At 53.8% G+C, this 57671-nt stretch carries 48 protein-coding genes and 1 pseudogene (2 of these 49 cut by a window edge); 22 read left to right on the forward strand and 27 right to left on the reverse strand.

Annotated elements, in window-relative coordinates; all coding sequences use genetic code 11:
• A protein-coding gene (locus KAJ71_RS16515; RefSeq protein ID WP_283106801.1) for a non-ribosomal peptide synthetase crosses the window boundary here: on the forward strand, positions 1 to 7927 show its 3' portion. 3899 nt of this gene lie to the left of the window's left edge; only the last 7927 of its 11826 coding nucleotides appear in the window; its start codon lies off the left edge, out of view; the stop codon is at positions 7925 to 7927.
• 119 nt (positions 7928 to 8046) lie between these two features.
• Here KAJ71_RS16515 and pntB read toward each other — a convergent pair whose 3' ends face one another.
• Together pntB and pntA are read right to left on the reverse strand one after the other, a co-directional pair.
• Positions 8047 to 9438: a Re/Si-specific NAD(P)(+) transhydrogenase subunit beta gene (pntB, locus tag KAJ71_RS16520; protein WP_021177867.1), complete on the reverse strand. Its 1392-nt coding sequence runs from the start codon at positions 9436 to 9438 to the stop codon at positions 8047 to 8049.
• A gap of 12 nt (positions 9439 to 9450) precedes the next feature.
• On the reverse strand, positions 9451 to 10977 hold the full coding sequence (pntA, locus tag KAJ71_RS16525; protein WP_248946734.1) for a Re/Si-specific NAD(P)(+) transhydrogenase subunit alpha: 1527 nt from the start codon (positions 10975 to 10977) through the stop codon (positions 9451 to 9453).
• A gap of 539 nt (positions 10978 to 11516) precedes the next feature.
• Here pntA and ydgH point away from each other — a divergent pair.
• A complete protein-coding gene (ydgH, locus tag KAJ71_RS16530; protein WP_248946735.1) occupies positions 11517 to 12467 on the forward strand; it encodes a DUF1471 family protein YdgH in 951 nt (316 codons plus the stop codon).
• Positions 12468 to 12824: 357 nt separating this feature from the next.
• Positions 12825 to 14216 carry an amino acid permease gene (locus KAJ71_RS16535; protein WP_248946736.1) on the forward strand — a complete coding sequence of 464 codons (1392 nt, stop codon included), beginning with the start codon at positions 12825 to 12827 and terminating at the stop codon, positions 14214 to 14216.
• 31 nt (positions 14217 to 14247) lie between these two features.
• Here KAJ71_RS16535 and KAJ71_RS16540 read toward each other — a convergent pair whose 3' ends face one another.
• Positions 14248 to 14664, reverse strand: coding sequence for a hypothetical protein (locus tag KAJ71_RS16540; RefSeq protein ID WP_248946737.1), 417 nt, complete (start codon positions 14662 to 14664; stop codon positions 14248 to 14250).
• 120 nt (positions 14665 to 14784) lie between these two features.
• Between KAJ71_RS16540 and folM the strand changes: the two genes are divergently transcribed.
• From folM to KAJ71_RS16560, 4 genes are all read left to right on the forward strand, one after another.
• Positions 14785 to 15507, forward strand: a complete 723-nt coding sequence (folM, locus tag KAJ71_RS16545) for a dihydromonapterin reductase (RefSeq protein ID WP_248946738.1) — start codon at positions 14785 to 14787, stop codon at positions 15505 to 15507.
• Positions 15508 to 15578: 71 nt separating this feature from the next.
• The gene (gene rstA, locus KAJ71_RS16550; protein ID WP_248946739.1) at positions 15579 to 16307 is read left to right on the forward strand and encodes a two-component system response regulator RstA; all 729 of its coding nucleotides are present in this window, start codon (positions 15579 to 15581) and stop codon (positions 16305 to 16307) included.
• The gene (gene rstB, locus KAJ71_RS16555) at positions 16304 to 17608 is read left to right on the forward strand and encodes a two-component system sensor histidine kinase RstB (protein WP_248946740.1); all 1305 of its coding nucleotides are present in this window, start codon (positions 16304 to 16306) and stop codon (positions 17606 to 17608) included. Before rstA ends, rstB begins: the two co-directional genes overlap by 4 nt.
• A 46-nt stretch (positions 17609 to 17654) precedes the next feature.
• A complete protein-coding gene (locus KAJ71_RS16560; protein WP_248946741.1) occupies positions 17655 to 19151 on the forward strand; it encodes a carboxypeptidase M32 in 1497 nt (498 codons plus the stop codon).
• A gap of 321 nt (positions 19152 to 19472) precedes the next feature.
• Here KAJ71_RS16560 and KAJ71_RS16565 read toward each other — a convergent pair whose 3' ends face one another.
• Positions 19473 to 20690: an ADP-ribosyltransferase domain-containing protein gene (locus tag KAJ71_RS16565; protein ID WP_248946742.1), complete on the reverse strand. Its 1218-nt coding sequence runs from the start codon at positions 20688 to 20690 to the stop codon at positions 19473 to 19475.
• Positions 20691 to 21290: 600 nt separating this feature from the next.
• Here KAJ71_RS16565 and asr point away from each other — a divergent pair.
• The 3 genes from asr to KAJ71_RS16575 all read left to right on the forward strand — a co-directional run bounded on the left by asr (position 21291) and on the right by KAJ71_RS16575 (position 22619).
• The gene (gene asr, locus KAJ71_RS16570) at positions 21291 to 21500 is read left to right on the forward strand and encodes an acid resistance repetitive basic protein Asr (protein ID WP_248946743.1); all 210 of its coding nucleotides are present in this window, start codon (positions 21291 to 21293) and stop codon (positions 21498 to 21500) included.
• A gap of 91 nt (positions 21501 to 21591) precedes the next feature.
• Positions 21592 to 21672: a small membrane protein YdgU gene (gene ydgU / locus KAJ71_RS23780; RefSeq protein ID WP_455567118.1), complete on the forward strand. Its 81-nt coding sequence runs from the start codon at positions 21592 to 21594 to the stop codon at positions 21670 to 21672.
• Between the two features lie 125 nt (positions 21673 to 21797).
• The gene (locus KAJ71_RS16575; RefSeq protein WP_248946744.1) at positions 21798 to 22619 is read left to right on the forward strand and encodes a trypsin-like serine peptidase; all 822 of its coding nucleotides are present in this window, start codon (positions 21798 to 21800) and stop codon (positions 22617 to 22619) included.
• Here the strand turns inward: KAJ71_RS16575 and KAJ71_RS16580 are convergent.
• Complete coding sequence (locus tag KAJ71_RS16580; RefSeq protein ID WP_248946745.1) at positions 22602 to 23504, reverse strand: AraC family transcriptional regulator; 903 nt, start codon at positions 23502 to 23504, stop codon at positions 22602 to 22604. The two genes, KAJ71_RS16575 and KAJ71_RS16580, sit on opposite strands and share 18 nt — an antisense overlap.
• Before the next feature lie 94 nt (positions 23505 to 23598).
• Here KAJ71_RS16580 and KAJ71_RS16585 point away from each other — a divergent pair, with 94 nt between their 5' ends.
• The gene (locus KAJ71_RS16585) at positions 23599 to 24735 is read left to right on the forward strand and encodes an MFS transporter (RefSeq protein ID WP_248946746.1); all 1137 of its coding nucleotides are present in this window, start codon (positions 23599 to 23601) and stop codon (positions 24733 to 24735) included.
• Here KAJ71_RS16585 and hrpA read toward each other — a convergent pair.
• Complete coding sequence (gene hrpA, locus KAJ71_RS16590) at positions 24720 to 28607, reverse strand: ATP-dependent RNA helicase HrpA (RefSeq protein WP_248946747.1); 3888 nt, start codon at positions 28605 to 28607, stop codon at positions 24720 to 24722. The genes KAJ71_RS16585 and hrpA overlap by 16 nt on opposite strands.
• 485 nt (positions 28608 to 29092) lie before the next feature.
• On the opposite strand from hrpA, the gene KAJ71_RS16595 reads away from it, so the two are divergent.
• Positions 29093 to 29698: an FMN-dependent NADH-azoreductase gene (locus tag KAJ71_RS16595; protein WP_248946748.1), complete on the forward strand. Its 606-nt coding sequence runs from the start codon at positions 29093 to 29095 to the stop codon at positions 29696 to 29698.
• A gap of 120 nt (positions 29699 to 29818) precedes the next feature.
• Here KAJ71_RS16595 and KAJ71_RS16600 read toward each other — a convergent pair whose 3' ends face one another.
• The 3 genes from KAJ71_RS16600 to KAJ71_RS16610 are packed head-to-tail and all read right to left on the reverse strand — an operon-like array spanning position 29819 to position 32957.
• Positions 29819 to 30142: a YdbL family probable chaperone protein gene (locus KAJ71_RS16600; protein ID WP_248946749.1), complete on the reverse strand. Its 324-nt coding sequence runs from the start codon at positions 30140 to 30142 to the stop codon at positions 29819 to 29821.
• Between the two features lie 8 nt (positions 30143 to 30150).
• Complete coding sequence (locus tag KAJ71_RS16605) at positions 30151 to 30333, reverse strand: YnbE family lipoprotein (RefSeq protein ID WP_248946793.1); 183 nt, start codon at positions 30331 to 30333, stop codon at positions 30151 to 30153.
• 11 nt (positions 30334 to 30344) lie between these two features.
• Positions 30345 to 32957 carry a YdbH family protein gene (locus tag KAJ71_RS16610; RefSeq protein WP_248946750.1) on the reverse strand — a complete coding sequence of 871 codons (2613 nt, stop codon included), beginning with the start codon at positions 32955 to 32957 and terminating at the stop codon, positions 30345 to 30347.
• A 267-nt stretch (positions 32958 to 33224) separates the two neighbouring features.
• Between KAJ71_RS16610 and KAJ71_RS16615 the strand changes: the two genes are divergently transcribed.
• Together KAJ71_RS16615 and hslJ are read left to right on the forward strand one after the other, a co-directional pair.
• Positions 33225 to 34217: a 2-hydroxyacid dehydrogenase gene (locus KAJ71_RS16615; RefSeq protein ID WP_024486550.1), complete on the forward strand. Its 993-nt coding sequence runs from the start codon at positions 33225 to 33227 to the stop codon at positions 34215 to 34217.
• Positions 34218 to 34278: 61 nt separating this feature from the next.
• Positions 34279 to 34710 carry a heat shock protein HslJ gene (hslJ, locus tag KAJ71_RS16620; protein ID WP_248946751.1) on the forward strand — a complete coding sequence of 144 codons (432 nt, stop codon included), beginning with the start codon at positions 34279 to 34281 and terminating at the stop codon, positions 34708 to 34710.
• A 40-nt stretch (positions 34711 to 34750) separates the two neighbouring features.
• Here hslJ and KAJ71_RS16625 read toward each other — a convergent pair whose 3' ends face one another.
• Positions 34751 to 35008: a putative hemolysin gene (locus KAJ71_RS16625; protein WP_248946752.1), complete on the reverse strand. Its 258-nt coding sequence runs from the start codon at positions 35006 to 35008 to the stop codon at positions 34751 to 34753.
• A gap of 248 nt (positions 35009 to 35256) precedes the next feature.
• Positions 35257 to 35589 carry an SMR family transporter gene (locus KAJ71_RS16630; protein ID WP_248946753.1) on the reverse strand — a complete coding sequence of 111 codons (333 nt, stop codon included), beginning with the start codon at positions 35587 to 35589 and terminating at the stop codon, positions 35257 to 35259.
• A gap of 251 nt (positions 35590 to 35840) precedes the next feature.
• Between KAJ71_RS16630 and nifJ the strand changes: the two genes are divergently transcribed.
• The gene (nifJ, locus tag KAJ71_RS16635) at positions 35841 to 39374 is read left to right on the forward strand and encodes a pyruvate:ferredoxin (flavodoxin) oxidoreductase (protein WP_248946754.1); all 3534 of its coding nucleotides are present in this window, start codon (positions 35841 to 35843) and stop codon (positions 39372 to 39374) included.
• A gap of 32 nt (positions 39375 to 39406) precedes the next feature.
• Here the strand turns inward: nifJ and KAJ71_RS16640 are convergent, their stop codons facing one another.
• Positions 39407 to 40087, reverse strand: a complete 681-nt coding sequence (locus KAJ71_RS16640) for a hypothetical protein (protein ID WP_248946755.1) — start codon at positions 40085 to 40087, stop codon at positions 39407 to 39409.
• A gap of 344 nt (positions 40088 to 40431) precedes the next feature.
• Here KAJ71_RS16640 and ttcA point away from each other — a divergent pair, with 344 nt between their 5' ends.
• Together ttcA and KAJ71_RS16650 are read left to right on the forward strand one after the other, a co-directional pair.
• Positions 40432 to 41373 carry a tRNA 2-thiocytidine(32) synthetase TtcA gene (ttcA, locus tag KAJ71_RS16645; RefSeq protein ID WP_024486026.1) on the forward strand — a complete coding sequence of 314 codons (942 nt, stop codon included), beginning with the start codon at positions 40432 to 40434 and terminating at the stop codon, positions 41371 to 41373.
• 140 nt (positions 41374 to 41513) lie between these two features.
• On the forward strand, positions 41514 to 41912 hold the full coding sequence (locus KAJ71_RS16650; RefSeq protein ID WP_121606957.1) for a VOC family protein: 399 nt from the start codon (positions 41514 to 41516) through the stop codon (positions 41910 to 41912).
• 299 nt (positions 41913 to 42211) lie between these two features.
• Here the strand turns inward: KAJ71_RS16650 and zntB are convergent, their stop codons facing one another.
• The 3 genes from zntB to KAJ71_RS16665 all read right to left on the reverse strand — a co-directional run bounded on the left by zntB (position 42212) and on the right by KAJ71_RS16665 (position 45482).
• Positions 42212 to 43195, reverse strand: a complete 984-nt coding sequence (gene zntB / locus KAJ71_RS16655) for a zinc transporter ZntB (protein ID WP_248946756.1) — start codon at positions 43193 to 43195, stop codon at positions 42212 to 42214.
• A gap of 140 nt (positions 43196 to 43335) precedes the next feature.
• Positions 43336 to 44970: a peptide ABC transporter substrate-binding protein gene (locus KAJ71_RS16660; RefSeq protein ID WP_248946757.1), complete on the reverse strand. Its 1635-nt coding sequence runs from the start codon at positions 44968 to 44970 to the stop codon at positions 43336 to 43338.
• A gap of 161 nt (positions 44971 to 45131) precedes the next feature.
• Positions 45132 to 45482: a hypothetical protein gene (locus KAJ71_RS16665; RefSeq protein ID WP_024486022.1), complete on the reverse strand. Its 351-nt coding sequence runs from the start codon at positions 45480 to 45482 to the stop codon at positions 45132 to 45134.
• Positions 45483 to 45630: 148 nt separating this feature from the next.
• Between KAJ71_RS16665 and mpaA the strand changes: the two genes are divergently transcribed.
• A complete protein-coding gene (gene mpaA, locus KAJ71_RS16670) occupies positions 45631 to 46338 on the forward strand; it encodes a murein tripeptide amidase MpaA (RefSeq protein ID WP_248946758.1) in 708 nt (235 codons plus the stop codon).
• Here the strand turns inward: mpaA and ycjG are convergent.
• Positions 46335 to 47306 (reverse strand): L-Ala-D/L-Glu epimerase, encoded by a 972-nt coding sequence (gene ycjG / locus KAJ71_RS16675; protein ID WP_248946759.1) that lies wholly within the window; start codon positions 47304 to 47306, stop codon positions 46335 to 46337. The two genes, mpaA and ycjG, sit on opposite strands and share 4 nt — an antisense overlap.
• A 167-nt stretch (positions 47307 to 47473) precedes the next feature.
• Here ycjG and tpx point away from each other — a divergent pair, with 167 nt between their 5' ends.
• A complete protein-coding gene (gene tpx / locus KAJ71_RS16680) occupies positions 47474 to 47977 on the forward strand; it encodes a thiol peroxidase (protein WP_021182242.1) in 504 nt (167 codons plus the stop codon).
• Between the two features lie 64 nt (positions 47978 to 48041).
• Here tpx and tyrR read toward each other — a convergent pair whose 3' ends face one another.
• Positions 48042 to 49613 carry a transcriptional regulator TyrR gene (gene tyrR, locus KAJ71_RS16685; protein ID WP_248946760.1) on the reverse strand — a complete coding sequence of 524 codons (1572 nt, stop codon included), beginning with the start codon at positions 49611 to 49613 and terminating at the stop codon, positions 48042 to 48044.
• 31 nt (positions 49614 to 49644) lie between these two features.
• Here tyrR and KAJ71_RS23475 point away from each other — a divergent pair, with 31 nt between their 5' ends.
• The gene (locus KAJ71_RS23475; RefSeq protein WP_283106803.1) at positions 49645 to 49773 is read left to right on the forward strand and encodes a hypothetical protein; all 129 of its coding nucleotides are present in this window, start codon (positions 49645 to 49647) and stop codon (positions 49771 to 49773) included.
• 52 nt (positions 49774 to 49825) lie between these two features.
• On the opposite strand, the gene KAJ71_RS16690 is transcribed toward KAJ71_RS23475, so the two are convergent.
• From KAJ71_RS16690 to pspA, 9 genes are all read right to left on the reverse strand, one after another.
• Complete coding sequence (locus tag KAJ71_RS16690) at positions 49826 to 50521, reverse strand: MFS transporter (protein WP_248946761.1); 696 nt, start codon at positions 50519 to 50521, stop codon at positions 49826 to 49828.
• A 172-nt stretch (positions 50522 to 50693) separates the two neighbouring features.
• Complete coding sequence (locus KAJ71_RS16695; protein ID WP_311295027.1) at positions 50694 to 51011, reverse strand: M20/M25/M40 family metallo-hydrolase; 318 nt, start codon at positions 51009 to 51011, stop codon at positions 50694 to 50696.
• 21 nt (positions 51012 to 51032) lie between these two features.
• Complete coding sequence (locus KAJ71_RS16700) at positions 51033 to 51242, reverse strand: peptidase dimerization domain-containing protein (protein ID WP_248946763.1); 210 nt, start codon at positions 51240 to 51242, stop codon at positions 51033 to 51035.
• Positions 51243 to 51565: 323 nt separating this feature from the next.
• Positions 51566 to 52624, reverse strand: a complete 1059-nt coding sequence (locus tag KAJ71_RS16705) for a YcjF family protein (protein ID WP_248946764.1) — start codon at positions 52622 to 52624, stop codon at positions 51566 to 51568.
• Complete coding sequence (locus tag KAJ71_RS16710) at positions 52621 to 54018, reverse strand: YcjX family GTP-binding protein (protein WP_248946765.1); 1398 nt, start codon at positions 54016 to 54018, stop codon at positions 52621 to 52623. The genes KAJ71_RS16705 and KAJ71_RS16710 overlap by 4 nt, the downstream gene beginning before the upstream one ends.
• Entirely contained in the window at positions 53999 to 54265 is a 267-nt protein-coding gene (gene pspD / locus KAJ71_RS16715) for a phage shock protein PspD (protein WP_248946766.1), read from the reverse strand. Before pspD ends, KAJ71_RS16710 begins: the two co-directional genes overlap by 20 nt.
• An 88-nt stretch (positions 54266 to 54353) precedes the next feature.
• Complete coding sequence (gene pspC, locus KAJ71_RS16720; RefSeq protein ID WP_283106804.1) at positions 54354 to 54782, reverse strand: envelope stress response membrane protein PspC; 429 nt, start codon at positions 54780 to 54782, stop codon at positions 54354 to 54356.
• Positions 54782 to 55009, reverse strand: coding sequence for an envelope stress response membrane protein PspB (pspB, locus tag KAJ71_RS16725; RefSeq protein ID WP_021182064.1), 228 nt, complete (start codon positions 55007 to 55009; stop codon positions 54782 to 54784). Before pspB ends, pspC begins: the two co-directional genes overlap by 1 nt.
• Positions 55010 to 55066: 57 nt before the next feature.
• Positions 55067 to 55732, reverse strand: a complete 666-nt coding sequence (gene pspA / locus KAJ71_RS16730; protein WP_248946767.1) for a phage shock protein PspA — start codon at positions 55730 to 55732, stop codon at positions 55067 to 55069.
• Between the two features lie 184 nt (positions 55733 to 55916).
• Here pspA and pspF point away from each other — a divergent pair, with 184 nt between their 5' ends.
• Positions 55917 to 56924: a phage shock protein operon transcriptional activator gene (pspF, locus tag KAJ71_RS16735; RefSeq protein ID WP_248946768.1), complete on the forward strand. Its 1008-nt coding sequence runs from the start codon at positions 55917 to 55919 to the stop codon at positions 56922 to 56924.
• Here pspF and KAJ71_RS16740 read toward each other — a convergent pair.
• Positions 56921 to 57133: pseudogene (locus KAJ71_RS16740) on the reverse strand (LysR substrate-binding domain-containing protein); the annotation flags it as partial. The gene pspF and the pseudogene KAJ71_RS16740 overlap by 4 nt on opposite strands.
• A gap of 356 nt (positions 57134 to 57489) precedes the next feature.
• Between KAJ71_RS16740 and sapA the strand changes: the two are divergent.
• Positions 57490 to 57671: the 5' end (the start) of an ABC transporter substrate-binding protein SapA gene (gene sapA, locus KAJ71_RS16745; protein WP_248946769.1), read on the forward strand. It continues 1471 nt past the right edge of the window; only the first 182 of its 1653 coding nucleotides appear in the window; its start codon is at positions 57490 to 57492; its stop codon lies beyond the right edge, outside the window.

The following is a 57671-nucleotide window of genomic DNA, read 5'->3' on the forward strand; positions in this document are numbered from 1 at the left end:
TTATCTGCGTAGCTTACTGCCTGAATTTATGTTGCCTATCGCCTACCAGCCCTTGGCACAATTACCTTTGACACCGAATGGCAAGATTGACCGCAAACGTCTGCCGTCCCCTGGTTTTAGCGCCTATGTACATCAATCCTATCAGGCACCACAGGGAGAAACCGAGCAAGCGCTGTGCGTCATCTGGGCAGAAATACTGTGTGTTGACAAAATAGGCCGCAACGACAGCTTCTTTGACATTGGCGGCGACTCATTGATGGCCATGAAATTACTCAGCAAGGTGCAATCCCGCTGGCACAGCAAAATCGCAATGAGCGCTTTTTTTGCCCAACCAACGTTGGCGCAACTGGCAGAATTGGTTTCACAGTCTGCGCGACAAACCGCTGGCCAGATGACTCCCTTAGCGCCCGATGCACATATTCCACTGTCCTTCGCCCAGAATCGCCTGTGGTTTATTGAGCAACTGGGAAACAGTGATGAAAATTATAACGTTCCGTTATGGTTGAAAATGCGCGGCGCGCTTAATACTGATGTTTTGCAACGCAGCCTTAATCATCTGCTCGATCGTCATGCCTCATTACGTTCGATTTTTCTCGTTCAAAACGGCGTTGGCTATTGCAAACTGCGGCCAACTGGCAGCCAGGTTACGTTGGATGAATACGACTTTTCCGCAGCAACTCACCCCCGCGCCGCCGTTGAACAGCTATATCAGCGTGAAATTGTCCATAAATTTGATATCGCACAGGGCCCGCTGCTGCGCGCTTCGCTGGCAAAAACCGCAGCCGATGAGCACTATTTACTGCTGATTATTCATCACATCGTTACCGATGGCTGGTCGATGGAGATCCTGGCACGTGAACTGGGAATTATCTATAGTGCCTGGATTGAGGATGCGGCCAATCCGCTGCCGGCTTTACCGTTGCAGTACCCCGATTATGCCCAATGGCAGCAGCAGTGGTTGCACAGTAATGAGTGGGAGGCTCATGCTCAGTTCTGGCTTCAGCAGTTGCATAGCGTACCCGAGCGGCTGACCCTGCCGACCGATCATGCAAGACCTGCGCAGCAATCATTTCTGGGGGCTTCGGTTCCCATCGTGCTGGAGCCGCAGTTGGCTGACAACCTGCGCCAACTGAGCCGTAAACATCACACGACGCTGTTTATGACCTTAATGAGCGCATGGTCTATCGTGCTATCGCGCCTTGCCGGGCAGCAAGATCTCACGATCGGTACGCCAGTTGCTAACCGTCAGGTGGCAGAAAGCGAGGATATGGTCGGTTTCTTCGTCAATACTCTGGCAATGCGCATTAATTTATCTGCGGCCCCCACGGTGGCGGAACTGTTGTCACAGGTGCGGGAACTCACACTCAGCGCACAAGAACATCAGGCGCTGCCGTTCGATCAGGTGGTAGAATTAATTCAGCCGCAGCGCAGCATGGATAAAACGCCGCTCTTCCAGGTGATGTTTGCCTGGGAGAATCTCGACGCCGTTGCCCCCACGCTGACCGGGCTGGATGTGAAGTTGAACGATCCTCAAGTCACCCGCGTCAAATTCGATCTGGAACTGAGTCTCGGCCCCCGTGATCGCAGCATCGTTGGCTCGCTGAACTACGCCACTGCGCTGTTTGATACCAGTACCATTGAACGTCACCGCCAGTATCTGATCGCAGTGCTACACGCCATGGTTCGTGACGACCAACAACCGGTTGATCGTATTGGAATGCTCTGCGCACAGGAGCAGCATCGACTGCTCGAACAGTGGAATCAAACCGCGGAACCTTATCCGCAGGATATCTGCACCCATCAGTTGTTCGAGCAACAGGCCCGTCGTCATCCGGATGCCATTGCCCTCACCTATCAGCAGTTCACCCTGAGCTATTCCAATTTGAATAATCAGGCGGATCATCTGGCCGAACGACTAATAGCCCTGGGCGTCAAGGTGGAGGATAAAGTGGCCATTTGCAGCCAGCGATCGCCTGAAATAATCGTGGCCATGCTGGCAACGCTGAAAGCGGGGGCCGCCTATCTCTCCATTCCGCCCGATATTGCTACCGATCGGCTGCGCTTTATGCTGGAAGATGCCAAACCCGCCGTTGTTCTGGCAGCACCCGCTCAGCAGGCTCGTTTCAGTGAGTATGATGTCCCCTTCTGCCCGCTGCCGGACGTTACTCAACGCTATTCTGAGCGCCCTCATCTTTCGGTCGCTGTCGCGCCACATAATTTGGCCTATGTGATCTATACCTCCGGCTCAACGGGTAACCCGAAAGGCGTGATGGTTGAACACCGCAATCTGGTGCAATTAGTCAACCGCTGGTGTGAACGATGGGGCATTGGTTTAGGTGATAATTACCTGCAATTTTGCAATCTGACCTTTGACGTCTCGGTCTGCGAGATCTTCTCCGCCCTCACTTCCGGTGCCAATTTGGTTCTGCGAGATGACCAGTGGCTGACCAGCACAGAACAGTTCTGGCAACGGTGTGAACAACACCGTATCAGCCAAATGATCCTACCTTATCAATTCTGGCGGCGATTATGTGAAGAAAGCACTCGGCCATTGCCTTCATCCCTGAGATCTATCGCCTTTGCTGGCGAGGCGGCCGCGCCGGAAATGCTGCAACGCTGGCTAAGCCACTATCCCGATTCGCCGGTACTTATTAACGGTTATGGCCCAACAGAAGCCACGGTACTAGCGACCGCGTATGTACCGAGCTTAGGCCGTTCTCATATTGATAGTATTGGTTATCCCATTGCCAACTATCGACTCTACCTACTGGATCCCCACGGCACGCCAGTTCCACAGGGCGTGATTGGCGAACTGTATATCGGCGGGCCAGGCGTGGCGCGCGGCTATCTGAATCTGCCAGAGCTCACGGCGGAACGATTCCTGCCGGACCCCTTCAACCCTCAACCGAATGCCCGTATGTATCGCAGCGGCGATCTGGCCAGCTATCTGCCCGATGGACGGGTACAGTTCCACGGACGCAATGACCACCAGGTGAAAATCCGTGGTTTCCGCATTGAGTTAGGGGAAATCGAAACCCAACTCAACGCCCATCCGCAGGTAAAAGAATCGGCACTAGTGGCCCTGGATGATCACAAGGAGGGTAAACGTCTGGTAGCCTATGTGGTCGCTGATTCGACTCAGCCACGGCCCGATATCGTTGAATTACGCAACCACTTGGTCGCTCGATTACCGGAATATATGGTGCCTGCCGCTTACGTACTGCTGGCCGAGATGCCAATTACCGCCAATGGCAAGCTGGATCGTAAAGCGTTGCCTGCACCACAGAACGACGCCTATGTGCATCGCGACTATCAAGCCCCGCTGGCTGGGATCGAAACCACGCTGGCTGAAATTTGGCAAACGGCAATGGGAGTCGAGAAAGTAGGACGACAGGACCATTTCTTCGAACTGGGTGGCCATTCACTATTGGCCGTTCGGGTCATCAGCCAGTTGCAGCAAAAACTCAATATCAACGTGCCGCTGGCGGCGCTGTTTGATTATCCTCTGCTGTGGGAACTGGCACAGGCTATCAGTCATCCGGGCTGCCTATGTGACGCCACCGTTCCCACTGTCATTACGCCTGCGCCACGAAACAAGCCTCTACCGCTGTCCTTCTCTCAACAACGCCTGTGGTTCTTGTCGCAACTCAACGACAACGATTCGAACTACAACGTGCTGATGGCGCTGGCATTAAGTGGCCCCGTGAATGTACCGATATTGCAGCAAAGTCTTAACGCTTTATATGCCCGCCATGAATCATTGAGAAGCAATTTTGTTTCCCATGGCCAGGAGGAACCACAGGTGATCCTGCGGGATGCCCAGCCTGGCATCCCGCTGATTGAATACGATTTACGCGAACGGAAAGACCACGCTGACCCGATGCAGGTCATTTACCAACAGGAAGAACGCTGGGTGTTTGATATTTCCGCCGAACCGCTGGTACGGGCTAGCTGGCTGCGCCTGGGAGATTGCGACAACGTTCTGTTGCTGACGCTACACCATATTATTACCGATGGTTGGTCGATGGAAATCCTGGTGCACGAGTTGGGCTGCCTTTACTCAGCATTACTGCAACAACAGCCCGATCCGTTGCCAGCGTTACCGATCCACTATCCAGACTATGCGGTATGGCAACAGCAGTGGCTTGATAGCCCACTCTGGGAGGCGCAGGGGCAATTCTGGCAACGCCTGTTAGCCGGTGCGCCTGAACGACTGACGCTGCCGACCGATCGACTGCGTCCTGAGCAGCAGTCCTTTATTGGTTCCAGCCTGCCGATAGTGCTGAGTAGCCAGCTTTCCGAACGGTTGCGGCGTCTGAGTGCCAAACAAGGCACTTCGCTGTTTATGACGTTACTGAGCGCCTGGTCTATCGTATTGTCCCGCCTGTCGGGTCAGGATGATGTGGTGATCGGTACGCCGGTCGCCAACCGCAATCAGGCCGAGTGTGATGGAGTTGTCGGTTTCTTTGTGAATACGTTGGCACTGCGGATTAATTTATCCGAGGCACCGACCGTGGCCCAGTTGCTGGCACAGGTACGGAAAACTACCCTTGATGCACAGGAACATCAGGCACTGCCGTTCGAGCAAGTGGTTGAAATAACCCAACCGCCGCGTAGCCTGGACAAGACGCCACTGTTCCAGGTAATGTTTGCACTGGAAAACGTCGATGATATCGCGCCGAAGATGGCCGAATTAAAGGTAAAACTGCTGGAACCGCCGGTCAGCCGCGTTAAGTTTGACCTGGAGTTGAGCCTGGGTGAACGTAATAAAATCATCACCGGCTCGCTGAATTATGCCAGCGCACTGTTTGACCTGGAAACCGTTCAACGTCACCAACAGTATCTGATCGCAGTACTCGAGGCGATGGTGCTCAATGAAGACCAACATATCGGCCAGATTGATTTGATCTGCGAACACGAGCGCCATCTTCTGCTGGAACAATGGAATCAGACCGCCAAACCTTACCCGTCAGAATGCTGTATCCACCAACTGTTTGAGCAACATGCCAAGCATGACCCCGACGCCGTTGCTCTGGTCAATAAAACCTGCGTCATAAGCTATGGGGAACTGAATCTGCGGGCGAATGCTTTAGCCCATCAGTTGATGGAGCAAGGGGTAAAAGCAGAGGATCGCGTGGCTATCTGCGCCGATCGCAGCGCGGAAATGATTGTGGGTATTCTGGCAATACTCAAAGCTGGCTGCGCTTACCTTTCTCTACCACACGATATTGCAGCCGAACGGCTGAAGTTTATGCTGGACGATGCCAAACCGGTGATTATTCTGGCCGAACCGGCAACGCTAGCGCTATTCCAAGACTGCGGTATTACTCATCGCCTGCTCCCAGAGGTTAATTCTGAGGTTATACCTACAATGGCTAATCCACAGCCTCAGCTAGCGCCGCACAATCTGGCCTATGTGATCTACACTTCCGGCTCCACCGGCAACCCGAAAGGGGTATTGGTAGAACACGGCAATTTGGTGCAACAGATGGTGACCTGGTGCCAGCAGTGGAAGTTGGGTAAACAGGACAAAGTGTTGCAGTTCTGTAATACCACCTTTGACGTTTCAGTTTCCGAGATTTTCTCGGCATTGACCTCTGGAGCGACATTGGTGCTGCGCGATGACAGGTGGCTAGCAGGTAGCACTGATTTCTGGCAGCTATGCCAAGAATACGGCATCAGTTATCTGGATATTCCTTACCAGTTTTGGCGCAAACTCTGTGAAGAAAGCCGCGGGCCACTGCCTCCTGCCCTACGTCTGGTCTGTATCAGTGGAGAAGCCGCCGCACCGGAAATGCTCGAGCGCTGGCTGAAACAGTACCCAGACAAGCCTGAGTTGGTTAACTGTTATGGCCCGACGGAAACCACCATTACCGCCACGACCCACTCACCAAAATTGGGGGTCGATCATATTGATGCTATCGGACGCCCGACGGCCAATATTCGCATTTACTTATTGGATAATGAAGGTCATCCGGTACCGCGTGGCGTAATTGGCGAAGTTTATATCGGCGGGCCGGGGGTCGCACGTGGCTACCTGAACCTGCCAGCTATGACCGCCGAACGCTTCCTGCCCGATCCTTTCAGTTCCGTTGTCGGAGCACGTATGTACCGTACCGGCGATCTGGCCAGCTATTTGTCCGATGGACGGCTACAGTTCCACGGACGGAACGATCATCAGGTGAAAATCCGTGGTTTCCGTATCGAATTAGGCGAAATAGAAACGCAGCTCAATAGCCACTCGCAGGTTAAAGAAGCGACAGTGCTGGCACTGGATGACCATAAAGGTAGTAAGCGATTGGTCGCTTATATGGTCGCTACTGCAGATGTATCGGCACCAGAACCAATGGCACTGCGTCAGTATCTGCAAAGCCGCCTTCCTGACTATATGATACCTGCCGCCTATGTATTGATGGAACAGATGCCTATCACGCCAAACGGCAAGCTGGATCGAAAAGCTCTGCCTGCACCGCAGGAAAATGCATTCCTGCATCAGCCCTATGAAATACCGCGACCGGGGCTGGAGAGCACCATTGCCAATATTTGGCAATCCCTGCTCGACGTGGATAAAGTCGGTCGCCATGACCACTTCTTCGAACTGGGTGGACACTCATTACTTGCTGTTAGCGCTGTAAATCTGACGAATCGTACAATCGACGATACGGTTAGCGTTAGCGATGTCTTTATCGCACCGACGGTTAAGCAATTGGCGAATCGGATAAAAACGCGGGTTCGTACCAGTACGGAGATAGATTTACGGCAAAAAGCACAGCTGCCGGAGGATATTCAGCCGTTGCCAAGTGAGCGTAAGCAAAGCGGTGCCATTTTACTTACCGGCGCTACCGGCTTTGTTGGCCGTTTCTTACTGCGAGAATTACTGGATACCACCCAGAGTAAAATCTATTGCCTGGTGCGCGGTCAGGATCAGGCCGACAGCCTGCAACGCCTGAAGAACATTCTGGATAAATGGTCCCTGTGGCGAGAGGGGGATGAACAACGAATCATCGCTGTCAGGGGGAATATCAAAGAGTATCGGCTGGGAATGGATGATCAGGCTTACGCCAAGCTCAGCCAGGACGTTGGCGTGATATTCCATTCAGCCGTCAGCATGAACCACCTTGAATCATTCGATATGGCATATCAGGCAAATATTGCTGGCTTGATTGAACTGTTACGTTTAGCCACTCAGGGAACCAACAAAATTCTGAACTTTGCCTCTACGCTTAGCGTGTTCAGCCCTATTGCTCAGACAGGCCATCGTGTGGTTAACGAGACCTCGTCGATTCAGGATGAACGACACATTGCGGATCAGGGCTATGTGGCCAGTAAATGGGTCGGTGAGGAAATTGTCAATCTGGCCGTTGCCCGGGGTGTGGCTTGTAATATTTTCCGCCTGGGGCTGATTACTGCCGATTCTGAGCTTGCACGTTATGACGAGCTGCAAGCTTTTTATCGGCTGTTTAAGAGCAGTATTCAGATGGGAATGGCGTTTGAAGACGCCTATGGCGATATTCAACTGACACCAGTAGATTACACCACCAAAGCGTTAGCGTATTTGGGCTTGTTACATGATCCTGCGGAAAACATCTTCCATCTTTCCGCCATGGAGGGAATTCCACGACGCGATTTCATTGAACAGTTGAATGCTCATCTGCCGCAACCCATGACGGTGGTTTCACATCGTCAGTGGCTACAAGAGGCTCGTCGCCGCTATCAGCAAGGGGAAATTTTACCGATCACCCCGCTGATCCAGGACATGATGATGTCCAATGATGATGAACTGGATAACCTCTATCAATCTCTGGAGATAGCCACTATCAGTTACGATAGCAATCGAACGCAGGAGCTATTGGTTCAGGCAGAAATTACGCTGCCAGCTACTGGTAGCCACTGGTATCGGTCATTTGTTGATTCACTGGAGAAATAACCAACGGCCAGATAAACGGTAACACCTGCTGCGTTAAACGCGTATTACGGGCAATCAACCGTTAAAAAAATGCCAGTCACCGAGAGGTGACTGGCATTGTGTTTTCTAAATCAGTTTGATTACAGTGCGCGCAGGATCGCTTCCACGCTGGCCTTGGCATCGCCAAACAGCATCTGGGTGTTCTCTTTAAAGAACAGCGGGTTCTGCACCCCGGCATAACCGGTATTCATCGAGCGTTTGAACGCGATAACGTTTTGCGCTTTCCACACTTCCAGCACCGGCATACCGGCGATTGGGCTGCGCGGATCTTCCAACGCCGCCGGGTTTACCGTGTCGTTGGCACCAATGACCAGGACGGTATCGGTGTCCGGGAAGTCATCGTTGATTTCGTCCATTTCCAGCACCACATCGTACGGCACGCGGGCTTCCGCCAGCAGCACGTTCATGTGGCCCGGTAAACGGCCCGCCACCGGGTGAATACCAAAGCGCACCTTGATGCCGCGCGCTCGCAGCTTCTCGGTGATTTCCGCTACCGGATACTGCGCCTGTGCCACTGCCATGCCGTAGCCTGGGGTGATGATCACCGAGGTGGAGTTACGCAGCTGTTCCGCCACTTCTTCCGCCGTGGTTTCGCGGTACTCGCCCATCTCTTCTGCGTCGCCGGTTGAGGAACCATCGGTACCAAAACCACCGGCAATCACGCTGATAAAGGAGCGGTTCATCGCCTTACACATGATGTACGACAGGATCGCACCGGAAGAACCGACCAGCGCACCGGTCACGATCAGCAGGTCGTTGCTCAGCATAAAACCTGCCGCCGCCGCTGCCCAACCGGAGTAGGAGTTCAGCATCGACACCACCACCGGCATGTCTGCACCACCGATTGACGCCACCAGATGCCAGCCGAAGCCCAGGGCAATCACGGTCATGATCAGCAGTGCGAACACTTCCCAACCGACGCTATTGGTACGCACAAACAGCACCATCAGCAGGAAGGAAACCACCAGGGCAGCCAGGTTCAGCTTGTGACGGTTAGGCAACATCAGCGGCTTGGAAGAGATAATGCCGCGCAGTTTGCCAAAAGCCACGATAGAACCGGTAAAGGTCACCGCACCGATGAAGATGCCGAGGAACACTTCGGTGAGATGGATATTTTCCATCACCGGCTCCATGGCGACCGTACCGTGATCCAGGTAGCTGTTGAAGCCCACCAGCACCGCAGCCAGCCCCACGAAGCTGTGCAGCACCGCCACCAGCTCTGGCATTTCGGTCATTTCGACCTTCTTCGCCAGATACACGCCGATGGAACCACCGATGATCATCGCGATAATGATCCAGCCCACGTTACCGGAATCCGGCCCGAGGATGGTGGCGATCAAGGCGATCGCCATCCCAGCCACGCCGAACAGGTTGCCCTGTTTGGACGTTTCATGGCGCGAAAGACCGGCCAGGCTGAAAATAAACAGAATAGCGGCAACAATGTATGCAGCTGTAACTAATCCACCAGACATTTTTGCTACCCCTTAGTTTTTGCGGAACATCTTCAGCATGCGCTGAGTGACGGTGAATCCACCAAAAATGTTGATGCTGGCGATCAGTACCGCGACAAAGGAGAGGAAACTCACCCAGCCACCATGACCAATCTGCAACAACGCACCGACCACGATAATCCCTGAGATCGCGTTAGTGACCGACATCAACGGGGTATGCAATGCATGGCTGACGTTCCAGACCACGTAGTAACCTACCACGCAGGCCAGCGCAAACACGGTAAAGTGAGACAGGAACTCTTTCGGCGCCGAATTGGCAAACCAGCCGAACAGGATGATCGCCAGTGCGATCAGGCCGTATTTCACCATCGGTGAGGTTGGTTTCTTTTCAATCTTCTCGATTGGCGCGGCGGCAGCCTGCTTCGGCTGAGCGGATACCTGGATTGGCGGTGCAGGCCAGGTAACTTCGCCATCGCGAACCACGGTCACGCCGCGGATCACGGTGTCTTCGAAGTCGATATCAATTTCGCCGTTTTTCTCTTTCGACAGCAGTTTCAGCAGGTTCACCAGATTGGTGCCGTAAAGCTGTGAGGACTGCGTCGGCAAGCGGCTTGGCAGATCGGTATAGCCGATAATCTTCACGCCGTTTTCGGTGACGGTCACTTGGTCAGCCACGGTCAGCTCACAGTTACCACCGGTTTGCGCTGCCAGATCGACAATCACGCTGCCCGGCTTCATGGAAGCCACCATCTCTTTGGTGATCAATTTCGGAGCCGGACGGCCAGGGATCAGCGCCGTGGTCACGATAATGTCCACTTCTTCTGCCTGGGCGGCAAACAACGCCATTTCCGCTTTGATAAAGGCTTCAGACATCACTTTGGCATAGCCATCGCCGCTGCCTGCTTCTTCCTCAAAATCCAGCTCGAGGAATTCGGCGCCCATACTCTGCACTTGCTCTTTCACTTCCGGGCGGGTGTCGAAGGCGCGAACGATCGCCCCCAGGCTGCCAGCCGCACCGATAGCGGCCAAGCCAGCAACCCCAGCCCCGATAATCATCACTTTTGCCGGTGGCACTTTACCGGCGGCGGTGATTTGGCCGGTGAAGAAACGCCCAAACTCGTGCGCTGCCTCAACGATAGCGCGATAGCCTGCGATATTGGCCATTGAGCTCAGAGCATCCAGGGACTGCGCCCGCGAAATACGTGGCACGGAATCCATGGCCATAGCGGTCACGTTGCGGGCCGCCAGCTTCGCCATTAATTCCGGATTTTGTGCAGGCCAGATAAAGCTGACTAACGTACTGCCTTCACGCATTAACGCAATTTCTTCCTCTAGCGGCGCGTTAACCTTCAGGATCAGATCCGATTGCCACACATCGGCAGTATCGGTAATTGTTGCCCCTGCGGCTTGATAAGCTGCATCTTCAAAGCTTGCCAGTTTTCCCGCCGCGCTTTCAATCGCGACGGTAAAGCCCAGTTTCAGCAGTTGTTCTACCGTTTTCGGTGTTGCTGCAACTCGGGCTTCATTGGCCAACCGTTCTCTTGGTACACCAATACGCATAATGTTCCCTTCTCACCTGTTCTGATGATGTTTATTATCGTCTTACCCATAGCAATAGCACCGGCTGGCAAGTTTTTTATCAGCCTTGCCTGTCTGCAAATTAAGGTGCCATCTATAACCTACTGAAAATGTGATCGATGATCCATAATTGCTTACGCTTACCCGTCAGTTTTTACATAAAAATGCAGCTAAGGCTATGACAAATCTCAAATCTGGATGGAAAAACGGCCCAGAAGGCCCTTTTCAGCGTACTATTGTGCAGAGCTTACCCCAGGCCATTTCCTGCCAGCCGTAGGCAGTAAGCATAAAAGTTATAAAATTGTGAATAATTAACATTAATGAGATTAAACGCTTTATTATTGAAACTTATGATCTATTGGCCCCTGTGTGACTCACCTGCCGTGGCTCGGCTTTGCCGCATCGCATCACATAAAATGCTGAGACACCCGGCAAGATTACATGTCATAATCTGCGGCTGAATTACACCTAAACTGTTCAGCACGTTATAAACGTTACTGCGCTTGGCGAAAGGATTTTTTATGAAGCTGAAGACCACGATCATCGCATCAGCCTTGTTATCACTTACTGCGCTGTCTGTGCATGCCGCGCAAGAGTTAACTCCTGAGAAAGCAGCGGCCATCAAGCCGTTTGATCGCATCACCATTACCGGCCGTTTTATTGCCATCAACGAAGCTGCCGATGCCGTATCCCGCCGTGCAGATAAAATGGGGGCCGACGCCTTCTATATCCAGGACATCAACAACAGCAACAATGGCGGCAACTGGCGCGTCACCGCAGACGTCTATCATAAAGATGCTCCAGAAGTCAGCAAAGAGACCAAGTACCGCGTGATTAACGGCGTGAAAGAGCTGCCAAAAGACGAAGCCTTCCTGCTTGAGCCTTACGACACCGTCACCGTCAGCGGCTTCTACCGCAGCCAGCCAGACATCAACGACGCCATAACCAAAGCCGCACAGAAGAAAGGCGCTGCCTCGTTCTTTATCGTGCGTCAGGTGGATGCCAACCAGGGCGGCAACCAGTTCATTACCGCTTACATCTATAAAGCCGATGCGCCGAAACGTGTCGTGCAGAGTCCAGATGCCGTGCCTGCCGATTCCGAAGCCGGTAAAGCCATGCTGGCTGCTGGTGGTGCAGAAGCCGCCAAGGTGGAGATCCCAGGCGTCGCCTCTTCTGGCTCACCAACCCGTGACGTTGGCCGCTTCTTCGAAACCCAGTCCTCTACCGGTCAGCGTTACACTGTAACTCTGCCGAACGGGACCAAGATCCAGGAAGTGAATAACGTCACCGCCGCGCAGATGGTGCCGTTTGATTCCGTGACCTTCACCGGCCACTTCAACAGCATGACCGACGTTTCCACCGAAGTGGCGAAACGTGCCGCAGAGAAAGGCGCCAAGTATTACCACGTGACGCGCCAGTGGCAGAACAAGAGCGGCGGCAACCTGACCGTTAGCGCCGACCTGTTCAAATAATCCCTGTTGATACCGATATCTGAGGGCTGCAATTGCGCAGCCCTTTTTTATGTCACTGCTGAATAAGTTTTTACCCATCGCGCATAACCAATCATTGCATCCACAAGCATCTCCCCTTAGAATTTGCGCCAATTTTTAGCTCCATTGCCTGCCCTTGCGGTAAATTGCCATGACGTTATGGCTAGTCTGCACGGCTGATTTTTATCCCCTATGAATTTCAAGTTGCAACTAGGCGACAAGAGCATGAATCCCCAGGAGCTTACTTGAGTAAGTGACTGGGGTTCATGCTCGCAGGTAACAACGCTGCAGCTTGAAAGGCGACGGGGATAGTTGTTTATTCTGTCTCGGGATCCCTCATTGGAAAGAAAACTTGGTCTTACCGCGTTAACCGCCTTGGTACTCAGCTCGATGCTGGGCGCAGGCGTCTTTAGCCTGCCGCAGAATATGGCCGAGGTTGCCAGCCCGGCGGCCTTGCTGATCGGTTGGGCCATCACGGGCGTCGGCATTCTGTTCCTGGCCTTTGCCATGCTGCTGCTGACCCGACTGCGCCCCGATCTGGACGGTGGGATCTTCACCTATGCCAAAGAAGGCTTTGGTGAACTGGTGGGCTTCTGCTCCGCATGGGGTTACTGGTTGTGTGCGGTGATCGCCAACGTCTCTTATCTGGTGATCGTGTTTGCCGCACTAAGCCTGTTTACTGACCGAAGCGGCGCGGTGATCCTGGGCGATGGCAATACCTGGCAGGCGCTGATCGCCGAATCCTTGTTGCTGTGGATCGTCCATGCTTTGGTACTGCGCGGCGTGCAGACAGCGGCCAGCATCAATCTGGTGGCAACCCTCGCCAAATTGCTACCAATCGGCCTGTTTGCCGTACTGGCCGCTATCGCGTTTCATATGGATACCTTCACCCTGGACTTCCACGGCGTTGCCCTTGGTACGCCAGTCTGGCAGCAGGTTAAAGACACCATGCTGATCACCCTATGGGTGTTTATCGGTGTTGAAGGTGCTGTGGTGGTCTCCTCCCGCGCCCGGCAGAAAAAAGACGTTGGCCGCGCCACCATGCTGGCCGTGGTTTCCGCTTTGGCGGTGTATCTGGTGATCACCCTGCTGTCACTCGGCGTGGTACCACGTAGTGAGCTGGCTGAAATGCGTAACCCGTCAATGGCGGTGCTGATGGTAGACCTGATCGGCCCTTGGGGGGATGTAATCATCGCCACTGGCCTGATCGTTTCGGTTTGCGGGGCTTACCTGAGCTGGACCATCATGGCCGCCGAAGTACCTTTGTTGGCGGCTCAACACGGCGCATTCCCTAAAATTTTCCGCAAGCAAAACCAGAACCACGCTCCATCAGCCTCTTTGTGGCTAACCAATGGGGCGGTGCAAATTGCGTTGGTGATTATCTGGCTGACCGGCAGCAACTACAACTCGCTGCTGACCATCGCTTCCGAGATGATCCTGGTGCCGTATTTCCTGGTGGGAGCTTTCCTGTTCAAAGTGGCCCGTCAGCGGCAGGACAAGCGTTTGATTTTCGCCGCCAGCGGTGCCTGCCTGTATGGGCTGTGGCTGCTTTATGCTTCGGGCCTGATGCACTTGTTGATGTCGGTGCTGCTGTATGCGCCTGGCCTGCTGGTGTTTATGTATGCCCGCAGCGGGCATCAGAACGTGAAATTGCTCAACCGGCTAGAGAAAAGCACCGTTATGCTACTGTTGGCCGCAACCATCCCGGCCGGGTGGTTTATGTTGCATTGATCGACCCAATTAACCGGGTGGCCTCACCCGGTTAATTCCCCCCCATCGGTTGGGTGTTAATGGTGATCCGCTCACCGACCTGCGTCACCACCACCGATTCGCCGCACTCTTTCTCAATGCCGGCCAGCTGCTCCGCCACCAGCGGATATGGTAGCTGAATATCAAACACCACCAACTGCTGTTGCCTGGCCAGATCGATCAGGCGAACGATATTGACCTCATCGCTGACCTGCGTCGAAACCACTTGTAACGCCAACTCTTTCAACTGATCCTGGCGCGAACGTGAGCCTGTCACGCGCGATTTAACTACCATGCCAAAGATGGGCATCACGCCATAGATTGCATCAATAAAGCGCCACTGCTTCTTGCAGGAGGCAGATAAAAAATGGGTGTAGTCAAAACAGACTCTCTCACTGCGCGCGACGAATGCAAGATGATGGTTGTTCATCTTCGTTACCCTTCTGGTGGCCAGTGCTGAAATGTCATCGATGGGAAGCGCTATTCGCTTTCTGACGTATAATGGCATAATTCCTTTCATGTTTGCCAGTTTGCTCAGGAGCTTTACTCGATGGTCTCTCACAACTCGGCCCCTGTGCTGATCACCGGCGGTGCCCGCCGAATTGGGCTGGCTCTGGCCAAGTCGTTCTTACAACGGGGCGTTCCGGTCATTATTGCCTATCGCAGTGAATACCCGGCTTTAGCCGAACTCCAAGACCTTGGCGCGATCTGCCTACAGGGCGATTTCTCTGCCCACGAAGGGATCTATCGTTTTGCCGATCAGGTAAAACAGGTTGCCCCAAAGCTGCGTGCCGTGATCCATAACGCCAGCGCCTGGTTGGCAGAGGCGGAGGATACTCCACCGGAGCAGGTGATGGCCTCCATGCTTCAGATCCACGTTTATACCCCCTACCTGTTAAACCAACTGCTGGAATCCTGCCTGCTTGGCCAAGGGCAAGCCGGTGCCGATATCATCCATCTGACAGATTATGTGGTGGAGAAAGGCAGTGACAAGCACATTGCCTATGCCGCCAGCAAGGCCGCGCTGGATAACATGACCCGTTCCTTTGCCCGCAAATTGGCCCCCGACGTCAAAGTGAATGCTATCGCCCCGGCACTGATTATGTTCAACACCTGTGACGATGAAGCCTATCGCCAGCAGGCGCTGACCAAATCCCTGATGCAGATCGCCCCAGGGGAAAGTGAAGTGGTCAATCTGGTGGATTATCTGATGGGCAGCCGCTACGTCACCGGGCGCACCCACGGCGTCGATGGCGGGCGACCGCTGCGCTGAATAATGGGCATGGCGCAACACCGAGCAGCGCGCTATGCTGGATGCCGTTTTTCCTATAAAACCCCCCTATTATGACTAAAATTGTTTTTGTAGAAGACGATCCTGAAGTGGGCAAACTGATTGCCGCCTATCTGGGCAAACATGACATTGACGTCATCATCGAACCGCGTGGCGATACGGCACAGGCCTGCATTGAGCGGGAACAGCCTGACCTGGTGCTGCTGGATATCATGCTGCCCGGCAAGGACGGCATGACGCTGTGCCGCGATCTGCGCCCGGTGTATCCCGGCCCGATCGTATTGCTCACCTCGCTGGACAGCGATATGAATCACATCCTGTCGTTGGAGATGGGTGCGCATGATTACATCCTGAAGACCACGCCACCTGCAGTGCTGCTGGCTCGCCTGCGTTTACACCTGCGCCAACACGGGGGTAACCAGCCAAAAGAAGATCAAACACAGAACATTACCCAACATAATGCCGTGCATTTTGGCTTGCTGTGCATCGATCCGGTCAACCGTCAGGTGACTCTGGGGGAAGAGATCGTCACCCTTTCCACCTCGGATTTCGATCTGCTGTGGGAACTGGCGACCCATGCCGGGCAAATCATGGCCCGTGAAGCATTGCTGCAAAACCTGCGCGGCGTCAGCTACGACGGTATGGACCGCAGTATCGATGTGGCCATCTCACGCCTGCGCCGCAAGCTGTACGACAATGCCCTGGAGCCGTTTCGCATCAAGACCGTACGCAACAAGGGCTATCTGTTTGCCCCCAACGCCTGGGCATCGGTGCAGCAATGAGAAAACTGTTCGTGCAGTTCTTTTTACTGCTGTTCGTCTGCTTTTTGGTGATGGCGATGCTGGTCGGCCTGGTTTACAAAGTTACCGCCGAACGTGCCGGGCGCCAATCGATGGACGACCTGATGAAAAGTTCGCTGTATCTGATGCGCAGCGAGCTGCGGGAGATCCCGCTGAGGGACTGGAATAAAACCATCGCCACCCTGGATTTAAACCTGTCGTTCAAACTGCATATCGAACCGCTCGGTAAGCAAAACCTGAATGAAGACCTCACCAAGCGGCTGCGCTTGGGTGAAATTATCGCACTGGACGACCGCTATACCTTCATGCAGCGTATCCCACGCAGCCATTACGTGCTGGTCGTCGGCCCCATCCCTTATCTATTTTATCTGCACCAGATGCGCATCCTGGATTTGGTGTTGCTGATTTTTATCGGCATGTCGCTGGCCCTGCCGGTATTCCTGTGGATGCGCCCGCACTGGCAAGATTTGCTGAAACTGGAAAATGCCGCCCAACGTTTGGGGGCCGGGCATCTCGATGAACGTACACACTTTGTGCCCACCTCGAGCCTTTACCGGCTTGGCGTTGCCTTTAATCAGATGGCCGATAACGTCAACACGTTGATCGTCAGTAAAAAACAGCTGATTGACGGTATTGCCCATGAGCTGCGGACACCGCTGGTACGCCTGCGTTACCGGTTAGCCATGAGCGATAATCTGACCGACGGCGAACAGCAAGCGTTGAATCGGGATATCGGCCAGCTAGAATCTCTGATCGACGAGCTGTTGACCTATGCGCGTTTGGATCGGCCACAGGTCGCGCTAAATATCGAGCCTATCGATTTGCCCGGCTGGCTACAGGATAAGGTGGCCGATATCAAGTTGATCCACCCAGAGCACGACATTGAACTGAACATCCCGCATGTCGGTGACTTTGGCGGTGTCGATCTGCGGCTGATGGAGCGCGTGTTAGACAACCTGGTCAACAATGGCCTGCGCTATTGCGAACGGCGTTTGCGGGTCGGCCTATGGTTTGACGGTGATGCCGCGTGCCTGCAGGTGGAAGACGATGGCCCAGGCATTCCGCCGGAAGAGCGTGAACGGGTATTCGAACCCTTCGTCCGCCTCGATCCCAGCCGCGATCGCGCTACCGGCGGCTGCGGGCTTGGATTGGCAATCGTGCATTCCATCGCCGTGGCCTATCAAGGCCAGGTCTTTGTGCAGGCCAGCTCTTTGGGCGGCGCCAGTTTCCGCTTCTGCTGGCCGATTAAACCCTTTTTAGATACCAAAACAGAACCGGCATAACGATCCGGCCCCGTTGGCTCAACGGATCCACTATGGAGTTGAACAAATGACATCTGCATCATCCTCTACGGCCTACGGCCAACTTCGCGCCCTATTCACCCGCCTTTCGCGTTTTGACCACCTCTCAGCCATCAGCGGCTGGGATATGCAAACCATGATGCCGCCGGGTGGCAATAAGGCGCGTTCCGAAGCCCTGGCGGAATTGAGCGTATTGAAGCATCAAATCCTGACGGCACAGAAAACGGGTGAACTGCTCGATCACGCGCAGCAGGAAGCACTCGATGAATTTGACCGGGCCAACCTGCTCGAAATGCGCCGCCAGTATGATAATGCCGTGCTGGTACCCGAGGCGCTGGTCGAAGCCAAATCGCTAGCCGGTGCACGCTGCGAACATGCCTGGCGCAGCCAACGCCCGGCCAATGACTGGGAAGGCTTTAACGATAACCTGCGCCAAGTGGTCAAACTGAGCCGTGAAGAAGCGCAGATCCGTGCGCAGGCCGCAGGCGTCAGCCGTTATGATGCGTTGCTCAATCTGTATGAACCCGGCATGCGCAGCAGCGATCTGGACCGTATCTTTGGCGATCTGAAAACCTGGCTGCCCGATTTATTGCAACGGGTGGTCGCCAAACAGCAGCAGGAGCCTTGCCTGATCCCGCAAGGCCCGTTCGATGTCGACACCCAGCGTAAGCTGAGCCTGAGCGTGATGAAGCTGCTCGGCTTTGACTTTGACGGTGGCCGGGTTGACGTCAGCGCTCATCCGTTCTGTGGCGGCGTGCCGGAAGATGTGCGCATCACTACGCGCTATAACGAGAAAGAGTTTCTTACCGCACTGCTTGGCATCGTGCATGAAACCGGCCACGCCCGCTACGAACAGAATCTGCCACGTGAGTGGCTGGGCCAACCTATTGCTCAAGCTCGCTCGACGGCAATCCATGAATCGCAAAGCCTGTTCTTTGAAATGCAGCTGGCCCGGGGTAGCGACTTCCTGAAAGTCCTGCGGCCGCTGATCGTCAATCAGTTTGGTGAACAACCCGCCCTGGAAGAAAACAACTTTATTCGCCTTAATCAGCGGGTGAAGCCTGGCCTGATCCGCGTCGATGCCGACGAGGTCAGCTACCCTGCCCATGTGATATTACGCTATGAGATCGAGCGTGCGTTGATTGAGGGCGAGATCGAAGTAGACGATATTCCGGCGCTGTGGAATGAGAAGATGCACAGCTACCTTGGCCTGGATACCGTTGGGGATTATCGCAACGGCTGTATGCAAGACATTCACTGGACGGATGGCGCCTTTGGTTATTTCCCAACTTACACTTTAGGCGCCATGTACGCGGCACAACTGTTCGACAGTGCCCGCACCGCAATGCCAAAACTGAGCGAAGATATTGCCGCCGGTAATTTGAGCGCGCTATTCCATTGGTTACAGCAAAATATCTGGCGTCATGCCAGCCGTTACTCTACCGATACCTTGATCACCAACGCCACGGGCAAGGCGTTAGACCCAAGCTACTTCCGCCGGCATCTGGAAAGCCGTTACCTGTAATCTCCGAACCCTCCGTACGTTAAGGTGTTGCTGGTATAGCTTAACGTACGGATTTGCAAAACAGAGTCCGCATGACCTTAACCATCAATGTGTTACTTGAAAGCCGGTTGGCTGCCGGGGCGGACGGCTGCCATTGCACTGGCCCTTGAGGGCAGCAGTGCTTCCGCCAGCGCTTGTACCATTTTGGCTGACCGCGCACCAAATCTAGCGGTTAATTCCGTATAGGACCAGCGGGAACATTTGAACAGAAACTTACGGTTTCACTCTTCTTTGTGAACGTAGCGCCCTGTAAGGCCGCTACGTTCACATCTTTTTGTTCAGTTAATAGGGCAGGATCCGCGCCCTGTCAACCTTCGTGACTTCCTCTAACGAGACATTGTAACTATTCGACGCTCCTGCGGATACGGCTGTAACTTTGAAATTCGCCAGCGGGGAATACAGTCTTTCCTTCTCCTTATTCTTAAATGATAGACCACCCGGGATGGATAACCCGTTGCTGCTATTGCCTTTCACCCTGAATATAACTTTTACCTCATCCTGACTGAGGTTGGCAAATTCGTGGGCAACGTCTTCAGATCTGGATGTGGAGAAGAATTGCCCAAGTTTATACACGGTTTCAGTTTTATTAAGTTTATCGGTATTAAATCCTGAGATTAACGCGTTAATCCCGCTCTGTGTCATGCCTTGCCCACGGAAAGTTGTCATATTTTTTGCTGTCGGGGTGTAGCATACTTTAGCGCCCGTTGCCACCACTGCGCTCAGATCGCTACAATTTGCCTTAATAGTCGATTCAAGCGCCTTATTGCCACGGCTAAAAATATCATCACCATGAGCCATGCGGTACTCTTCAACGACTTTACTCCCGCTCACTTTGCCCGCTGAGCGGCCGTTGCCAAACTGATAACGCGCCTGCTCGTTGATCCCTCTGCATCCCTCGTTGCTTTGATAGACCGAGGAAAATTTTTGTCGGTTCTTGAGGTTTTCTTCATCAGCCTTTTTCGCATCGGTTTCAATTTCAACAAGCTTGTCTATTTCTTTCTGTATACTGTATTTTTTCGCCTCGTTCTTATCAATTTTCTCAGCATTCTTGGCGACCTCCGTTTTTAGCCCATTAACCTCCTTTAAGGCACTACCAATTCCTATCTGTAGCGCTTTTATCGCCTGTCCGGCAGATACTGTACTCCCTTCAGCATTGATTTTTTTGACTGCTGCTTCGCGCTCAGTCTGATAACGGCTACCATGAAACATATTGTTAACAAAGTTACTCGCCTGACCGTATTTGAAATGATCGTTTTTCAGGCGTACAGCGGCATTCTCACCATATTTTCCTGAGACTGACCGAAGGCTTTTAAGTAATGACTGGTTGCCGGCAATATTCTTTTTATGCGCAGCAATAGATTGAGTTATCTCGGTTACGGTATTTTTAATCCTTGAGATCTTTTGCGATAGTTCGCTTCTATCTTTGCTTAATACGGCTATGTCTTGCCGTATGTCATTCACAGACACTGCGGTATCATGTCTAATAGAATTTATTGGCATTCATTTCCCTCTTTGTTGAGTGCATGAATATTGTTCATGCGCGAAGTTGCGAAATCGTACAATGATTGCAGATTTCAGGGTGGGGGACTATCAAGAAACACTCCGAATCAGAAGTAACAGGCCGCAGAAAGTGGCTGAGAGGAAATATTGGACCAGCGGGAGCATTTGAACAGCAACTTCCGGTTTGAAGTATAGGAAGATTTCGGCTGTTTCGTTTACCCGGATGAACGGTTTGCTCCTTTGCTGGATGAGTTCGATGATCTGCTTGCTACACACCAGTCTGGCGAGATGAATGATAAGCGTTATATTGCCGAACTTAGCCCTTAATAACTAGCGATGTCTCATAGTGCACACCCTTCCCCAAAGCACCGGTTCCGCAGGTTGGTGGATTACAATATCAGTAATGTATGTTGTAACTAAAGAAACGATAAAACAGGCCAATCAATCCCTCCTGGCCTACCGTGCCACGAGTTCTGCACTCGTACATTAGGTTACACGCCGAAACCAATCACTCACGGAAACTCTTCCTCGGTTTGCATAAGATTATTTCAACAGCCCCGCAGTGGGGTTACAAACCAACAGACATTTGAGGTTCTAACGATGAAAAAAGTATTAGCTCTGGTTGTTGCCGCTGCAATGGGCTTGTCATCTATCGCTTTCGCCGCTGAAGCCGCCACTACCCAGGCTGCTCCGGCAAAAGTCACCCAGACGAAAAAACATCACGCGAAGAAAACTACCGAGCAAAAAGCTCAGGCAGCTAAAAAGCATCACAAAAAATCCAGCAAGAAAGCAGCAACGCCGGCTGCCTGATAGCCAACCGGCGTGGGGCACCCCTCACCTGTTCTGGTAAGATTTGTCCAACACCCGGTTCGCCGGGTGTTTTTTCATCGGGGGGTTGTCTATGCTGCGTCGCTATCGGTTCGAAATCATCCTTGGCACCCTGATCGTTTGCGGGCTGATCGCCAGCTTTTTTTATCTGTAACCTCCGCTTTTTCTCAGAAAATTATCGGAAAATCAATCGCCGACCATCTACATAGCGGCGAAATCAGTCTATAGTTAGCATTCAGTGTGTCTATGGATGATCCGAATTTGTCAGGCAAGAAACCTATGCGCATCTCTGTTTTACTGTTGTTGTGCTCATTTCCTTTGGCTTTATCCCATTCTGCGCATGCTGATAGCCCTTCCGAGGCGTCTGCGGCCGATCAAACCCGTCTGTTTTTTGGCAAAGATGACCGTATTAAAGTCACCGAAACCAGCGGTTGGCCGTGGCAGGCCATTGGCCAGGTAGAAACCGCCAGTGGCAACCTGTGCACCGCGACGCTGATCTCCCCGCATCTGGCCCTCACCGCTGGCCACTGCGTACTGGCCCCTCCCGGCAATCTTGATAAGGCCGTAGCGCTGCGCTTTATTTCCGGTAGCAAAGGCTGGCAATACCAGACGGAAAATATCGAAACGCTGGTCGATAAGTCATTAGGCAAGAAGCTGAAGGCGGATGGCGACGGCTGGATCGTGCCACCGGCAGCGGCGGCGTATGATTTTGCATTGATCGAGTTAAAAGATAAGGCGGCGCTACCCATTAAGCCGTTGCCATTATGGCAAGGTGACGATAAAGCGTTAACACAAACCTTAAAGCGGGCGAAACGCCTGGTCACCCAGGCCGGTTATCCGGAGGATCATCTGGACGACCTGTACAGCCATCAGAATTGTAAAGTCACCGGTTGGGCGCAACAGGGCGTTCTATCACACCAGTGCGATACCTTGCCGGGTGACAGCGGCTCCCCATTGATATTGAAGACCGACGACGGCTGGCGACTTATTGCTATCCAGAGTTCTGCACCCGCCGCGCAGGATCGCTATCGAGCCGATAACCGCGCGCTTTCTGTCACCGCGATTCGGGATGCGTTGGATCTCTTAGCCGCCGGTAAGTAACTCCTCCGAACAGCGCAGGCCACCGTTATCCCATTGAAGGGTAATGGTGGCAGGCAAACTGTGCTGCAATACCTTATCAACGCTTGGAGGGAGTAATCTATCAATCCCTCGTTCCCCACCCGCCATAAACCGCTTTGGCGTGGTACCGGTATACTGGCGGAAAAAGGCGATAAACGCGCTGTCGCTAGAGAAGGCCAGCCGCTGCGCAACCGCGCTTACGGAAGGCAACTGAGCCAATAGCTCAATCGCGTGCATCAAACGCCATTGCTGACACCACTGCTGATAGCTCAGCCCCGTTTCCCGCAGGAAAATTCTCGTTAACGTTTTAGGATGCAGATTGATCGCCTTGGCCAATACCACCAGCCCGGGTAGCTGATCGACGCCGTTTAAGCTATCAATCCAGGCTGAGACCCGAGGATCGCTCGGCAGCGTCAAGCTGGTATTTTCCTGCTCCGCCACGCTCAGTTCATTGCGCAAGACTCGCAACAGATCTTCCGCCTGGGGATGCTGCTGCGCGTAGTCAAACGGCCAATGCGCGATGCGTTCTATCACCGCTGCCAGCAAAGGATTGGCGGCCAACACGGCACAGTGCGGCATTGCCAGTATTGTGGCATCCGCAAAATAGAGCGAACGGTAAGCCACCTGCCCGCGCAGTTGCACGCGGTGTCGTACGCCGCTCGGTATCCAGATAATGCGCGTTGGCGGCAGGATCAGCCAGCGTTCGGCTAACGTCACCGTCATACAGCCACGTGGAGCATAGAGGATCTGGGCCCGTTGATGCTGATGTTCGCCAGAATCATGATCCGCCAGTTCGGCACTAATCCCCACCACTGGAGCAGTGAAACTATCCGGATCAAACACCTGATGTTGAGCAATCAACGCCATGCCACAGTCCTATTTTCATTGTTTTTTGTCCTGATGATTGTAATCGAACAATCACGATCTCCCTATACTGCCGTCACTTATTTGGGAGAATGTCATGTCCGTCAAAAATCTACCTCTGCCACTGATCATCGTGATGATCATGGCACCACAAATCCTGGAAACGCTCTATAGCCCGGCGTTAACCGCTATCCGCTTTGATTACCAAATCGATGCCACGCAGGCCAGCCACACGCTATCGGTTTATTTTTTCGCCTTCGCTTTCGGCGTGGCATTTTGGGGAACAATCAGTGACAAATATGGCCGTAGAACCGCCATGCTGGCCGGTTTGGTGCTGTATACGGCCGGAGCCTTGCTGGCGTTGCTGAGCAGTTCTTTCACGTTGCTCATCGTCTCGCGTGCCGTTATCGCCTTTGGTGCCGCCGTTGGTTCTGTGGTGACACAGACCATGCTGCGCGATGTCTATCAGGGGCAGGCGTTAGCAAAGATGTTTGCGATAATTGGCATGGCGTTGTCGATAAGCCCGGTGTTGGGCATGTTTAGCGGCGGTATGCTGGTGTTTTGGGGCGGTCGCATGGCCATTTTCTCCGCGCAGGCAGGATTGGCGCTGTTGCTGCTGATCTGGTGCTGGCGAGCGCTGCCAGAAACCCGCCAACAAACCGCCGGTATCGCGTTACTCCCCTGTTTGCAGGAGATGTTGCGCGATAGGCAAATCTGGTGCTCGGCGTTGCTGGTTGCCAGTTTTAACATCATGGCGTTCAGCTACTTCAGTCTGGCCCCGTTTATTTTTGAGACCTTGGAGCTAACCAGCGAGCAGTTTGGTTATTCGGGGATTGTTTTGGCCTTTGGCAGCCTGTGCGGCGCAATGGCGAACCGCTACCTTCTGCAAAAAAGGTTATGCGTTTACCGGCAGATCCAAATGGCCAGCCTGTTAGCGCTGTTAGCCTCAGTTGGTGCGTGGTATTGGCAGGCAAGTCTGATGATCCTGCTGCCCTGCATGGCGGTGACCGTGGCATTTGGCTTAGCCATTCCCAATATTCTCAGCCAGGCGCTGAAGAGTTACCGCAACCGGCTGGGTGCTGCCAGCGCGGTATTGGGGTTACTCTATTATCTGTTGATCGCTGGCGGCCTGGCACTGGCCGCCATGGGCCAGCACCTGCCGTTAACGCTGCAGGGATGTAGCTTGTTAAGCCTTGCCGGTTCAGCAAGGCTTAAACGTTACGCCGAAAGCTGATCGATGGTCTGCAAGATACGCTTCTCAGAAATCGGGTAAGGCGTGCCCAACTGCTGCGCAAACAGGCTGACGCGCAGCTCCTCGATCATCCAGCGTACCGCCTTCACCTCTTCATCCTGCTGACGTTTTGGCGGCAGCTTGTTCAACCACTGCTGCCAAGCCTGTTGAACCTGCTCCACACGGATCATCTGAGCGCGATCGCGGTGCGGATCGATCGCCAGCTTCTCCAGGCGGCGCTCAATCGCTTGCAGATAACGCAAGGTGTCCGGTAGGCGACTCCAGCCGTTATTGGTGACAAAGCCACGGTAAACCAGGCCGTTAAGCTGGGCCTTGATGTCGGACAGCGCCAACGCCAACGAGATATCAACGCGCCCTTTCAGGCGTTTGTTGATGTTGAAGACCGCCGTCAGGATCTGTTCCACCTGCTTAGCCACGCCCACCACGGTTTCGTTCAGCTCGGCCCGCACCAGCTCTTGCAGCCGGGCAAAGTTCTCTTCCGCCCACACCGGCCCGCCGTGTTCGGCAATCAGTTTGTCGATACCGCAGGAGATACAGTCGTCGATCAGATCCAGCACTTTGCCATACGGGTTGAAATACAGCCCAAGCTTGGCCTTGTTCGGCAACTTCTCATGCAGATATTTGATCGGCGAAGGGATATTCAACAACAGTAAGCGGCGTGTACCTTGCCACATGGCTTGCTGCTGTTCCTGCTCGCTGTCAAACAGGCGGATGGCTACGCTGTCTTTTTCGTCCACCAGCGCCGGGTAAGCCTTAACCGAGTAACCACCACGCTTCTGCTCATAAAACTCAGGCAGTTTACCAAAGCTCCAGATATGCAGATTACTCTGCTCCAGGCCATCATCAGCCACTGCCGACAGTGTTTCTTGCACCTTGTCTTTGAGCTGGAGCCTCAACGCGGCCAAATCTTTGCCTTCACGCAGGGTTTTGTGTTTCTCGCCCACCACGCGGAAAGTCATTTTCAGATGATCGGGCACCTGATCCCACTGCCAATCCTCACGTGACACCGTCACGCCAGTCATGCGGCGTAACTCGCGTTCCAGCGAATCCAGCAGAGGCATTTCCAACGGCATTGCCCGGCCAAGGAAAGCTTCAGCGTAGTTCGGTGCTGGCACAAAATTGCGGCGCATCGGCTTAGGCAACGATTTGATCAGTGCGATCACCAGTTCACGGCGAATACCGGGGATTTGCCACTCAAAACCGGCCTCTTCCACCTGGTTGAGGATCGGCAAAGGAATGTGCACGGTCACGCCATCGGCATCTGTACCCGGTTCAAACTGGTAGGTCAGGCGCAGTTTAAGGTTGCCCTGATACCAGTAGTTCGGGTAATCCAGCGCACTGACCTTGTTGGCCCCGTCCTTGATCAACATCTCTTTTTCGAAGTTGAGCAGCTCAGGGTTCTGCTTACCGGCGGTTTTCCACCACTGGTCAAAGTGACGCCCGGATACCACGTCGCTCGCAATTCGCTGATCGTAGAAACTGAATAGCGTTTCGTCATCCACCAGAATGTCGCGGCGGCGCGATTTGTGCTCCAGCTCTTCCACTTCGGCCCGCAGCTTCAGGTTGGCGGCGAAGAATGGGTGCCGTGTCTGCCAATCACCTTCCACCAACGCATGGCGGATAAACAGTTCACGGCACAGCAGTGGATCGATAGTGCTGTAGTTGACCGGACGAGCCGCGACGATTGGCAAACCAAACAGCGTAACCTTTTCGCTGGCCATCACCGCGCCCTGAGATTTTGACCAGTGCGGTTCGCTGTAATGATGTTTGACCAGATGCTGAGCCATCGGCTCGATCCACTCTGGTTCGATACGCGCGGCGATACGTCCCCACAGGCGGCTGGTTTCCACCAGTTCTGCCACCATCGTCCATTTCGGCGGCTTCTTGAACAGCCCGGAGCCAGGGAAGATGGAGAAACGGGCGTTGCGCGCACCGGTAAACTCTTGCTTGTCCGCATCCTTCTGGCCAATGTGTGAAAGCAGGCCACTCAGCAGTGCGGTATGCACGCTGCGATAATCCGAAGGCACGCTGTTGACCGGCAAGCCCAACTCTTTCACCACCTGGCGCAGCTGGGTGTAGATATCCTGCCATTCACGCACCCGCAGATAGTTGAGGAAATCGTTGCGGCACAGGCGGCGGAACTGGCTGGAGGAGTTTTCCTTCTGCTGCTCTTTCAGGTAATCCCACAGGTTCACGAACGCCATAAAATCGGATTCTTTGTCGGCGAAACGGCGGTGTTTCTCATCCGAGGCCTGCTGCTTATCCATCGGCCGCTCACGCGGATCCTGGATCGACAACGCTGAGGTGATGATCATCATCTCACGCACACTGCCACTCTTCTGGGCTTCCAACACCATTCGAGCCAAACGTGGGTCAATCGGCAACTGCGCCAACTGGCGGCCCTGCGGGGTCAGCTGATAGTGGCCGTTTTCCGCAGTTTTGATCGCGCCCAACTCTTCCAGCAGGCGCACGCCGTCCTGAATATTGCGGTTATCCGGCGCTTCGACAAACGGGAAGGCGGCAATATCGCCCAACCCCAGCGAGGTCATCTGCAAAATGACCGAGGCCAGGTTGGTACGCAGAATTTCCGGATCGGTAAACGCCGGGCGTGACAGGAAATCCTGCTCCGAGAACAGGCGAATACAGATACCGTCCGAGACACGCCCACAGCGGCCCTTACGCTGGTTAGCCGAAGCCTGTGAAACCGGTTCGATCGGCAAACGCTGCACTTTGGTACGGAAGCTGTAACGGCTGATACGCGCCGTGCCTGGATCGATAACGTATTTGATGCCCGGCACGGTCAACGAGGTTTCCGCCACGTTGGTCGCCAACACGATGCGGCGGCCGTGGTGCGACTGGAACACCCGATTCTGTTCACTGTTGGACAGGCGGGCATACAGCGGTAGCACCTCGGTATGCGGGAGGTTGAGCTTGGTCAGCGCATCGGCGGTGTCGCGGATTTCACGCTCGCCGCTCATAAAGATCAGGATATCGCCTGGCCCTTCGCGCCCCAATTCTTCCACTGCATCGAAAATGGCCTGAAGCTGATCGCGTTCAGTATCGTCGGCGTCGTCTACCACTGGGCGATAACGCACCTCCACGGGGTAAGTTCGACCAGAAACTTCAATGATCGGTGCATTGTTGAAGTGGCGAGAAAAGCGCTGCGGATCGATAGTGGCCGAGGTGATGATCACCTTTAGATCCGGGCGTTTTGGCAACAGCTCCCGCAGATATCCCAGGATGAAATCGATGTTCAGGCTGCGCTCATGCGCTTCATCGATGATCAGGGTGTCGTACTGCATTAGCAGGCGATCCTGCTGGATTTCGGCCAGCAAGATCCCATCGGTCATCAGTTTGACCAGGGTATTCTCACCCACCTGATCGTTAAAGCGCACCTTGTAGCCCACGCTGCCACCCAGCGGGGTTTCCAACTCATCGGCAATGCGGTTGGCAACGGTGCGTGCAGCCAGGCGGCGCGGCTGCGTGTGGCCAATCAGGCCTTTGACGCCGCGCCCTAACTCCAGGCAAATTTTCGGTAGCTGTGTGGTCTTCCCTGAGCCGGTTTCACCCGCCACGATCACCACCTGATGATCGCGAATGGCGGCGAAAATGTCCTGCTTCTTCTGGCTGACGGGCAAGCTTTCCGGGTAAGTGATTTTCGGGCACGAGGCAACGCGAGAGCGCACCTTCTGCAGGGCTTGCTCAATATCACCCGCTATTTCTGCGGCAACCGCCTGTTGAGCTTCGGGACTTTTGACTTTGCGCGCACCTTGCAACCGGCGTTGCAGGCGCTGCTGATCACGGAGCATCAGGTCACCCAGTTGGGATGACAATGCCGCGAGCGTAGATTTCACGTTCGGTGTTCCTTGTTTCTTCGCTGCTTTAAAATGGTTGGCCCCTCTATCTATAAAGATGGAACCGCTCCTATAGTCGGGTAAAGCAACGATTTTGAATTGGGTTGTCTGTTCTTGACTTGACTATACCCTATGGATTTCGAGCTGGCCGCTCTTGCGCATCCATGCGCTCGCGGCATTCGTACATCCCTGTACAGCACAGCTAGGCGCCAAGCTAGCTCATCCCCAGGAGCTTACTTTTCTGGGGTGGGATAGTGCAGGTAACAACGCTGCAGCTTGAAAGACGACGGGTAGAAGCGGTACAGAATATCACAATGATATTTTTCCCCATAATCCATCCGCTTAGCCTGGATTTTCTTGTTCAATAAAATCGAACGTAGATCTCGAAATATTCCGCTATCCCTGTTGGAACAATATGAATAGAGTGTACCTCATGCAACGGGCGACCAGCCCTGAAGTCACAGTCAACACGAAAGGAATTATCGATGAGCAAAGTATTGGTTCTAAAATCCAGCATCCTGGCAACTTATTCTCAGTCTAACCAATTGGCTGATTTCTTCGTTGAGCAGTGGGCCAATGCTCACAGCAACGATACCATCACCGTGCGTGACCTGGCGGCACAGCCAATTCCGGTGCTGGATGGCGAACTGGTTGGCGCAATGCGTCCATCAGATGCCCCGCTGACCCCACGCCAGAAAGAAGCACTGGCCCTGTCAGACGAACTGATTGCCGAGCTGCAAGACAACGATACTATCGTTATCGCCGCGCCGATGTACAACTTCAACATCCCAACCCAGTTGAAGAATTATTTTGACCTGATTGCCCGTGCCGGCGTCACCTTCCGCTATACCGAGAACGGCCCGGAAGGCTTGCTAAAAAACAAACGTGCCATCATTCTGACCAGCCGTGGCGGCATCCATAAAGGCACCCCAACCGACCTGGTAGAACCTTACCTGCGTCTGTTCCTGGGCTTTATCGGTATTACCGAGGTTGAGTTCGTCTTTGCCGAAGGGATTGCCTACGGTCCAGACGTTGCGACCAAGGCCCAGGCCGATGCCAAAGCGTTACTGGCCGAAGTGATCGCCGCTTAAATCGCGATGCCAGGGCGCAGAGATTGCGCTCTGGGAAGTAAAACATACCTGCAAAATCCGTTTTACCCTCATAAAAATAAGTCGTTTAAATTCCGTTGCGCGCCCTAGGGCGCGCTTTTTTTATTTCTGCAACCACTGGCCGTTAATGCCCCGGACATACTCCCCTGCAGCCGCTCGTGTCACCAGTTTCTGGCCCGCCATCCGCGCAACTTCATCGATGGCGATATGATTGCTGGCTGCCACCTGTTGGTACTTCTCGGCACGCCCGGCATTGATTTTCTTCACCAACGCCTGAGTCTCCGCGTCCTGCTTCACCGGAGCGATATAGCCACTGAGCGTTTCGCCCACCCGCCCCTGCTGCTTGGCTTCATCCAGCGTCAACGCCTGAGCCATGCCGCTGAATAACCAACCGGCGGCAATCAACCACAGATAATGCTTTTTCATGCTGGCTCCTAGAACAGACCGCTTTGGTCTTTCAGCAGGTTCTCAACGTCCTTATCCACTTTGATATGGATCTCATGCTCAATTTTGACGTTCATATTAATGGTGATGGGATCTTTAGGCGTCGCCACCTCAATGCGCGGTACGCAACCGCTCAGCAAGGATGCGCCCAACACGGCTACCAGCAATGGCATGGTCGCGTTCTTCATCGTTGTTCCTCGGGTTTAGAGAGCGCCTGCTCCAGCCACTCTTGTAAATTGTCGCCAAAGCGCAGGCTGCGCCACAGCTGAAACACGTTTTCCTGATGGCTATAGTTAAGGATAACCTCACGCTTGGCATTTTTCTGCGGATTTACGCCATCGATATGCGCCTTTAACGTCAGCTCGCCCAGGTTATCGAGATCGACCCGCGCCTTTGAGCGGTTGATTTCCATGTAGCGCAACCAATCGATGGCGGCACCGGTGGCCAGGTTATTGCTGCCAATGGCATCGGCCATATCTTTATCCAGCCGCAGCGTCATGAGCCCTGCATTGGCGATCCAGCCGTTTTGCACCAACCATTTGGGGTGGTTCAGGAAGAGCGGTAACTCGCCGTTGATGCGGCCAGACATGGCGAACTGCTTCGGTTTAAGCGCGGTAAACAGTGCGCTGAGGTCGATTTGGTCCAGTTTGAGCACCGCTGCATCATGCTGTGGCATACGTAATGCCGAAAGGCTGATATGGCCGTTCAGCATATCGACACCAATATTGCTCAGCGTCAATGGATACGCCTCGCTGTACGGATAGGTACCTTGCAGATCGGCGGTAATATTCTGCATCTCAAACAGCGTCTTGATGGATTTGATCCGCAGCATGATCGGACGTTTGGCCCCAAGCTGCCACCGGTGGTTCTTAAACCGATAGGGCAAGACAAAATCCAGCCCGCTCAATTCGCCGTCTTGCAGCCACATGCCGCCGTTGCGCACCACCCAGTGTCCACCAGCTTCGAACCCCTGCACCCGCGCCGCCGAGAATGCCGACTGGGCGTAGAACTCGCCCGCGCGCAGCTTGATATTCAGATCGGGTGAAATAAGCGGTTGGAATACCGTTAACGACTGTTTTGGCCACCAACCTTCCCCACGCAGGCGTTCACCGTCCCAACGGCCACGCAACTTGATTGGCCCAATCTGCTCGGCCTGCAACGCGCCTTGCCATTGAAAACTGTCTGGCCCCACACCCTGCAACTGCAAATCCAGCACCGAAGGCGGCAAATAACTGCCTGCACCAAAACTGGTTTTGTCAGCCTTCAATTGCACACCACCGGTAAGGCTCGGTGCTTTGCCATCCCGCTGCCACTGGATCGGCTGACTAAGCGTCAGGCGCGGCGTTGCGACCGTGACCATGCCGTATTTCAACCGATCAAAACCGGTGGACAGGCGATCGAGGGTAATGGAGCTGTCCTGCCAACGGCCACTGCCTGCGACATCCCAGGCGGCCTGTAGCGGGGGTAACTTGCCGTTACCCCAAGAGCGCCATTGCCACTGACCATGGTCTGGCCAGAAGCTCTGTGCCTGGCCGTCCAGATGCAGCTTGAAGCGACCCCAGTAACTTTCACTGGCGCTGATAATCGCCTGCAAACGGCCAGTGATCCCAAGAGCTGTGACTTTTACCCCGGCCAGCGGCAGACGGGCCTCTTCCAGCTTCATGTCCGGTGCCGGGCTGCCCCAGGCGCGCAATAACGATCCCGGCTGTAGCACCAGCGTTGGATTAAGGATAGAGCCGCTGATAATGCCGGGGATCGACGCCGTAAGAGAGAGATTGGCCAGGTTTGCCTGCCCGGTAAGCTGGAATTTCAGATCGCTGTTGGTCAGGCTCAGATTCCCCGGCCCCAACGTCAGCACCGCGTTGCCCTTTCCGTTGTGCCCGGCGGTGATCACGTTCAAACGTGCGGTAATTTGGGTTTCGTCAAACCCCTGACTCCAGTCATGTAACGCCACATTCAAACCACCGCTGAGCGGTTGTTCCAGGTAGGGCCAGCGCCATTCCCCTTTTTCGATGCTGATCTGTTTTGGCGTTAGTGCCCAGGGGAGCGTAGCCAACGGTTGGTCGCTGCCCTTTTCCGTCAGGGTCAACACACCTTGCTGCTGTTGCCAGTGCAAATTCAGCAACAAGGGTTTTTCCAGATAGGCGGTTTGTATCTCACCTTGCAACGCCCCCTGGGTTGGCAAACTATCCATATCCAACGGCACGGTGACTTTGCCCGTCAGTTGTACAGGAACCGTGCTGTTGGGCGGCGTAATGCTAAGCTTGCTTAACGTTAGCTGCTGATGTTCATCCAACAGCGCCTCGGCGGTGACGTTCTTGCCTTGATAATGCAACCGTTGGCCAGTGGCCACAGACGACAGCTGCAATTTACCGGCATAGGCTTGCCACGGGGTAAGCGTCAGAAGATTGATGTTCAGGTCAAACGGCGGCAGCATCGCTTGCAGTTGGTCTAGCGCTAACGGTGCGCTGTCACCCTCGGCGGCGGGCAATTTTGACAGGCAGGCAGTATCCACATCGACCCGTTCACCGTTCACATGCCAGGTGCCCGTTTGGTAGGACAGCTTCAGATCGCTGACGTTAGCAATGGCGCAGTTTTGAGCACTGAACTTCAGCCCATCAAGATACAAAGCCCCTTGCTGCCAGCGCAACGGCCCTTGCAAAACCAGCTGACTCCCCTGCGGCAACCAAGGAGCGATCGCACACGGCAACCAACGCGGCATGGTTTGCCACAGCGCGATGATCAACAGGATGATGCCCGCCACGATCGCTACGAATACTTTTAATCTCTTTGTCATTAAGCGCAGGTTTAGTTCCTGATAAACATCGATTAGCCAGGCGCAATGATGACACGGATCCCCTGACAGGTGAAGGTGAACCCTTCTCATCATTAATATAATAGGTTTCTCAATTTTGATATTTACCCGGTGAATATAGAAAATGGCTAATACACTGATTATCAGCATAAAACCCTAAAAGACCTGCGCCACCACAGGGCGCTAAACCATTGTCGTATTTGGCAAAATATGTTAATTTGATCACATAATCACGCGGGAGAAACCACGATGAAAATGGCGATTTACAGCACCAAACAGTATGACCGTAAGTATCTTGAATTGGTAAATCAGCAGTTTGGTTATGAGCTGGAGTTTTTCGATTTTCTGCTAAGCAAGAAAACCGCCAAAACGGCTATCGGCTGTAAGGCCGTATGCATCTTCGTCAATGACGACGGTAGCCGGGAAGTGCTGGAAGAGCTGGCCGCGCTCGGGGTCGAGATCCTCGCCCTACGTTGTGCCGGGTTCAACAACGTCGATCTGGATGCGGCGAAAGAGCTGGGCATCAAGGTGGTACGCGTTCCCGCCTATTCTCCTGAAGCCGTAGCCGAACACGCCGTGGGTATGATGATGTGCCTGAACCGCCGCATTCATCGCGCCTATCAACGTACCCGCGATGCCAACTTCTCACTGGAAGGGCTGATCGGTTTTAATATGCACAACCGCACCGCTGGGGTAATTGGTACCGGTAAGATCGGCGTAGCTACCATGCGTATCCTTAAAGGCTTTGGCATGAAGCTCTTGGCCTACGACCCCTACCCAAGCGCACAGGCGTTAGAGCTGGGTGCCGAATATGTCGATCTTAAAACGCTGTATGCCCAGGCGGACGTGATCACCCTGCACTGCCCATTAACGCCGGAAAACCATCATCTGCTGAATGCGGACGCGTTTTCCATGATGAAGGACGGCGTGATGGTGATTAACACCAGCCGCGGTGCCTTGATCGACTCTTCCGCAGCTATCGATGCCCTCAAGCAGCAGAAGATTGGTGCGCTGGGGATGGACGTGTACGAGAACGAACGCGACCTGTTCTTTGAAGACAAATCTAACGACGTGATCCAGGACGACGTTTTCCGCCGCCTGTCCGCCTGCCATAACGTGCTGTTTACCGGCCACCAGGCGTTCCTGACGGAGGAGGCGTTGACCAGTATTTCGCAAACTACGTTGAAAAATATTGAACAGCTTGCACGGGGTGAAGCCTGCCCTAATCAGCTTAATGCCTGATGCTTTGGGCCGCACTAAGCGCCCCTAATTCTTTAGACAAAACCTAAATAGGTTCGCAATAATGAAAAAACTGATCCCTTTAGCAATGGCCTGTGCGCTATTGGCTGGCTGTAGTACCGCTCAAACCAAACCACAAACCGTAGTAGAAAGCGATCTGCTGCACCATAACTTTGTGTTGCAAAGCGTGGATGGTGTGGCGGTTGCGGCGAAACAAGGCAGCGGCCCGAGCATTGAGTTCGGCGAGAAAATGAATATTTCCGGATCTATGTGCAACCGTTTCTTCGGCCAGGGCCAGTTAGAAAACGGCGTGCTGACGGTGAAAAACCTCGCCACGACCCGCATGATGTGCGCCGATCCGCAACGTAACCAATGGGATCAAACCATTGGGACGCTGCTGGCTAACGGGGCAAAAGTCTCACTCAATGGCCAACAGCTGACCCTGAGCGGCAGCGATCACCAACTGGTGTATACCCTGAAAGACTGGGTCAATTAAGTTGGCATTATACCGGGCTAGCCATTAGCCCGGTACAAACTCAGCGGGCACAGGCTCCACGGCCCAGCGCCGACTCTTCACACTGCTTGCCGTTCGGCATCTGACACATTCTGAGCGTATCGCCGTTGAGCGAATGGGCAATGGTCGTTACCCCGCCCACGCTGGCACAGCTTTCGCTGGTAGGTATCACACCAATATTGGCACTGGTGGCGATCTGCTGTGGTTCTTGGTTGTTATTGCTGCTGCAGGCAGCCAAAGAGAGTATGGCGCCGGCAAGCAGCCATTTTGCTGTGATCATTATTCGTACCCCTGAACCGAAACGATGCTGTGTAATTTTGCCATTGCTGATAACCCGAGCCACTGGAACTGATGGGCCCGTTTGGTTATCTTTGATGTCCACCCGTTGAACTTCAAGTTACCGCCTATTCATCAACAAGCGGCAACCGGAAAGACAACTTTAGTAATCTAGCTTGTTAGCTTAATAATAGAAATATGATTAGCCATTAATTTGGTTTTTTTTTGACCTGAAAGCATTTTGGCTACCGTTCAGTGCCCTGCCGACTTGGATAGCAGATTAATCACCAACACTCCGGCAATAATCAGACCCATACCAATCACCGCTGGCAAATCCAGCTTCTGCTGGTAAAAAAACACCGCGGCAATAGACACCAGCACGATCCCCAATCCCGACCAGATGGCATATACAATCCCCAGCGGCATGGTTTTTACCACCATCGAAAGCCCCCAAAATGCCACTACGTAGCCCAATACCACAAACACCGAGGGCCACAAGCGGGTAAACCCTTCAGAGGCTTTCAGCAAGGTGGTGGCGATCACTTCAGCGACAATCGCCATGGTTAAATAGATAAATGCAGTCATTTTCAACTTCTTCTTTCTGTTTAGCGTGTTAATCATTATGCAACGCGGAGATTAAATTACCGTTAATCTGCGGTAACGCTTTACCATTGCGTAGCAAATAGTAATTATTTTTTAACGAAATATCACCTTACATCCAGATTTTGTGCGCCACACAAATGCGATAAAGCACAAATAACCCCCTCTGTTAGACTTTACTAATGATTATAAGAAGCTGACTTTTGCAGCTTTGTGAGCACAGAAAGGTACTGCAGATGATTACTACAGATGGTAATAACGCTGTCGCTTCCGTGGCTTATCGCACCAGTGAAGTGATTGCCATTTACCCGATCACCCCGAGTTCGACCATGGCGGAACAAACCGCTGCCTGGTCAAGTGACGGCAGGAAAAACATTTGGGGCGATGTACCCCACGTGGTGGAGATGCAGTCCGAAGGCGGAGCCATTGCTACCGTGCACGGCGCGTTGCAAACCGGCGCACTCTCCACTTCCTTCACCTCGTCCCAGGGATTGCTGTTGATGATCCCTTCGCTGTATAAGTTGGCCGGGGAGCTGACGCCATTTGTCCTCCACGTTGCCGCTCGCACCGTCGCAACTCATGCACTATCCATCTTTGGCGATCACTCCGACGTGATGGCCGTACGCCAGACCGGTTGCGCGATGCTGTGCGCCAGTAACGTGCAAGAAGCGCAGGATTTCGCGTTGATCGCCCAGACGGCCACGCTAAACAGTCGCCTGCCGTTCATCCATTTCTTCGATGGTTTCCGCACCTCACATGAAATCAACAAGATCGCCCCGCTGAGCGACGAAGCGCTACAGCAGATGATGCCGCAAGACGCCATCGACGCTCACCGCAGCCGGGCTCTCTCACCGGATCATCCCGTCATACGCGGCACGTCAGCTAACCCGGATACCTACTTCCAATCGCGGGAAGCGACCAATCCGTGGTACGACAATACCTACCAACATGTGCAACAGGCGATGGACAAGTTTGCTGCCATCACCGGTCGCAGCTATCAGCCGTTCGAGTATTACGGCCACCCGCAGGCCGAACGCGTGGTGATCCTGATGGGGTCCGCCATCGGCACCTGTGAAGAAGCGATCGACCACCTGCTGACGCGCGGTGAAAAAGTGGGCGTCCTTAAAGTCCGGCTTTATCGTCCCTTCTCCGCCAAACATCTGCTCGCCGTACTGCCGGAAAGCGCACAAAAAATTGCGGTGCTTGACCGCACCAAAGAGCCGGGTGCTCTGGCCGAGCCTTTATACCTGGATGTGATGACCGCGCTGGCAGAAGCCTTTAGCCGTGGCGAACGCGCCAGCATGCCGATAGTGATTGGCGGGCGCTATGGGCTGTCTTCCAAGGAGTTTGGCCCAGACTGTGCGTTAGCTATCTTCCGTGAACTGATGCTGGATAAGCCCCGCCCACGCTTTACCGTAGGTATTTTCGACGATATTACCGGCCTTTCCCTACCGCTGCGCGAAGAAACTCTCCCTCAGCGGGCCTCGCTGGAAGCGCTGTTTTACGGTTTGGGCAGCGATGGTTCGGTTTCTGCCACCAAAAACAACATCAAAATCATCGGCAACAGCACGCCGATGTTTGCCCAAGGCTACTTTGTCTACGACTCGAAAAAGGCTGGCGGCCTGACCGTGTCACACCTGCGGATTAGCGATAAGCCGATCAATTCGGCGTACCTGATCAACCGCGCCGACTTTGTCGGTTGCCACCAATGGCAGTTTATCGACAAGTATCAAATGGTGGAGCGGCTAAAACCTGGCGGCATTTTCCTGCTCAACACCCCTTATAGCGCGGATGAAGTCTGGTCACGCCTGCCGCAGGAGGTCCAGGCGATCCTGCATCAGCGCCAGGCAAAACTGTATATCATCAACGCGGCCAAGCTGGCGCGCGAATGTCATTTGGGTGCCCGTATCAATACCGTGATGCAGATGGCCTTCTTCCATCTGACCAAGATCCTGCCGGGTGAAGTGGCTTTGCAGGAGCTACAGGGAGCGATTGCCCGCAGCTACAGCAACAAGGGCCAAGAGGTGGTCGAACGTAACTGGCAGGCCTTGGGTGCCACGTTGAGTGAGCTGACGGAAATCCCGCTGCGCCCACTCGACAGCAACAGTCCGATACGCCCACCGGTGGTTTCCGACACCGCGCCGTATTTTGTCAAAACCGTAACCGCCGTGATGCTGGCCGGACTGGGCGATACCCTGCCGGTTTCTGCATTCCCACCGGACGGTACCTGGCCTGTGGGCACCACGCAATGGGAAAAACGCAATATCGCCGAAGAAGTCCCGATCTGGCAACCGGACCTGTGCACCCAATGTAACCATTGCGTCGCCGCCTGCCCACATTCAGCCATTCGTGCCAAGGTGGTTCCGCCAGAAGCCATGGAGTACGCCCCTGCCACGCTGCAATCGCTGGATGTAAAATCCCGTGATATGCGCGGCCAGAAATACGTATTGCAGGTCGCCCCAGAGGACTGTACCGGCTGTAACCTGTGCGTAGAGGTTTGCCCGGCAAAAGATCGCCAGAACCCGGAAATCAAGGCGATCAATATGGCATCCCGCCTCGATCATCTGGCAGAGGAAAAGGCCCATTACGACTTCTTCCTGCAACTGCCAGAGATCGACGCTTCGCAGTTGGAACGCATCGATATCCGCACCTCGCAGCTGATCTCTCCGCTGTTTGAATATTCGGGTGCCTGTTCCGGCTGTGGCGAAACGCCGTATATCAAGCTGCTGACCCAGCTGTATGGAGACCGGTTGCTGATCGCCAACGCCACCGGCTGTTCTTCGATCTATGGCGGTAACCTACCCACCACGCCTTACACCACCAACGCCGACGGCCGTGGACCAGCCTGGGCAAACTCGCTGTTTGAGGATAATGCCGAGTTTGGTCTGGGCTTCCGCCTGACGGTGGATCAGCACCGCCGCCGCGTATTGCGTCTGCTCGACACGTTGGCACCGCAATTACCTGCCCAGTTGGTGGCCTCATTGCAGGCAGAAGAGATCGCCACCGGCCCGCGCCGCCAGCAGATCGCCGAATTACGTAGCCTGTTGGCTAACGTGGCAGGTAACGACGCCCGTCAGCTAGCTACCGATGCCGACTATCTGGTAGATAAGTCTATCTGGCTGATCGGCGGTGACGGCTGGGCCTACGATATCGGCTTCGGCGGTCTGGATCATGTGCTGAGCCTGACGGAAAACGTTAACGTGCTGGTGCTGGATACGCAGTGCTACTCCAATACCGGCGGGCAGCAATCCAAGGCCACTCCGCTGGGGGCCGTCACCAAGTTTGGTGAACACGGCAAGCGCAAGGCCCGTAAAGATCTTGGCGTCAGCATGATGATGTACGGCCATGTGTATGTTGCGCAGATCTCGTTGGGCGCGCAGCTTAACCAGACGGTGAAAGCGATTCAGGAGGCAGAAGCCTACCCTGGCCCTTCCCTGATCATCGCCTACAGCCCTTGTGAGGAACACGGTTACGATCTGGCGCTCAGCCACGACCAGATGCGGCAGCTAACCGCGACCGGCTTCTGGCCGCTATATCGCTTCGATCCGCGTCGTACTGCGGAAGGCAAAGCCGCATTGGCGCTGGACTCCCGGCCACCGAACAGTGAGCTGACGGCGACCTTGAACAAGGAACAGCGTTTCCGCCGCCTTAATACGCAGCAGCCAGAGGTTGCAGCCGCGTTGTATGAGGCAGCAGAAAAGGAACTGAAGGAGAAATACGATTTCCTTAGCTTGCTGGCTGGAAAGTCAGAGAAGGCAAGTTCGGAGTAACTCTGTTGAGGGCGCGGTTTCGCGCCCTTTTATCATACTATAATCGAAGACGAATCAATGGTAAGTAACGGTTTGTTCAGATCTACTTTAGCCTCATTAAGAATGCTCTTTAGGGCCGCTGTTAAGGCAACGTTTATCATCTCCAACAGATCATCATTCGAGATATAACCTTTCCCGGCCTCGGATAGACTTCTTGATAACCTATCCAGAGAGGCGTTTGTTTCTTCGGTAAGAAAGACCAGAATCGGCCCTCTTAGCGCACTTATAGCTTCGCTTGCAGCTTCAGCTTTAACTCTCTGAGCAGTCACATACTCATCATTCTGCATTTCAAATGCATCATGCGGATTAATGCCTTCGAAATAGTTCATTTGCGTTACTATGGCCGTGGACCAGTTAGCAATGTGAGTCACCAAAGTTGTATAATACTTTTCTTTACTGATCCAATTTTGTTGGCTTACCCAGTGACTGCCAGATAAAGAGGTTTTGATCCACTCCGTATCTTTCGTGGTCTCTCTTAATTGCTGACTTAATTCTGAAAAATGCGCATCATTAGCTCTATTTTCACCACGCTTTTTGAAATATGCCCCACCAAATGCACCAATAGTTGCACCTAGCAACCCAATCCCACCCGCAATAAGATATGTAGTCGCTTGCATATCTTTTAACTGGGGTACTATTTCAGAAATTATCATTCGAACATTTTCAGGAGCCATATTTACCCTTTAAGCTTTCAATGCCAATCATACATAGTCTGATTTCTCAGGCTACATTATAAGCGTAATCTAGTTACAGTAGTCTGCTTACCCTCGTCGTTTCTAACAAGTAGAACATTGTTGTAAACGCGCTGACATTGTCATCATCCCATACACCACACTTTTCCCCACAACCTGTTTCCAACCAGCTACATGATCACGGCAAAGCGTAAGAGAACCGTGAAAAAGTCGAGCCTGAAGAGATAAAACGAATAATGATCAAATCCTCCCAGAGAATGCTAAACTTGCCCGCTAAAAGTGTCATACCGCCGTAGCGCACCCAAATGAGAACGAGCTCGATTTAAATGTCAGAAAATCAAACAATTAGCCAAAAAGAGCAGTACAACCTCAACAAACTGCAAAAACGCCTGCGCCGCAACGTGGGTGAAGCTATCGCCGCCTACAACATGATTGAGGAAGGCGATCGCATCATGGTTTGCCTGTCCGGCGGGAAAGACAGCTACACCATGCTGGAGATCCTGCGCAATCTGCAAAAAAGCGCTCCGGTGAATTTCTCATTGGTCGCAGTGAATCTCGATCAGAAACAACCCGGCTTCCCCGAGCATATCCTGCCAGCCTATCTGGAAAGCCTGGGGGTGGAATATAAGATCGTTGAAGAAAACACCTACAGCATCGTGAAGGATAAGATCCCGGAAGGCAAAACCACCTGCTCCCTGTGTTCACGCCTGCGCCGCGGTATCCTTTACCGTACCGCCACCGAGCTGGGTGCCACCAAGATTGCCCTTGGCCACCACCGTGACGATATCCTGCAAACGCTGTTCCTCAACATGTTCTACGGCGGCAAGCTGAAAGGTATGCCACCCAAGTTGATGAGTGACGATGGTAAACACGTGGTGATCCGCCCGCTGGCCTATTGCCGCGAGAAAGACATCGAGCGTTTCTCGGTAGCGAAAGAATTCCCGATTATCCCGTGCAACCTGTGTGGCTCACAGCCAAACCTGCAACGCCAGGTGATTGGCGATATGCTGCGCGACTGGGACAAACGCTACCCAGGCCGCATCGAAACCATGTTCAGCGCCATGCAGAACGTGGTGCCTTCGCATCTGTGCGATACCGAACTGTTTGACTTCAAAGGCATTCACCACGGCAGCGAAGTGGTCGATGGTGGCGATTTGGCGTTTGACCGTGAAGATATTCCACTGCAACCGGTGGGTTGGCAGCCGGAAGACTCGGATGACAACGGCTCACCCGCGTTTGAACGCCTGAACGTGCTGGAAATCAAATAGTCCCTCTCTCCGCCTGTGCCCGCAGGCGGAGGTTTTTTCCCCGCTTAATTTTAGATCCTGTTCACAATTCACGCATAAAGTGCCTGACAGTGCGGCTTTTACCTTATACTGTTTATTTATACAGTCAAAGGAGACCAACGATGAATATCACCCCCTGCCTTTCCCACGTCTCGCTGGGAACCAACAATTTCGATGCCGCCGCACAGTTTTATGACCAGGTTCTCGGTGCGTTAGGCTGCCGGCGCGTGCTGGAACACCCTGGCGCTATCGGCTATGGCCGTGACTATCCTGAATTTTGGTTGCAACTGCCGATAGACGGCAAACCCGCAGGCACCGCAAACGGTGTGCATGTTGGCTTCTTCGCCACCAGCAAGCAGCAGGTTGATGAGTTTTATCAACAGGCGGTAGCCGCTGGGGCCCAAGGTGACGGTGCGCCGGGCTCACGACCGCATTACGGGGCCGCCTATTACGGCTGTTTCGTCCGGGATCTGGATGGGCATAAGATAGAGGCCAGTTTCTGGGACGAAAGCGCGGCTTAGCCTAATCGGAGCGACATGTAGTTAACCGGGCGTAGCATGCTGCGCCCCTACGGAGTGAACCGGTTGTTTGGGATTAGCCGAAGGGAAAAAAGCATAAAAAAATGCCGGTGATTAAACCGGCATCGTATTGAATTAAATGTGCTATGCAATAATTCTAAAAATAAGAAAGTAAAACAATTATGGAGCGCAACGCCCATCGCTTGACGTTGCATTCACCTGCAAGAGTAAGGATGCCGTAGTTCGCGTGAGCAAATGTTGATACTGCTCAACTTTACTCGCGTTTTCGCCACTATTTATCGTTATAGCCAGCGGCTCCGCCTCAACCACCAGGCAACGCCCCCGACCAATGCCACCAGCATGAAACAGAAAGAGGCAAACGCCAGTGGGCTATCGCTGCCTGGGATCCCCCCCAGGTTGACCCCAAACAGCCCGGTCAAAAAGGTAGTGGGCAAAAAGACCATCGCCATCAGTGACATGGTGTAGGTACGGCGGTTCATGGCGTCGGCCATCACGGTAGTGATTTCATCGGACAGGATCGCCGTGCGGGCAATGCTGCCATCCAGGTCATCTAATCCGCGCCCCAGGCGGTCGGCAATGTCCTGCATGCGGCGGCGTTCATCGTCATTCATCCACGGCAGGCGGTCGCTCGCTAAACGTGAGAAGACATCGCGCTGCGGTGCCATGTAGCGGCGTAGCACAATCAACTGTTTGCGGATCAGTGCCAACTGCCCACGCTCCGGGGTTTGCTGCTCCAACAGCGCATCTTCCAGATCGATGATCTTGTCGTGCAGATCTTCAATGAATTCACTGGTGTGGTCGGTGAGCGCATCAGCGATTTCCACCAGCCAGTTACCGCTATTAATCGGCCCCTGGCCATTACGCAATTCATTGACTACCTCATCGATTGAGTAGACCTTGCGATGACGAGTGGAAATAATCAACTTATCGGTGATGTACACGCGGAACGTCACCAGTTGGTCAGGCCGTGAATCCGTATTGAAGTTGATGCCACGCAGCGTGATCAGCGTCCCATCGCCCAACCGGGTGACGCGTGGCCGGGTACTTTCCCCCGCCAGTGCTTCTCTTACCAAATCTGGCAGCAGCGGTGTATTAGCCAGCCACTCGGCGCTAGCCGGATGAGCATAGTCCAGATGCAGCCAGCATGGCTCCTCGCTAGTGATCTTATCGTCATCCTCAATTGGCGTAGTACCACCCTTGCCGTCGAGTTGATAGGCATAGACCGCGTCGGGCACCTGCAGTTCGCGCCCTTCAATGACATCCATTCAAAACCCTCGTTATTTTGCCGTTGATACAGAGTCTAGCGTTATTGCCTTAGGGATCAAAGTGGCAACGCCATAACGGGATCTGAAAGTAAAAAGCCCCCGCATTAGCGAAGGCTTGGTAGGCAACAAGACTCTGAACATTAATGTTTCAGAATATACATTTCCTGGCTATAGGCGACATCTTCAGGGTTAGTGATTGGGTAACCCTTCACCCAGGGCTTGATTAGACGGCCATTGGTGTATTGATAGATCGGGGCGATCGGGGCCTCGGCCGCAATCATCTGCTCGGCCTTGTTATAATCAGCGGTTAACGCCGTTGGATTAGTCTCGCGACTGGCGTCGGCCAGCAGGCGGTCGTATTGCGGGCTGTTAAATTTGGCGATATTCCCGCTGTGTGAAGAGGTCAGCAGCGACAGGAAGGTCGAGGCCTCGTTGTAATCCCCCACCCAGGAGGCGCGAACCACGTCGAAATTGCCGGTGTTACGGCTGTCGATATAGGTTTTCCACTCCTGATTTTGCAGTTTAACGTCAACCCCCAAGGTTTGCTTCCACATTGACGCCACGGCAATGGCAATCTTTTGGTGACTCTCTGAGGTGTTATACAGCAGGGTCAATTTCAGGGGATGGTTCGGCCCATAACCCGCTGCCTGCATCAGCGCCTTAGCCTGTTCGTTCAACTCTTCCTGTGACTGTTGCTGCAACAGGCTGGTTTCTGGCTTAAAGCCCGCGGTGACATCCGGCGTGAAGTGGTAGGCCGGTTTCTCGCCGGTGCCCAGCACTTTTTCGGCAATGATCTTGCGATCGATAGCGTAAGACAAGGCTTTACGCACCCGAACATCATTGGTTGGCGCACGCTGGGTATTGAACGCGTAGTAATAAGTGCCTAGTTGGTCCGGCGTGTAAACCTGGTCTGGGATATCCTTCAACAGCTTCTGGTACATGTTTTTCGGGAAGGACTCGGTAATGTCGATATCACCAGCCTGATAACGCTTGGTCGCGTTGGATTCCTGGTTAATCGGTACAAAAGTCACCTTGGTCAACACGGTGTGTTTATGATCCCAATAATGGTCGTTCGGCACCAGTACCAGTTTCTCGTTAACTACCCGCTCTTGCAGTTTGAATGCGCCGTTGCCTACCAGATTGCCCACTTTGGTCCAATCATTGCCGTATTGCTCAACCACGGCTTTAGGAACCGGGAACAGGCTGAAATTCGCCGTCAGGCTGACAAAATAGGGCACCGGTTTGTTCAGTTGTACTTTTAACGTGTGGTCATCCACCGCCACCACGCCAAGCTTATCGATGGGCTGCTTACCGGCGATAATCTCTTCAGCATTCTGGATCCCGGCTAGCTGAGCAAACCAGGCAAACGGCGACAGGCTTTTCGGATCGACCAGCCGTTGCCAGCTATAAACGAAGTCTTTCGCCGTGACAGGGTCACCGTTGGACCAGCGGGCATCTTTGCGTAGCGTGAAGATATAGGTCTGGTTATCCGAGGTCTGCCAACGCGTAGCAACACCTGGGATCACTTTGCCATGCGCGTCCTGATTCACCAGCCCTTCAAACAGATCGCGTGCCACCTGCGCTTCTGGCAGGCCCACGGCTTTAATCGGATCGAGCGACGCCGGCTCATCTTTGATGTGCCGCACGATCTCCTGTTTCTCCGCCAGAGAGGTACCTGGGGGAACCTGAGCTGCCATAGCACCACTAATACCCGCGCTGATGGTGACAGCGCAAAGCGTTAAACGAAAACTCGCCAGAATTTTTCTTCTCGTCATGTTAGATATGCCCCAGTTAACCCCATGAATTTTTTATCATATAGCACAAAGATACCCGCTACCTATAGCCACGCGTAACAAGAATGTCAAAAGTGGAAGTTTGATCCAAAAAAAAAGCCCGCAGCCATTATCGGCAATGCGGGCTGATTGCTTAGGCAGGATCAGTCGTAAAGATGAATACTGGCGATCTTATAGCTGAACTCTTCCCCCTCTTCTTCATCGAAGATGGTGAAATAGCCTTTCTCTACCAGTGGGTTGAGCTGGATATCGGTCTTTTGCAACTGGCGTGATTCGGCGTCGTCAAAACCATAGTCGAGGAAGAACTCCCCTTTCTGATGATCCACGTGCAGGGTGAACGGGTAGTTGGACTCGTCCCCACGTCCATCGTCATTTTTCACTACGCCAAACCACTCACCCTGACGGATCTGGTTTTCTGCATCCACGCCGCACAGTAAGGTGATGGTGTCTTTTTCGTTTTCGCTGTAACGCGCGACTATTCTGGCAACTGGCATGATAAATCCTCTCTGTCGTTAGCACTTTGTCGATAGTATAACAATCAGCGTCGAATTATTCGCTGAACAGACTGGGAAAGATGAGCTAAAGCGTAATACACTCAATAACATCGCAATTATTTCTGACTTTAGCTTAAAGGGAAACTCCATGACCCAACACAGACCGCGCAGTGAGCGTGGCCAGCTGGCAGTTGCAGGTGAAACTTACGGTAAATCGATGTTAGGCGCCCCGCTGCTGTATTTCCCGGCGGCCAAAAGCGGCCCGGATACCGGGTTAGTGATTGCAGGCACCCACGGGGATGAAACGGCCGCAGTGGTGACGTTATCCTGCGCATTACGCAGTATCGCCCCCGCCCAACTGCGCCATCATGTGATCCTGGCGGTCAATCCGGATGGTTGCCAGCTTGGGTTGCGCTCCAATGCCAATGGCGTCGATCTGAACCGCAATTTCCCGGCGGCCAACTGGCGCTCTGGCGATACAGTCTATCGTTGGAACAGTGCGGCGGAAGCTCGTGACGTGCGACTCTCCACCGGTGGCAGGCCCGGTTCCGAACCGGAAACCCAGGGATTGTGCCATTTAATCCATCGCCTGAAGCCACGCTGGGTGGTGTCCTTCCATGAGCCATTGGCCTGTATAGAAGACCCGGAAAGCTCCGCGCTGGGCGTTTGGCTGGCGCATAAATTTGCCCTGCCGCTGGTGACCAGCGTCGGCTATGAAACGCCCGGGTCATTCGGCAGTTGGTGTGCAGACTTGTCTTTGCCCTGCATCACCGCCGAGTTCCCACCGGTCTCAGCCGACACCGCCAGTGAAAACTACCTTGCCGCCATGGTCGAGCTGCTGACCTATGCTGACTAGCGTGAAAGCTCAATAGCACCGCACTCAAAGGCCAAACCTGGTACTACGTCTTTAGCCAGCCAGGTTGGGCCATCAAGATCCACAAAACGTGCGCCAGGCACCAACGGCAGCGCCGCAGTAATGGCTCTTGAGGTGCAGAGCATACAGCCGAGCATGATCTCAAAGCCCTGCGCCCGCGCCTGTGCGGCAAGCCGTAACCCTTCGGTCAGCCCACCGGTTTTATCCAGTTTGATATTGACCATCTGATAGCGCCCCGCCAACCTCGGCAGATCGCCGCTGGTATGGCAGCTCTCGTCGGCGCAAATCGGTAATGGATGGATGAAGTTTTCCAGGGCGCTGTCGTCGCTGGCCGGTAAGGGTTGCTCCAGCATCGCCACGCCTAAATCCGCCAGCAGTTGGCAACGTGATGCCAAGCCTTCGGCCTGCCAGGATTCATTGGCATCGACGATCAACGTCATCTGCGGCACTGCCGTGCGGATCGCCACCAACCTTTCGCTGATCAGGTGATCGTCGAGCTTAATTTTCAGCAGCGTCGCGCCCTGTTGCTCAAGCTCTTTAGCGGCAAAGGCCATCGCTTCCGGCGAGCCAATGCTAAGCGTTTGCGCCATCACAACCCGTTCCGGTGCGATAACGTCGCTCAATTGCCATAGATCTTTGCCAGCAAGGCGGCATTCCAAATCCCACAATGCCGAATCAACCGCGTTACGAGCCGCCCCCGCAGGCATCAGCCGTTGTAACTCCTGCCGGGTTACCCCTTGCGCGATGGCCGTTGACACCTCGGCCAACTGTTCCATCACCGAGGTCTCGCTCTCGCCATAGCGCGGATAAGGGGTGCATTCACCGACACCGCGCATACCCTGTTGTTCAATCTCTACTACCACGACTTTGGCTTCGGTCCGGCTACCGCGTGCGATCACAAAGGCGGTATGCAATGGCCAGGCTTCAGGGTAAAAACGCATGCTTCTCATAATGGCTCCCGAGCGAAAAAAGCACATAAAGTCAGTCCACTATACCTGCAGTTTAGAAACTTTATCTATCCAAGGTGCGAATGTTGCCTTAAACTGCTTCGAGATTGTGAACCCGGTGTTAATCGGCTTCACATCTTTGTATAAACATCGTTGAAAGGAACCGAGCAATGACTCAGACCGTACATTTTCAAGGCAACCCTGTCACTGTAGCAGGCAAACTGCCACAGCAGGGCGAGCAGGCAAAAAGCTTTACCCTGGTTGCCAAAGACCTGTCAGACGTTGCACTGAGCAGCTTCGTGGGTAAACGCAAAGTCCTGAACATCTTCCCAAGCATTGATACCGGCGTCTGTGCCGCATCGGTGCGTAAATTCAACCAGTTGGCGAGTGGCCTGGATAACACCGTGGTCCTGTGTATCTCTTCCGACCTGCCGTTCGCCCAGTCACGCTTCTGTGGTGCAGAAGGCCTGAACAACGTGGTTACCCTATCTACCCTGCGCGGCGGTGATTTCAAGCAGGCTTACGGTGTAGAGATCGCCGAAGGCCCATTGGCCGGTCTGACCGCGCGTGCCGTGGTGGTGCTGGATGGCCAGGACAACGTGCTGTATAGCGAGCTGGTAAACGAAATTACCACCGAGCCAGACTATGATGCTGCGCTTGCCGCGCTGAAATAAGCCTGTAGAAATTAAAAAGCCCGGTTTTTAAGCCGGGCTTTTTTATGCCTGAAATGCAGCAGCGTTATTCTTCGCTGTCGTCGGTGAGCTTGCGATTGCTCAGGCCGTATTCCCGCAGTTTATTGGCAATTGCCGTATGCGAGACGCCCAAGCGCTTGGCCAGTTTTCGGGTGCTGGGATAAGTGCGATAAAGGCGAGTCAGCACCGAGCGTTCAAAGCGCTTGCTGATATCATCCAGAGAGCCTTCCATCACTTCATCCCCTAGCGCTATCTCCACCTCAAAATCCGGCAGAATGATATCTTGTGGGCGCAGTTCATAGCCGTCCGTTTGGGTCAGGGCACGATAGATGGCATTCTTCAGCTGTCGCACGTTGCCCGGCCAGCCGTACTTGCAGAGGAAGCTACTGAGATCGTTGGCCAGTTTCGGCCTGGCGACCCCTTGTTCATCAGCAAAGCGCGCCACAAACAGCTCGGTGAGCGGCATGACATCCTGCGGGCGTTCGCGCAGCGGCGGGATAGTGATGGTCAGCACGTTCAAACGGTAGTAAAGATCTTCACGGAATTCACCACGCTGCACCAGTTCGGTCAGGTTTTTCTGCGTGGCGCAAATCACCCGGACGTCCACATGCACCTCATGCTCTTCCCCTACTCGACGGAAAGTACCGTCGTTGAGGAAACGCAGCAGTTTGGTTTGCATACGTGGCGACATCTCGCCAATCTCATCCAGCAGCACCGAACCGCCGTTGGCCTGCTCAAAGAAGCCCTTCTTGCCTTCCAACGCATTCGGATAAGCGCCCGGTGCATGGCCAAACAGCTCGCTCTCTACCACGTCGTCCGGCAAGGCAGCACAGTTCAGCGCCAGGAACGGTTGTTTGCCGCGTGGGCTACGCAGGTGGCAGGCTCGCGCCAGAATATCTTTCCCCGTGCCGGTATCGCCCACAATCAACAATGGCGCATCCAACATGGCCAACTTACGCGCCTGCTCCAGCACGTGGCGCATTTTCGGGCTGACGGCAACGATATGATCAAACTCGGTATCGTCATTCACCGACAGGTTCTGCAACTGACGGCCCATACGGGCGGTGGATTTGAGCATTACCACCGCGCCTACGGGAGCATTCTGCTGCTGCTCATCTTCCAGGTAGATCGGGGTAATATCCATCAGGAAATCCTGGCTACGGATCACCACCCGCTCGGAATGCGGCTTAGTGTCCTCACTCTCCAGCCAGCGGCTGAAGTTATAGCCACCGATCAGCTGGCTCGCCGTTTGATTGCGGATCTTGTCTTCGCTGAAGCTGAACAGCGTCTGTGCCGCCGGGTTGGCCAGTTCCACCTTGCCTTTCATATCGATGGAGAACACCGGTTCCGGCATCGACTCCAGCAACGCACGTAATGCGCGATGTTCACGCTCGGAAGGCATAAAGTTAACGGTGCGCACATCGGTCACACCGCTGATGCGCCGGATCTCCGCCATCAGCGCGCGGAAGGTATCAAAATCCAGCTGGGAAAAATTCAGGTAAATACGGCCGATAGGATCAATTTCGATGCCGCGCAGGTCAATACCGCGCGATACTAAAAGATCGAGTAACTCTCGAGTGAGACCGAGACGGTCTTCGCAAAATACTTCCAAACGCATCAGTATTGGCCTTATCTCTGCAGGTGCGGGGATGTCTGATGATGATGATACCCTCTCCCCCCGGAAGGAAGAAGCGATCTGTCAGCAAAAGTTGACAGAGCTCCAGTTTATCACTGCTATTGGTGGTTTTAAACGCCACCCAATAATACCATCGGCGTAATTTTAGCTTATCTTTAGAGTGTTATCACATTCCGCATTATTTTGGCAGCTGATTATAATGCAGTCACAGGGGGATAATCTTTCGTCAATCTGTGGTTACAAACCGCAAAAAGGGCCACTCGCCGGTTACAAATGATAGTAATTCTCGTCTGACTATTAATCACGATGCCAAACAGGAAAGGAATACGCCAACCCCAGGCTTCCACACTCGCCTCTGGCATGGTGTTTACCAATATCACCAAGGTCATGGCGGCAAATACGCTACCCGCACCTTGGCTCGCAACCTGCCATCCCCCGTAAAACCCACGGTTATGAGGTTTGGCATACTCTACCAATAAGGTGGTTGATGCGCCTAACTCACCGCCTGCGGAGAAGCCTTGTATCAGCCTGGCCAGGGTAATGATGATCGGGGCAGCAATCCCTATGCGTTCATATGACGGAGTGATACCAATCGTCAGGGTACTGAGCCCCATCAACAGGAACGTCAGCGTCATGGCGGGCTTGCGCCCTTTTTTATCGGCATAATGGCCGATGACCAGCGCCCCCAACGGCCTGGCAAGATAACCCATCCCAAAGATCAGGAAGGTCATCGTCATGCTCACCAAAGGGTCTGACGCGGGGAAATAAGCTTTTGCTATATAGGTCGCAAAAAATGCGTAGAGCACCAGATCAAAAAACTCTAATCCATTGCCTAACGTGGTGGCCACAATGGCCCTAGCCGGGGACTTTTTTTCCTTGACGCTATCCATCGCCTGTCCTTTTAAGAAAAAATATCTGCTGCGGAGTGGATATTATCGAATCCGCTATTTGGGTAGGATTGTCTTATCAAATCGTCGAATACGGGTAACCAACCTCAATAGGGCGCGGCACACAGCGCCCCGACAAGTTCAGCAGTATCACCAACGTATTATTGGCCGAGGTTTATTCCTTTAAAAACTCTTGCGTCAACGCAGACCAATAGGCGATCCCTCTGAGTATAATTTCATCATTAAAATCATAACCAGGGTTATGTACCATGCAGCTATTTTCACCCTGGCCGTTACCTAATAATAAATAACTGCCTGGGCACTGGTTCAACATAAAGGCAAAATCTTCGCTACCCATTAACGGTTCCGGGATATCAATGACCTGCTGCGGATGGCTTTCGCCCATTAAATTTTTCGCCACCTGCTTGGCAAAGCGGGTCATCTCCGGTTGGTTGACCAACACCGGATAGGTGTGATCATAGTCAATATCGATGCTGGCACCATATGAGGCCGCCTAGGCCGCTACTAACGTCTTGATACGTTCTTCCAACAACTCCCTGACTTGCGGATCCAACGCACGCACGCTTAATTTTAATACCGCAGAATCAGCGATAACATTACTTGCCATACCTGACTGGAATGAACCTACGGTGATCACGCCGGGTTCTTGCGCCCCCAGGGTACTGATGAATATGTCGACGGAGGGTTTGGCTTTCATCGGCATAGGGTTGGAAGGTTTCTAAGTTCGACTCTTGGTGCGGCATGTTGATGACCTCCTGTCCTTGGGATTATGTCTTGATGCGGAAATTGCGAACCAATACGGCGGTTTACTCCGCTGACGCAGTTATGTATTCAGATTGATTGTCCGTCGAATATACCGTCTTCTTGGCCGTTGTCCGTGGGATTTTTCGTGACCAAGGGCGCAAAACAAACACTTTATTAACTTTTAATTAACAATCAATGGATGTCACAGAGGCGTTCGAAGGGAAGGAAGTTTTTTGGCAGTGCGGCAATAAGGCTGCGTCTGATTGACGCAGCCTGGCGGAGTCAGACTTTGCTTGAGCCTTTTTTCATGGTGTCTTTTAGCTGATTAATCAATTGACCACGGAAATCACCCAGTTTTGGCTTATCGCCTTCTAACCAGGGTAATGGACGGCATAACTCCATCGCCTTGATGCCCAAACGCGCCGTTAACAGACCGGCTCCAATCCCCTGCGCAGCCCGCGCAGACAGCCGCGCCGCAATATCCTGTGACATCCAGTCCATGCCCACTTCCCGCACCAGTTCGGAGGCACCGGCAAAGGCGATATTCAGCAACACCAGGCGGAACAGACGGATGCGGCTGAAATAGCCCAGCTCGATACCATACAGTGCCGCAATGCGGTTAATCAGGCGGATATTGCGCCAGGCGATAAAGGCCATATCCACCAAGGCCAACGGGCTGACGGCGATCATCAGCGTCGACTCTGCCGCCGAACGGCTGATTTCGCGCCGCGCCTGATTATCCAACACCGGTTGCACCAGCTTGGCATACAGCGCAACCACTTCGCGGTCGTTCTGGGTCTCATGTAATGAAGCCTGCCAGCGTTGCAATGCGGGGTGCCCTTGATCTAACCCGGCCTGACGCGCCAGCTTTTCACAAAACTCACGCCCTCTCCCCAGGCCGTGACTATGCAGCAGTTCTCGAGCTTCATCACGCTCTTCTGCACGTTGCCGTAAGCGATATAACCTGCGCCATTCCCCCACCACCGAACCGATGCCGGCAAAGACGATCAGCCCACCGGCGATGCCACCACCCAGCGCGATCCAATCCTGCTGCACCCAGGAGGTATGCACCCACTGGACACCTTGAGCCACCACGCTGACGCCAAACAGCATCAGCCCGGCGTTAACCATTTTACGCCACAGGCTGCGCTTGGGTTTCAACGCGGCGTTAACAATGCCTTCCGCGCGCCCTTCCTCTTCTTCTTGCTCCATCTCTGGCGCTGCCGGATAGAATTTCTCTGCCTGCTGTTCGTCAAACTCCAAACCAGCTCGCAATACCGGTTCCTGTGGTGGCTGCAACGGCTCGGCAAAATCGATACGCGGTTTTAACGGCTCGCTCATCGTAATTTATCTCCCAATAAAAACTCCATCACCGCGTCCAGACGGATATGCGGTAACGGACTGTCAACGCTCATCATGCGCGGGCGGAACTGGTCAAAATGGAATCCTTGTTGCTGCCAGAACGTCGGGCCAGGCAGGCGCGCAGGCACTTCGCCGGGGAAGACCGTCAGCGGTGCGCCATCGTCCAGGCGGTGGCCTTTCAAGGCCGGGATAGGCTGCCCTTGATGATCGACAATGCCGCTTTCGGTCGCCTGTACCGAAGCCAGGCCAACGCAGTCCATGCTGATGCCTTCAAACGCAGCGTTCTGCCAGGCCTCCTGCACCAATTGCTGTAACAGCGAAACCAGGTTGGCGTGCTGATCGGCAGTGATGTGATCCGCCTTGGTTGCTGCGAACATCAGTTTGTCGATAGTCGGCGAAAACAGGCGGCGGAACAGCGTGCGCTTGCCGTAGTGGAAGCTTTGCATCAACTGGGTCAGCGCCAAACGCATATCATTAAACGCCTGCGGCCCGCTGTTGAGCGGTTGCAGGCAGTCCACCAGCACAATCTGGCGGTCAAAACGCACAAAGTGCTCTTTATAAAACGCCTTGACGATCGACTGGCAGTAATAGTTAAAACGGGCGCGCAGCATGCCCGCATTAGTATGTTTGTCTGCCTGAGCCAGGCGCGATTCCCCTGCCGCATCGACGTTTGGCCATGGGAAGAACTGCAACGCGGGCGCACCGGCCATATCGCCAGGCAGCACAAAACGCCCAGGCTGGATAAAGTGCAACCCTTCGGCCTTACAGCGCAGCAGATAATCGGTATAGGCCTGGGCGATCGCCGCCAGCTTGTTTTCATCCGCCGGGGCCAGCGGATCGAGATCTTTGCATAATGCCAGCCAAGGCTCGGCCCAGCGTGCACGGTCGCCCTGCAATAGCCCGGCCATCTGACGTGACCAAGCCAGGTAGTCCTGTTCCAGCATCGGCAAATCCAGCAGCCATTCGCCGGGATAGTCGACGATCTCCAGATACAGGGTGGAGGTTTCTTTAAAATGGCGCAGTAGTGAATCATTGGAACGATAGCGCAGCGCCAGGCGGATTTCGCTGACGCCACGCGTTGGCGTTGGCCAACTTGGCGGATCGCCATACAGTTGCGCCAGACCTTCGTCGTAGGTGAAGCGCTGGATACCGAGATCGCGTTGAGGAATGCGTTTCACACCCAGCAGCCGTTCTTCCCGCACCGGGGAAAACAGCGGCATACGCGCGCCGCTGTGAACATGGAGTAATTGATTGACCAATCCGGTGATAAACGCCGTCTTACCGCTGCGGCTCAAGCCGGTTACTGCCAACCGCAGATGGCGATCCATCCCGCGATTGACCAGCGAAGTTAACTCATTTTGCAGTCGTTTCATTGTTCTCCTTGGCATAGCGCCCGAACGCCTTGTTCAGCCCTTTGCGAAACAGCGGTTCCAGCAACAGGGCCAACACGTAACGCAGCGGTTTGCGGCTGACGGTTTTCAGCAACCACGTGGTTGCCCCCGCCGGGCCATAACTCATTAGCACTATGATGATGACTTTCGACAAGGTCTTCAACAATGCACCTACTCCCCATTTTGGTGAAGCGGTTTTTGGGGCATTAATCGCATAGGTTTTACTCATGGTTGATGCCCTCTGGCAAATGTTGGGAGAAAGATTGGTGCAATGCCTGGCCTGCGACGTAAGCAGGCCCGTGCATCGTTAACAGAGATTACAGCTGGCGAAAGCGGCTCTGCACGCCAAAGGTGTCAGACGTGACGTAGCGTTCAACCTTGCGCAACTGCTGCTCCCCGCTGCTCAATTCGTATTCCAGCTTATCGAGCAACTGGCGCGGTGTGTCAGAATGTTCGTCCTGAAAACGGCTGGCTGGAGCTTCATCAAGCACAAAGACCAGAGCGATATAGGCGACCACCGTAATGAAAAACAGCCCGAAGAACAGCGACAACACGGCAATCACCCGGATCAAACGTACGGGCACGTCAAAATAGTGGGCAAGGCCAGCGCAAACGCCCTTCAGCATGCCTTCTTCAGGCACCCGGTACAGTTTTTTACTGCCCAGCGAGTTGCCTTTGTATGCACGGTAATCATCGTCGTAGCGAGAGCGATCACCATACTTTCCTCTGTTGTGGTCTCTGCGCATTACGACTGCCTCCAATTCGGGTGTTCCGCATCAAGAATGTCTTCCAGCGCCTGAATACGGTCGCGCATGCGTGAGGCCTGTTCCGCCAGCTGCGTCAGACGTTGCATCTCCTGATGACTCAGTTGAACGCCGCTCTGTTGCCGATTGCTGTAATGCAACCAAAGCCAAATCGGTGCGACAAACAGCACAAAGATTGTCAACGGGATGGCAAGTAATAGAGCACTCATTTCAATTCCTTCTTTTTGGCCGTAGTGTGGCGGCCACGCTGGGTGGCCGCTTTAGCATTATTCCGGGCGGTTCATCTTGGCTTTCATTGCCGCCAGTTGCTCACTGATGGCATCGTCCGCCTGCAGTTCGGCAAACTCCTGATGCAGGCTTTTCTTTTTACCAATGCTGACGCTTTCCGCTTCGGCTTCCATGTGATCGATACGGCGCTCAAACTGTTCAAAACGCGCCATCGCCTCATCCAGTTTACCGCTGTCCAGTTGGCGACGCACATCCCGTGAAGAAGAAGCCGCCTGATGACGCAGCGTTAATGCCTGCTGACGTGCACGAGTTTCGGTCAGCTTGTTTTCCAGCTCGCCAATTTCACTCTTCATGCGGGCCAGCGTCTCTTCTACGGTAGCCACTTCCTGACTCAGCGTGGCGATCAGATCGGCCACTTTCTGTTTTTCGATCAACGCCGCACGGGCAAGATCTTCTTTATCTTTACGCAGCGCCAGTTCGGCTTTGTCCTGCCAGTCATTGATCTGGTTTTCACCCTGCTCAATGCGGCGCAGCAACTGCTTTTTCTCTGCCAGGGCACGCGCTGAGGTGGAGCGCACTTCAACCAGCGTGTCTTCCATTTCCTGGATCATCAAACGCACCAGCTTTTGCGGGTCTTCTGCTTTATCAAGCAGAGTATTGATGTTGGCGTTCACGATGTCGGCAAAACGAGAAAAGATACCCATAATTTACTTCCTCTTGGTTCTGAAGGCGTCTGAAGCGCCGAGTTAAGTTATACAACTTGCCCAAAGAGTTAATCAAGATGCGTGCCAACTTTTATTTCATTGAAATACAATGACTATTTATTTTTGACTCTCGCCACACTTGCTGTAGAGTGAGTATTTTCACCAAACATTGGCGAATTTCATCATGAGCGAACCGTTAGAGAATCTATTGGGTGAGGCCAACGCCTTTGTGGAGGTGCTGGAGCAAGTTTCACAGCTGGCCAAACTCAACAAACCGGTGTTGGTGATTGGCGAGCGCGGGACAGGTAAAGAGCTGATTGCCCACCGGTTGCACTACCTTTCCAACCGTTGGCAAGGGCCATTTATCTCCCTCAACTGCGCGGCGCTGAATGAAAACCTGCTGGACTCGGAGCTGTTTGGCCATGAGGCTGGCGCGTTTACCGGCGCACAAAAACGCCATCTTGGCCGCTTTGAACGCGCCGATGGTGGCACCCTGTTTCTGGATGAATTGGCAACCGCGCCAATGCTGGTACAGGAAAAGCTGCTGCGGGTGATTGAATACGGCCATCTTGAGCGCGTGGGCGGTAGCCAACCGCTGCAGGTGGATGTCCGGCTAGTGTGCGCTACCAATGACGATCTGCCCGCGCTGGCCGCCGCAGGTAAATTCCGTGCCGATCTGCTGGACCGCCTGGCGTTCGACGTGGTGCAACTGCCGCCGCTGCACCAACGCCAGCAAGACATCATGCTATTGGCCGAGCATTTTGCCATTCAGATGTGCCGTGAGCTCTCGCTAGCGCTGTTCCCTGGCTTTAGTGAACATGCGCGGGCTACGCTGCTCGGCTACTCCTGGCCGGGTAACGTGCGTGAGCTGAAAAACGTGGTCGAACGTTCCGTTTACCGCCACGGCTCAAGCCAGGATGAGCTGGATGAGATCATTATTAACCCCTTTGCCAAACGCTCAGAGCCGCTTGATGATGAGGCTATCGTACCGGCCAGTGACTTACCCACATTACCACTGGATTTTAAAAGCTGGCAGCACCAACAGGAGAAAGCCCTGCTGGAGATGGCATTAAAACAAGGCCGCTTTAATCAGCGTAAAGCCGCCGATTTACTGGGATTAACCTATCACCAACTGCGCGGCATGTTGAAAAAGCATGCGTTGCTGCAAGGTAGCGACCCAGAGGGAAGTTAAACCGACTGGGCGATCAATTCGCGTAACCACTGATGGGCGGGATCGCGATGCGAACGCTCATCCCACAGCATGGCCAGCTCATAGCCAGGTATCTCCACTGGCGGCTCGGCGATCTGTACTTCAGGACTGTCGCGTACCAGGCGTTCGGGCAACATCGCCACCAGATCCGTCTTACCAAGCACCGATTTCACAAACAGAAAATGCGGGACGAAATAGAGGCAAAAAAAAAGCCAGCACCCGAGCTGGCTAAGTAATACTGGAAGCAATGTGAGCAATGTCGTGCCTTCCACAAAGGGCCACAAGGCGTGGCCTTCCGTGAACTGCCAATCGATGATAATAGTTCTCAGTATCATCTGTAAAGCACTTTGTTGAGAATTTTTCTCATTACCACACTAAGCTTGGGTAATTATCCACCAGCACTGATTTCATGCCGAGGCCGACTCACCAGAAAACAGCGGCAAGCTTAACCAAACCGCCTAAATTTCAGCCATTTTGCTCAAGAAATTGGGCTGTTGGTCAGAGTGCGATACACTAACGTTATTGCTTAATAACCCATGAAGCGTCTATGCGTGGTTTACCTCTTTGGATAATGTCGCTCGGCTGCCTGGCAACGTCTGCCCTGGCCGCGACACCGGCTGTGCCCAGCGCAGCACCACCGCCAGCAGACATCCGCCAGAGCGGCTTTGTCTATTGCGTCAGCGGCATTCTGAACACCTTTAATCCGCAGATGGCCAGCAGCGGTCTGAC

The organism is Serratia silvae, assembly GCF_023282985.1.
Taxonomy (GTDB): Bacteria; Pseudomonadota; Gammaproteobacteria; order Enterobacterales; family Enterobacteriaceae; genus Chania; species Chania silvae.

Excerpts from the sequence above, each read along its gene's own strand:
- pspC (WP_283106804.1), bottom strand. The coding sequence starts at position 54,782 with ATGCGCAGAGACCACAACAGAGGAAAGTATGGTGATCGCTCTCGCTAC.
- pspA (WP_248946767.1), bottom strand. The coding sequence starts at position 55,732 with ATGGGTATCTTTTCTCGTTTTGCCGACATCGTGAACGCCAACATCAAT.
- KAJ71_RS23475 (WP_283106803.1), top strand. The coding sequence starts at position 49,645 with ATGTCTGATGATGATGATACCCTCTCCCCCCGGAAGGAAGAAGCGATC.
- KAJ71_RS16630 (WP_248946753.1), bottom strand. The coding sequence starts at position 35,589 with ATGACTGCATTTATCTATTTAACCATGGCGATTGTCGCTGAAGTGATC.
- KAJ71_RS16565 (WP_248946742.1), bottom strand. The coding sequence starts at position 20,690 with ATGCCAATAAATTCTATTAGACATGATACCGCAGTGTCTGTGAATGAC.
- KAJ71_RS16690 (WP_248946761.1), bottom strand. The coding sequence starts at position 50,521 with ATGGATAGCGTCAAGGAAAAAAAGTCCCCGGCTAGGGCCATTGTGGCC.
- tyrR (WP_248946760.1), bottom strand. The coding sequence starts at position 49,613 with ATGCGTTTGGAAGTATTTTGCGAAGACCGTCTCGGTCTCACTCGAGAG.
- tpx (WP_021182242.1), top strand. The coding sequence starts at position 47,474 with ATGACTCAGACCGTACATTTTCAAGGCAACCCTGTCACTGTAGCAGGC.
- ttcA (WP_024486026.1), top strand. The coding sequence starts at position 40,432 with ATGTCAGAAAATCAAACAATTAGCCAAAAAGAGCAGTACAACCTCAAC.
- rstA (WP_248946739.1), top strand. The coding sequence starts at position 15,579 with ATGACTAAAATTGTTTTTGTAGAAGACGATCCTGAAGTGGGCAAACTG.
- folM (WP_248946738.1), top strand. The coding sequence starts at position 14,785 with ATGGTCTCTCACAACTCGGCCCCTGTGCTGATCACCGGCGGTGCCCGC.
- KAJ71_RS16640 (WP_248946755.1), bottom strand. The coding sequence starts at position 40,087 with ATGGCTCCTGAAAATGTTCGAATGATAATTTCTGAAATAGTACCCCAG.
- KAJ71_RS16710 (WP_248946765.1), bottom strand. The coding sequence starts at position 54,018 with ATGAAACGACTGCAAAATGAGTTAACTTCGCTGGTCAATCGCGGGATG.
- mpaA (WP_248946758.1), top strand. The coding sequence starts at position 45,631 with ATGACCCAACACAGACCGCGCAGTGAGCGTGGCCAGCTGGCAGTTGCA.
- pspB (WP_021182064.1), bottom strand. The coding sequence starts at position 55,009 with ATGAGTGCTCTATTACTTGCCATCCCGTTGACAATCTTTGTGCTGTTT.
- KAJ71_RS16575 (WP_248946744.1), top strand. The coding sequence starts at position 21,798 with ATGCGCATCTCTGTTTTACTGTTGTTGTGCTCATTTCCTTTGGCTTTA.
- KAJ71_RS16615 (WP_024486550.1), top strand. The coding sequence starts at position 33,225 with ATGAAAATGGCGATTTACAGCACCAAACAGTATGACCGTAAGTATCTT.
- nifJ (WP_248946754.1), top strand. The coding sequence starts at position 35,841 with ATGATTACTACAGATGGTAATAACGCTGTCGCTTCCGTGGCTTATCGC.
- pntA (WP_248946734.1), bottom strand. The coding sequence starts at position 10,977 with ATGCGTATTGGTGTACCAAGAGAACGGTTGGCCAATGAAGCCCGAGTT.
- rstB (WP_248946740.1), top strand. The coding sequence starts at position 16,304 with ATGAGAAAACTGTTCGTGCAGTTCTTTTTACTGCTGTTCGTCTGCTTT.
- KAJ71_RS16665 (WP_024486022.1), bottom strand. The coding sequence starts at position 45,482 with ATGCCAGTTGCCAGAATAGTCGCGCGTTACAGCGAAAACGAAAAAGAC.
- KAJ71_RS16595 (WP_248946748.1), top strand. The coding sequence starts at position 29,093 with ATGAGCAAAGTATTGGTTCTAAAATCCAGCATCCTGGCAACTTATTCT.
- KAJ71_RS16660 (WP_248946757.1), bottom strand. The coding sequence starts at position 44,970 with ATGACGAGAAGAAAAATTCTGGCGAGTTTTCGTTTAACGCTTTGCGCT.
- pspD (WP_248946766.1), bottom strand. The coding sequence starts at position 54,265 with ATGAGTAAAACCTATGCGATTAATGCCCCAAAAACCGCTTCACCAAAA.
- pntB (WP_021177867.1), bottom strand. The coding sequence starts at position 9,438 with ATGTCTGGTGGATTAGTTACAGCTGCATACATTGTTGCCGCTATTCTG.
- asr (WP_248946743.1), top strand. The coding sequence starts at position 21,291 with ATGAAAAAAGTATTAGCTCTGGTTGTTGCCGCTGCAATGGGCTTGTCA.
- KAJ71_RS16540 (WP_248946737.1), bottom strand. The coding sequence starts at position 14,664 with ATGAACAACCATCATCTTGCATTCGTCGCGCGCAGTGAGAGAGTCTGT.
- pspF (WP_248946768.1), top strand. The coding sequence starts at position 55,917 with ATGAGCGAACCGTTAGAGAATCTATTGGGTGAGGCCAACGCCTTTGTG.
- ydgU (WP_455567118.1), top strand. The coding sequence starts at position 21,592 with ATGCTGCGTCGCTATCGGTTCGAAATCATCCTTGGCACCCTGATCGTT.
- KAJ71_RS16705 (WP_248946764.1), bottom strand. The coding sequence starts at position 52,624 with ATGAGCGAGCCGTTAAAACCGCGTATCGATTTTGCCGAGCCGTTGCAG.
- ydgH (WP_248946735.1), top strand. The coding sequence starts at position 11,517 with ATGAAGCTGAAGACCACGATCATCGCATCAGCCTTGTTATCACTTACT.
- ycjG (WP_248946759.1), bottom strand. The coding sequence starts at position 47,306 with ATGAGAAGCATGCGTTTTTACCCTGAAGCCTGGCCATTGCATACCGCC.
- zntB (WP_248946756.1), bottom strand. The coding sequence starts at position 43,195 with ATGGATGTCATTGAAGGGCGCGAACTGCAGGTGCCCGACGCGGTCTAT.
- KAJ71_RS16610 (WP_248946750.1), bottom strand. The coding sequence starts at position 32,957 with ATGACAAAGAGATTAAAAGTATTCGTAGCGATCGTGGCGGGCATCATC.
- KAJ71_RS16605 (WP_248946793.1), bottom strand. The coding sequence starts at position 30,333 with ATGCCATTGCTGGTAGCCGTGTTGGGCGCATCCTTGCTGAGCGGTTGC.
- KAJ71_RS16560 (WP_248946741.1), top strand. The coding sequence starts at position 17,655 with ATGACATCTGCATCATCCTCTACGGCCTACGGCCAACTTCGCGCCCTA.
- hslJ (WP_248946751.1), top strand. The coding sequence starts at position 34,279 with ATGAAAAAACTGATCCCTTTAGCAATGGCCTGTGCGCTATTGGCTGGC.
- KAJ71_RS16585 (WP_248946746.1), top strand. The coding sequence starts at position 23,599 with ATGTCCGTCAAAAATCTACCTCTGCCACTGATCATCGTGATGATCATG.
- KAJ71_RS16650 (WP_121606957.1), top strand. The coding sequence starts at position 41,514 with ATGAATATCACCCCCTGCCTTTCCCACGTCTCGCTGGGAACCAACAAT.
- KAJ71_RS16580 (WP_248946745.1), bottom strand. The coding sequence starts at position 23,504 with ATGGCGTTGATTGCTCAACATCAGGTGTTTGATCCGGATAGTTTCACT.
- KAJ71_RS16600 (WP_248946749.1), bottom strand. The coding sequence starts at position 30,142 with ATGAAAAAGCATTATCTGTGGTTGATTGCCGCCGGTTGGTTATTCAGC.
- KAJ71_RS16625 (WP_248946752.1), bottom strand. The coding sequence starts at position 35,008 with ATGATCACAGCAAAATGGCTGCTTGCCGGCGCCATACTCTCTTTGGCT.
- KAJ71_RS16700 (WP_248946763.1), bottom strand. The coding sequence starts at position 51,242 with ATGCCGATGAAAGCCAAACCCTCCGTCGACATATTCATCAGTACCCTG.